Annotated in this window: 54 protein-coding genes and 2 pseudogenes (2 of these 56 only partly in view); 22 read left to right on the plus strand and 34 right to left on the minus strand. The window is 68.2% G+C overall.

Features of this window, described 5'->3' with window-relative positions:
* From hpnE to Q9R39_RS08335, 3 genes are all read right to left on the minus strand, one after another.
* Nucleotides 1-1108, minus strand: the 5' portion of a protein-coding gene (gene hpnE, locus Q9R39_RS08325; protein ID WP_137809456.1) for a hydroxysqualene dehydroxylase HpnE. 242 nt of this gene lie to the left of the window's left edge; 1108 of the gene's 1350 nt are visible here — the first part of the coding sequence; it begins with the start codon at nt 1106-1108; its stop codon lies off the left edge, out of view.
* A gap of 74 nt (nt 1109-1182) precedes the next feature.
* Nucleotides 1183-2370: an MFS transporter gene (locus tag Q9R39_RS08330; protein WP_311277328.1), complete on the minus strand. Its 1188-nt coding sequence runs from the start codon at nt 2368-2370 to the stop codon at nt 1183-1185.
* Nucleotides 2367-3041 (minus strand): FCD domain-containing protein, encoded by a 675-nt coding sequence (locus Q9R39_RS08335; protein WP_311277329.1) that lies wholly within the window; start codon nt 3039-3041, stop codon nt 2367-2369. Before Q9R39_RS08335 ends, Q9R39_RS08330 begins: the two co-directional genes overlap by 4 nt.
* A 90-nt stretch (nt 3042-3131) precedes the next feature.
* Between Q9R39_RS08335 and Q9R39_RS08340 the strand changes: the two genes are divergently transcribed.
* Nucleotides 3132-4418 (plus strand): lipase family protein, encoded by a 1287-nt coding sequence (locus tag Q9R39_RS08340; RefSeq protein WP_137809459.1) that lies wholly within the window; start codon nt 3132-3134, stop codon nt 4416-4418.
* A 9-nt stretch (nt 4419-4427) separates the two neighbouring features.
* Here the strand turns inward: Q9R39_RS08340 and Q9R39_RS08345 are convergent, their stop codons facing one another.
* Together Q9R39_RS08345 and Q9R39_RS08350 are read right to left on the minus strand one after the other, a co-directional pair.
* A complete protein-coding gene (locus tag Q9R39_RS08345; RefSeq protein ID WP_137809460.1) occupies nt 4428-5288 on the minus strand; it encodes an SDR family oxidoreductase in 861 nt (286 codons plus the stop codon).
* 64 nt (nt 5289-5352) lie between these two features.
* Entirely contained in the window at nt 5353-5601 is a 249-nt protein-coding gene (locus Q9R39_RS08350; RefSeq protein WP_137809461.1) for a hypothetical protein, read from the minus strand.
* A 229-nt stretch (nt 5602-5830) separates the two neighbouring features.
* Between Q9R39_RS08350 and Q9R39_RS08355 the strand changes: the two genes are divergently transcribed.
* From Q9R39_RS08355 to Q9R39_RS08375, 5 genes are all read left to right on the plus strand, one after another.
* The gene (locus Q9R39_RS08355) at nt 5831-6499 is read left to right on the plus strand and encodes a PAS and ANTAR domain-containing protein (protein WP_159371512.1); all 669 of its coding nucleotides are present in this window, start codon (nt 5831-5833) and stop codon (nt 6497-6499) included.
* 254 nt (nt 6500-6753) lie between these two features.
* A complete protein-coding gene (locus Q9R39_RS08360) occupies nt 6754-7872 on the plus strand; it encodes a glycosyltransferase (RefSeq protein ID WP_226514295.1) in 1119 nt (372 codons plus the stop codon).
* Nucleotides 7865-8971 carry a glycosyltransferase family 4 protein gene (locus Q9R39_RS08365; protein WP_068970832.1) on the plus strand — a complete coding sequence of 369 codons (1107 nt, stop codon included), beginning with the start codon at nt 7865-7867 and terminating at the stop codon, nt 8969-8971. The genes Q9R39_RS08360 and Q9R39_RS08365 overlap by 8 nt, the downstream gene beginning before the upstream one ends.
* Nucleotides 8968-9948, plus strand: coding sequence for a hypothetical protein (locus tag Q9R39_RS08370; protein WP_068970831.1), 981 nt, complete (start codon nt 8968-8970; stop codon nt 9946-9948). The genes Q9R39_RS08365 and Q9R39_RS08370 overlap by 4 nt, the downstream gene beginning before the upstream one ends.
* Nucleotides 9945-10805, plus strand: a complete 861-nt coding sequence (locus Q9R39_RS08375; protein ID WP_068970848.1) for a glycosyltransferase family 2 protein — start codon at nt 9945-9947, stop codon at nt 10803-10805. Before Q9R39_RS08370 ends, Q9R39_RS08375 begins: the two co-directional genes overlap by 4 nt.
* Here the strand turns inward: Q9R39_RS08375 and Q9R39_RS08380 are convergent.
* Nucleotides 10777-11202, minus strand: coding sequence for a hypothetical protein (locus Q9R39_RS08380; protein ID WP_058249946.1), 426 nt, complete (start codon nt 11200-11202; stop codon nt 10777-10779). The genes Q9R39_RS08375 and Q9R39_RS08380 overlap by 29 nt on opposite strands.
* 323 nt (nt 11203-11525) lie before the next feature.
* On the opposite strand from Q9R39_RS08380, the gene Q9R39_RS08385 reads away from it, so the two are divergent.
* Both Q9R39_RS08385 and Q9R39_RS08390 read left to right on the plus strand, forming a co-directional pair.
* Complete coding sequence (locus Q9R39_RS08385; protein ID WP_277244049.1) at nt 11526-11975, plus strand: hypothetical protein; 450 nt, start codon at nt 11526-11528, stop codon at nt 11973-11975.
* A gap of 3 nt (nt 11976-11978) precedes the next feature.
* On the plus strand, nt 11979-13157 hold the full coding sequence (locus tag Q9R39_RS08390; protein WP_226514119.1) for a zinc-dependent alcohol dehydrogenase: 1179 nt from the start codon (nt 11979-11981) through the stop codon (nt 13155-13157).
* On the opposite strand, the gene Q9R39_RS08395 is transcribed toward Q9R39_RS08390, so the two are convergent.
* Nucleotides 13147-14010 (minus strand): RNA polymerase sigma factor SigF, encoded by an 864-nt coding sequence (locus tag Q9R39_RS08395; protein WP_068970828.1) that lies wholly within the window; start codon nt 14008-14010, stop codon nt 13147-13149. The genes Q9R39_RS08390 and Q9R39_RS08395 overlap by 11 nt on opposite strands.
* Before the next feature lie 439 nt (nt 14011-14449).
* On the opposite strand from Q9R39_RS08395, the gene Q9R39_RS08400 reads away from it, so the two are divergent.
* Nucleotides 14450-14896, plus strand: coding sequence for an STAS domain-containing protein (locus tag Q9R39_RS08400; RefSeq protein ID WP_137809467.1), 447 nt, complete (start codon nt 14450-14452; stop codon nt 14894-14896).
* Between the two features lie 91 nt (nt 14897-14987).
* Here Q9R39_RS08400 and Q9R39_RS08405 read toward each other — a convergent pair whose 3' ends face one another.
* Together Q9R39_RS08405 and Q9R39_RS08410 are read right to left on the minus strand one after the other, a co-directional pair.
* Complete coding sequence (locus Q9R39_RS08405) at nt 14988-15671, minus strand: GAF and ANTAR domain-containing protein (protein WP_078113773.1); 684 nt, start codon at nt 15669-15671, stop codon at nt 14988-14990.
* Nucleotides 15672-15802: 131 nt separating this feature from the next.
* Nucleotides 15803-16990 carry an acyl-CoA dehydrogenase family protein gene (locus Q9R39_RS08410; protein WP_259935344.1) on the minus strand — a complete coding sequence of 396 codons (1188 nt, stop codon included), beginning with the start codon at nt 16988-16990 and terminating at the stop codon, nt 15803-15805.
* A 131-nt stretch (nt 16991-17121) separates the two neighbouring features.
* Here Q9R39_RS08410 and Q9R39_RS08415 point away from each other — a divergent pair, with 131 nt between their 5' ends.
* Entirely contained in the window at nt 17122-18129 is a 1008-nt protein-coding gene (locus Q9R39_RS08415; protein ID WP_269553950.1) for a LacI family DNA-binding transcriptional regulator, read from the plus strand.
* Nucleotides 18130-18132: 3 nt separating this feature from the next.
* On the opposite strand, the gene Q9R39_RS08420 is transcribed toward Q9R39_RS08415, so the two are convergent.
* Both Q9R39_RS08420 and Q9R39_RS08425 read right to left on the minus strand, forming a co-directional pair.
* A complete protein-coding gene (locus tag Q9R39_RS08420) occupies nt 18133-18450 on the minus strand; it encodes a DUF2470 domain-containing protein (RefSeq protein WP_269553949.1) in 318 nt (105 codons plus the stop codon).
* On the minus strand, nt 18443-19174 hold the full coding sequence (locus tag Q9R39_RS08425; RefSeq protein ID WP_311277330.1) for a tyrosine-protein phosphatase: 732 nt from the start codon (nt 19172-19174) through the stop codon (nt 18443-18445). Before Q9R39_RS08425 ends, Q9R39_RS08420 begins: the two co-directional genes overlap by 8 nt.
* Before the next feature lie 93 nt (nt 19175-19267).
* Here Q9R39_RS08425 and Q9R39_RS08430 point away from each other — a divergent pair, with 93 nt between their 5' ends.
* A complete protein-coding gene (locus Q9R39_RS08430; protein WP_311277331.1) occupies nt 19268-19900 on the plus strand; it encodes a flavin reductase family protein in 633 nt (210 codons plus the stop codon).
* A gap of 24 nt (nt 19901-19924) precedes the next feature.
* On the opposite strand, the gene Q9R39_RS08435 is transcribed toward Q9R39_RS08430, so the two are convergent.
* The 7 genes and pseudogenes from Q9R39_RS08435 to Q9R39_RS08465 all read right to left on the minus strand — a co-directional run bounded on the left by Q9R39_RS08435 (nt 19925) and on the right by Q9R39_RS08465 (nt 25533).
* The gene (locus Q9R39_RS08435; protein ID WP_311277332.1) at nt 19925-20872 is read right to left on the minus strand and encodes a PfkB family carbohydrate kinase; all 948 of its coding nucleotides are present in this window, start codon (nt 20870-20872) and stop codon (nt 19925-19927) included.
* Nucleotides 20869-21444, minus strand: coding sequence for a zeta toxin family protein (locus Q9R39_RS08440; RefSeq protein ID WP_078113767.1), 576 nt, complete (start codon nt 21442-21444; stop codon nt 20869-20871). Before Q9R39_RS08440 ends, Q9R39_RS08435 begins: the two co-directional genes overlap by 4 nt.
* Entirely contained in the window at nt 21441-21824 is a 384-nt protein-coding gene (locus tag Q9R39_RS08445; RefSeq protein WP_078113766.1) for a TA system antitoxin ParD family protein, read from the minus strand. The genes Q9R39_RS08440 and Q9R39_RS08445 overlap by 4 nt, the downstream gene beginning before the upstream one ends.
* A 123-nt stretch (nt 21825-21947) precedes the next feature.
* Nucleotides 21948-22496: a peptide-methionine (S)-S-oxide reductase MsrA gene (gene msrA, locus Q9R39_RS08450; RefSeq protein ID WP_078113765.1), complete on the minus strand. Its 549-nt coding sequence runs from the start codon at nt 22494-22496 to the stop codon at nt 21948-21950.
* Nucleotides 22493-22987 carry a peptide-methionine (R)-S-oxide reductase MsrB gene (gene msrB, locus Q9R39_RS08455; protein ID WP_311277333.1) on the minus strand — a complete coding sequence of 165 codons (495 nt, stop codon included), beginning with the start codon at nt 22985-22987 and terminating at the stop codon, nt 22493-22495. Before msrB ends, msrA begins: the two co-directional genes overlap by 4 nt.
* A 156-nt stretch (nt 22988-23143) precedes the next feature.
* Nucleotides 23144-24366, minus strand: a pseudogene (locus Q9R39_RS08460) (acyl-CoA dehydrogenase family protein).
* A 78-nt stretch (nt 24367-24444) separates the two neighbouring features.
* A complete protein-coding gene (locus tag Q9R39_RS08465; protein ID WP_165629533.1) occupies nt 24445-25533 on the minus strand; it encodes a VOC family protein in 1089 nt (362 codons plus the stop codon).
* Between the two features lie 246 nt (nt 25534-25779).
* On the opposite strand from Q9R39_RS08465, the gene Q9R39_RS08470 reads away from it, so the two are divergent.
* From Q9R39_RS08470 to Q9R39_RS08490, 5 genes are read left to right on the plus strand one after another with little or no spacing between them, the layout of a single operon-like run.
* Entirely contained in the window at nt 25780-26673 is an 894-nt protein-coding gene (locus Q9R39_RS08470; protein ID WP_165629532.1) for an acetaldehyde dehydrogenase (acetylating), read from the plus strand.
* Complete coding sequence (dmpG, locus tag Q9R39_RS08475) at nt 26670-27725, plus strand: 4-hydroxy-2-oxovalerate aldolase (protein WP_058249712.1); 1056 nt, start codon at nt 26670-26672, stop codon at nt 27723-27725. Before Q9R39_RS08470 ends, dmpG begins: the two co-directional genes overlap by 4 nt.
* Before the next feature lie 4 nt (nt 27726-27729).
* Entirely contained in the window at nt 27730-29223 is a 1494-nt protein-coding gene (locus tag Q9R39_RS08480) for an aldehyde dehydrogenase (protein ID WP_068970815.1), read from the plus strand.
* A 4-nt stretch (nt 29224-29227) separates the two neighbouring features.
* Nucleotides 29228-29980, plus strand: a complete 753-nt coding sequence (locus Q9R39_RS08485) for an SDR family NAD(P)-dependent oxidoreductase (protein WP_058249710.1) — start codon at nt 29228-29230, stop codon at nt 29978-29980.
* Nucleotides 29981-30023: 43 nt separating this feature from the next.
* Nucleotides 30024-30437, plus strand: coding sequence for a tautomerase family protein (locus Q9R39_RS08490; RefSeq protein WP_058249709.1), 414 nt, complete (start codon nt 30024-30026; stop codon nt 30435-30437).
* Nucleotides 30438-30530: 93 nt separating this feature from the next.
* On the opposite strand, the pseudogene Q9R39_RS08495 reads toward Q9R39_RS08490, so the two are convergent.
* From Q9R39_RS08495 to Q9R39_RS08530, 8 genes and pseudogenes are all read right to left on the minus strand, one after another.
* Nucleotides 30531-31261 (minus strand): annotated as a pseudogene (locus Q9R39_RS08495) (DUF222 domain-containing protein); the annotation flags it as partial.
* A gap of 226 nt (nt 31262-31487) precedes the next feature.
* On the minus strand, nt 31488-31694 hold the full coding sequence (locus Q9R39_RS08500; protein ID WP_058249708.1) for a tautomerase family protein: 207 nt from the start codon (nt 31692-31694) through the stop codon (nt 31488-31490).
* A gap of 1 nt (nt 31695) precedes the next feature.
* The gene (locus tag Q9R39_RS08505) at nt 31696-32493 is read right to left on the minus strand and encodes a 2-keto-4-pentenoate hydratase (RefSeq protein ID WP_091344194.1); all 798 of its coding nucleotides are present in this window, start codon (nt 32491-32493) and stop codon (nt 31696-31698) included.
* 32 nt (nt 32494-32525) lie between these two features.
* A complete protein-coding gene (locus tag Q9R39_RS08510) occupies nt 32526-33329 on the minus strand; it encodes a 2-keto-4-pentenoate hydratase (protein WP_396275649.1) in 804 nt (267 codons plus the stop codon).
* Between the two features lie 34 nt (nt 33330-33363).
* Nucleotides 33364-34185, minus strand: coding sequence for an IclR family transcriptional regulator (locus Q9R39_RS08515; RefSeq protein WP_058249706.1), 822 nt, complete (start codon nt 34183-34185; stop codon nt 33364-33366).
* Between the two features lies 1 nt (nt 34186).
* Complete coding sequence (locus tag Q9R39_RS08520; RefSeq protein WP_058249705.1) at nt 34187-34498, minus strand: EthD family reductase; 312 nt, start codon at nt 34496-34498, stop codon at nt 34187-34189.
* A 28-nt stretch (nt 34499-34526) separates the two neighbouring features.
* A complete protein-coding gene (locus tag Q9R39_RS08525) occupies nt 34527-35564 on the minus strand; it encodes an NADH:ubiquinone reductase (Na(+)-transporting) subunit F (protein WP_068970808.1) in 1038 nt (345 codons plus the stop codon).
* A 3-nt stretch (nt 35565-35567) separates the two neighbouring features.
* Nucleotides 35568-36803, minus strand: coding sequence for a cytochrome P450 (locus Q9R39_RS08530; RefSeq protein WP_058249703.1), 1236 nt, complete (start codon nt 36801-36803; stop codon nt 35568-35570).
* 121 nt (nt 36804-36924) lie between these two features.
* Between Q9R39_RS08530 and Q9R39_RS08535 the strand changes: the two genes are divergently transcribed.
* Together Q9R39_RS08535 and Q9R39_RS08540 are read left to right on the plus strand one after the other, a co-directional pair.
* On the plus strand, nt 36925-37914 hold the full coding sequence (locus Q9R39_RS08535) for an AraC family transcriptional regulator (protein WP_058249702.1): 990 nt from the start codon (nt 36925-36927) through the stop codon (nt 37912-37914).
* A 47-nt stretch (nt 37915-37961) separates the two neighbouring features.
* Complete coding sequence (locus Q9R39_RS08540; RefSeq protein ID WP_058249701.1) at nt 37962-38453, plus strand: SRPBCC family protein; 492 nt, start codon at nt 37962-37964, stop codon at nt 38451-38453.
* A gap of 52 nt (nt 38454-38505) precedes the next feature.
* Here Q9R39_RS08540 and Q9R39_RS08545 read toward each other — a convergent pair whose 3' ends face one another.
* From Q9R39_RS08545 to Q9R39_RS08570, 6 genes are all read right to left on the minus strand, one after another.
* Entirely contained in the window at nt 38506-44004 is a 5499-nt protein-coding gene (locus Q9R39_RS08545) for a carboxyl transferase domain-containing protein (RefSeq protein WP_058249700.1), read from the minus strand.
* A 285-nt stretch (nt 44005-44289) separates the two neighbouring features.
* A complete protein-coding gene (locus Q9R39_RS08550; RefSeq protein ID WP_058249699.1) occupies nt 44290-45387 on the minus strand; it encodes a phosphotransferase in 1098 nt (365 codons plus the stop codon).
* Nucleotides 45384-45740, minus strand: coding sequence for a hypothetical protein (locus tag Q9R39_RS08555; RefSeq protein WP_058249698.1), 357 nt, complete (start codon nt 45738-45740; stop codon nt 45384-45386). Before Q9R39_RS08555 ends, Q9R39_RS08550 begins: the two co-directional genes overlap by 4 nt.
* A gap of 29 nt (nt 45741-45769) precedes the next feature.
* Nucleotides 45770-46855, minus strand: coding sequence for a TIGR03857 family LLM class F420-dependent oxidoreductase (locus tag Q9R39_RS08560; protein ID WP_311277334.1), 1086 nt, complete (start codon nt 46853-46855; stop codon nt 45770-45772).
* Nucleotides 46848-47942 carry a phosphotransferase gene (locus tag Q9R39_RS08565; protein ID WP_058249696.1) on the minus strand — a complete coding sequence of 365 codons (1095 nt, stop codon included), beginning with the start codon at nt 47940-47942 and terminating at the stop codon, nt 46848-46850. The genes Q9R39_RS08560 and Q9R39_RS08565 overlap by 8 nt, the downstream gene beginning before the upstream one ends.
* A 195-nt stretch (nt 47943-48137) precedes the next feature.
* Nucleotides 48138-49871, minus strand: a complete 1734-nt coding sequence (locus Q9R39_RS08570; protein ID WP_311277335.1) for a PEP-utilizing enzyme — start codon at nt 49869-49871, stop codon at nt 48138-48140.
* 270 nt (nt 49872-50141) lie between these two features.
* Here Q9R39_RS08570 and surE point away from each other — a divergent pair, with 270 nt between their 5' ends.
* Complete coding sequence (surE, locus tag Q9R39_RS08575) at nt 50142-50942, plus strand: 5'/3'-nucleotidase SurE (protein ID WP_058249694.1); 801 nt, start codon at nt 50142-50144, stop codon at nt 50940-50942.
* A 108-nt stretch (nt 50943-51050) separates the two neighbouring features.
* On the opposite strand, the gene Q9R39_RS08580 is transcribed toward surE, so the two are convergent.
* Nucleotides 51051-51680 carry a hypothetical protein gene (locus Q9R39_RS08580; protein WP_058249693.1) on the minus strand — a complete coding sequence of 210 codons (630 nt, stop codon included), beginning with the start codon at nt 51678-51680 and terminating at the stop codon, nt 51051-51053.
* The gene (locus Q9R39_RS08585) at nt 51677-53263 is read right to left on the minus strand and encodes an AMP-binding protein (RefSeq protein ID WP_058249692.1); all 1587 of its coding nucleotides are present in this window, start codon (nt 53261-53263) and stop codon (nt 51677-51679) included. The genes Q9R39_RS08580 and Q9R39_RS08585 overlap by 4 nt, the downstream gene beginning before the upstream one ends.
* A gap of 165 nt (nt 53264-53428) precedes the next feature.
* Here Q9R39_RS08585 and Q9R39_RS08590 point away from each other — a divergent pair, with 165 nt between their 5' ends.
* The 3 genes in view from Q9R39_RS08590 to Q9R39_RS08600 are tightly spaced (each overlapping or abutting the next) and all read left to right on the plus strand, a layout consistent with a single transcriptional unit that may run on beyond the window.
* Complete coding sequence (locus Q9R39_RS08590) at nt 53429-54628, plus strand: cytochrome P450 (protein ID WP_058249691.1); 1200 nt, start codon at nt 53429-53431, stop codon at nt 54626-54628.
* Nucleotides 54625-56079 (plus strand): aldehyde dehydrogenase family protein, encoded by a 1455-nt coding sequence (locus Q9R39_RS08595; protein ID WP_058249690.1) that lies wholly within the window; start codon nt 54625-54627, stop codon nt 56077-56079. Before Q9R39_RS08590 ends, Q9R39_RS08595 begins: the two co-directional genes overlap by 4 nt.
* Nucleotides 56076-56490 carry the 5' portion of an SDR family oxidoreductase gene (locus Q9R39_RS08600; RefSeq protein WP_058249689.1) on the plus strand. Its footprint extends 413 nt past the window's final position, so the window shows 415 of its 828 coding nt (coding positions 1-415); it begins with the start codon at nt 56076-56078; its stop codon lies beyond the right edge, outside the window. Before Q9R39_RS08595 ends, Q9R39_RS08600 begins: the two co-directional genes overlap by 4 nt.

The following is a 56490-nucleotide window of genomic DNA, read 5'->3' on the forward strand; positions in this document are numbered from 1 at the left end:
GGCGCAGCATGTCCATCTGCATCTCGGTGATCTCGGCGTTCGTCTTCGAGATCAGATCGTAGGACGCCGACACCGTCGTCGAGTAGAAGTAGTTGTCGCGTGGTTCGCGCCCGTGCATGCGCTGGCGGTCCCAGACCTGTTCGAGCACTCCCTCACCGCCGTAGAGGATCTCGCCCCAGTCGGTCATCCCGATCGAGCGGTCGAGATAGAGGTTCACACTGACGATGGGCACGGGGGTCAGGTTCTCGACGGCGCGATAGATCCGCTCGTGCCCGGGCACCTGGTCGAGCAGACCCTTCACGCTCCACACCGGTACCGCGCAGATGACGGCGTCGGCCGTGATCTTCTCGCCGTCGGCCAGCGTCACCCCGCTCACCGTCCCGTCGGTGACGTCGATCGACGAGACCACCGCCCGGTGTCGGACCTCCACACCGGCGTCGGCGAAGCGCTTCTCGGCGCCGTCGATGAACAACGTGTCGAGATCGACGGTGGGATACCCGATCGAGATCGGCGTGCGCGTCTCCCGCGCCCGGCGGGCTCCCGTGACGAGCAGATCGGCCGGGACCTTGGCCGAGGAGATGTCGGGCTTGTCGCCGGTGAGGCCGATGACGATGCCGTCCCACAACGCATCCCGTGCCGACTGCGGCAGTCCGATGCGACGGAACCATTCGTCGGCGGTCACGTCGTCGAGCCAGTCGGGTTGCCGAAATGCCTGCCGTATCAACCTGATCTGCGCACGCGCCGTGCGCAACCGGTCGAGGCCGGTCACCCCGGGAAGGTCGCCGAGTGCGGCCCGCAGTCCGGGCAGGCCGGTGAACGCCGATCGGCGCGTCGACCCACCGGGCATCCGGACCGTCATGTGACCCGGGAAGGCCACGTGCTCCCGCGTACCGACGCTGTCCAGATAGCGCATGAGGTGCTCGTACCCGCTGGCGAAGACGTGCTGCCCGTTGTCGGGCACGTCGTCGACGGCGTGCAGCGGCATCGAGATGGTGCGCCCACCGAGCGAACCCCGACGTTCGAGCAGGGTGACGCGTTGCCCCGCCTCCGACAGCCAGACCGCCGACGCCAGTCCGGCCAGTCCCCCACCCACGACCACACAATGCATGGCGACAGATTAGCGGTCAGGGCTGACCGATACCGACTGTGCGACGAATCGTCCGGGTCCCGGCGCAGACCTCGTCAACCGGTCATCTTGACGTCCTTGGCGGCGCCGAGGACGGAGAGGGCCTGGGGCACCAGCACGAGACCGAGCACCGCCATGGCCAGGGTCCACGAGCCGGTGACGTCATGGATGGCGCCGATGATGATCGGGCCGGCCGCCGCCGCCAGGTAGCCGACGCACTGCGCCATCCCGGACACCTGGCCCGTCTGTTCGGATCCCAAGCTGCGCAGCACCATGAAGAGAAGGGCCAGACTGATCGACGAACCGGGCCCGACCATCACACAGGCCGCCCAGAATCCCGGCCAGACATCAGTACTCAGCAGACCCACGAAGCCGACGGCGCAGACCGCGATCACCGACAGGGTCACCACCCGCTGACCGGCGAAGCGGCCGGCGACGATCGGCGCGACCAGCGACATGATCAGGGCGACCACCTGCGCCGACGCCAGGACCGCACCCGCCCGCAACGGCGACATGCCGTCGTCGACGAGGTACTGCGGCAGCCAGGCCACGAACGTGTAGAAGATCAGCGACTGCGTTCCCATGAAGACCGTGATCGCCCACGCGATCGGGTTCGTCAGCAACGACGATGTCGGCGCCGCCGAGGTCACCCGGTGAACCAGGGGCAGCTGCGGAATCCAGACGACCACGGCGACCACCGCGAGCAGCGACCACGCGGCCAACGCCAGCCGCCAGTCCCCGCCGAGTGCGTCGTTGATGGGCACGCTCACCCCGGACGCGACCGCCGCCCCGCCGGAGAGAGTCATCGAATAGAGGCCGGTCATGAGCCCGGAGCGGTGCGCGAAGTCGCGTTTGATCAGCGCCGGGAGTACGACGTTGCAGGTGCCGATGGCGGCGCCGATGACCGCCGAACCCCCGAACAGGGCGGCCGGCGACGGGATGGGCCGGACGAGGATGCCGACGACCAACACGAGCAGGGCCCCGAAGATGACCCGTTCGATGCCGAACCGGTTGGCCAGACGGGGAGCCACCGGCGCCGAGATCCCGAAGAACAGCACCGGCAGCGCGGTCAGCAGACCGGCGACGGCGCTGCTGAAGCCGGCGTCGTCGGAGATCACGCCGATGAGCGGTCCGACGGACACCACGGCCGGTCGCAGGTTCGCGGCGACCAGCATCACTCCGACCGCGGTGACGATGACCCCGACGCCGGACTTCTCGCGCGTGGACAGCGCCTGCGCACTCATTCCGACACCTCGGTGAAGTCGACGTAGGCATACACCGCCGCGCGCGCCGCGTCGGCGTCGCCGCGCTCGATCGCGTCGACGACGTCCCGATGACCGCGCGGGTGCGACTGCTCGGCCAGCGGACGTCGCAAGACCGACGGATGAGTCCGGGCGATCGCCTCGGCGATTCCGTCGTACATCGCGATGAGCAGCGCGTTGCGGGACGCGACGACGAGCTCGGCGTGGAATGCGATGTCCGCCTCGGTGTATCGATCCAGATCACCGTCGGCCATAGCGTCCTCGGTGCACGCCAGCAACAGGCGGAGACGTTCGACGTCGGCGGCGTCGCCCCGGGCGGCCGCACCGGCCGAGGCCTCGCTCTCCAGTGCACGTCGCACTTCGAGCAGATCGCGGAGCTCCGACGGCGCGGAGGTCCGCGCGATCGCACCGGCGAGTGGGCTCCGGCCGCGCACATACGTGCCGTCGCCCCGCCGGGGCTCGAGCATGCCCGCGTGTTCCAGTGCGCGCGCGGCCTCCCGGATCGTGTTGCGCCCGACGCCGAACTGCGCCACGAGCTCGGGCTCAGCAGGAATCCGCTCGCCCAGGGGCCAGGTACCGGCTGCGATCAACTCCTGCATGCGCTGCACCACGAGTTCGCTCGTTCGCTGGGGCGGGTTGATGGGTCCGGACACGCCAAACAACCTAACATCCCATGTTTGAGCGACCCGACCGGCAGCATGCCTTTCCCGGACGGGACGGCCCGTTCGATGCTTAGATGAGCCATGTCGTTCGGGGTGCGCACGAGTTGGCTGCGCGTGGGTGTCATCGGTGTGGTCGTCGGCGTGCTGCTCGGCGTGTTCGCGGGCACGCCCCCCGCCCAGGCCGCACCCGGGCCGGGCTCGCCACTGCCGTCGGCCGACCCGTTCTACCGTTACAACGCCTCACTGTCGGGCGTGGCTCCCGGAGCGGTGCTCCGCAGCCGTCCCATGCGGTTCCAGACACCCACGATGTCCACCCCGATCACCGGCTCGCAGGTGCTCTATCGCACCACCGACCAGTTCGGCGAGAGCGTGGTGACGGTCGCGACCGTGCTGCGACCGCTGATCCCGGGCCCGACGCGCCTGGTCTCGTACCACATGGCCTACGACGCGCTCGGGTCTCAGTGCGATCCGTCGTACACGCTCAGCGGGGGTTACACCAACGGCACCGCAACCGCCGAACAGGGCGTCATCGCAGGCTATCTCGCCGCCGGGTACACCGTCGTGGTGCCGGACTACGAGGGCGAGAAGCTGCAGTGGACCATCGGCCGGCAGTCGGGCTATGCCGCACTCGACGGCGTCCGCGCCGCACAGTCGTTCCTGCGGCTGCCGCGGTCGACCCCGGTCGGCCTCGTCGGATATTCCGGCGGGTCCATCCCCACGCAGTTCGGCGCCGAGGTCGCGCCGCGCTACGCGCCCGAACTGAACATCGTCGGCGCCGCCGCGGGCGGATTGCCGGTGGACCTCGCGCACAACCTGCCCTACATCAACGGCAGTGCGAAGTGGGCGGGTGTCATCCCGGCGCTCGTGGTCGCCTACCAGCGGACCTACCGGCTCGACACCTCGACGTTCCTCTCGACCCGCGGCCGACAGGTCGCCCAGGACGTCAGCGACGAGTGCATCTCGGAGTTCGCGTCGAAGTATCCGGGACTCACCAGCGCGGACATGGTCAAGCCGCCGTACACCGGTCTGCTCGACGTGCCGCAGGTGGTGCGGGCGATCAACGACAACATCATGGGACGGTCGGGCACCCCGTCGACGAGGATGCTTCTCGCGGTGGGTCACTACAACGCGATCGGGGACACCCTGATGATCACCGGTGACGTGATCGGCCTCGCGAACGAGTACTGCTCACGCGGCGTGGACATCACCTACCGGCAGCTCAACGGCCTGACCCATCAGGAGGCGTTCCTCCCGTTCGAACCGCTGGCACTGCAGTACCTCACCGAGCGGTTCGCGGGTGCCCCGACACAGAGCAACTGCGGTTCGCTGCCGCGCGGGAACAGCCTGGCGCCGCTGCCGGTGCCCTGACCAGGCGGCCTACCCCGGCAGCGTCTCGCCGCCGATCGGGGCCAGCACCTCGCCGGTGTAGTAGGACGAGAGCTGCTCGGCCGCGAAGAACACGTACGACGGTGCGATCTCGTCGGGCTGGGCCGCCCGTCCCATCGGCGCCTGGGTGCCGAAGTCCTTGACCGCCTCGGCCGGCATCGTCGCCGGGATCAGCGGCGTCCAGACCGGGCCCGGCGCGACGCAGTTCACGCGGATCTTCCGTTCCATCAGCGCCTGCGCCAGCGAGTAGGTCAGGGCCAGCACCGCGCCCTTGGTGGCCGAATAGTCGATGAGGCTGTCGTTGCCACGCAGACCGTTGATCGACGACGTGTTGATGATGACGCCGCCGCCGGTCAGGTGCGGCACCGCCGCTCGCGTGGTGTGGAAGAAGCTGTCGATGTTGACGTCGAAGGTGCGCCGCCACTGCTCCGGCGTCAGCTCCAGGAAGTCGTCCACGATCTCCTGGTAGGCGACGTTGTTCACCAGAATGTCCAATGCGCCGAGTTCGTCGACGGTCCGCTTCACGATGTCGGCGCAGTGCGCCGGGTCGGCGAGGTCGCCGCGGTACGCGCGGGCCTGCCGTCCTTCGGCCTCGATGAGCTCGACCGTGTGGCGGGCGTCGTTGTCTTCCTCCAGGTAGGCGATGGCGACATCGGCGCCCTCCTTGGCGAAGGCGACCGCGACCGCACGGCCGATACCCGAGTCGCCGCCCGTGATGAGGGCGGTCTTGCCGGCCAGCAGATCGCGGCCGCGATAGTCACGCATCTCGTCCCGGGGACGTTCGCCCATCTCGTCGGTCTCACCGGGGTAGGAGATCGTCTTCGGTTCGTGCTCGGGGTTCTGGTCGCTCATGATCGAGATGGTGCCCGCTGAGAAGCGTGCGGAAACATCGGCGCGGACCGGGGCGCGGACGTCGTCAGGGGTTCTGGTCGGGGATCTCCTGGTCGAGTTTCTCGTCGAGGGACTCCCCTTCCCGCTGTTCCCGGGCGGTCGTGCCGGTCCGATCACTGGCCGACCAGTCCTCGGGCGGGTCCATCCCCTCCTCGAGCGGGTCCTGACCGAGCCGGTCCTCGTCGAGATCCTCCAAACCGGCTGTCGACGTCAGATCGGGGTTGATGCCCTCAGATGCCGCTGTCGCACTGTCGCCCACGTTGTCGGTACTCATCCTCGTCCTCCTGGCCGTAGCCGAGATCGGTGTCGGTCGGGGTCGGGGTCTCACCGCCGGCCCGGGGTACCGCACATACCCGGCCGACACGCCACCGAAACGATCTCCGCGAGTCCGACTCCGGGGACACGCACCGGGTCGATTCCCGTCGGATGCGCCAGCCAGGTAAGCTCATCTTTCGCCCGAGACCGCTGGCATTCCTGTTGATTTGTGGTTTGTAGGGGTGAGGGTGACAGACGCCAACGATCACACCGCCGGCGAGTCCCGTATCAGTCACGTCGGCAGCTTCCGGTTCCTCTTCGACACCCAGGAATGGGAGTGGTCCGACGAGGTCGCCGAGATGCATGGTTACCGGCCCGGTGAGGTCACTCCGACGACCGAGCTGATCGCGGGGCACAAGCACCCGGACGACCGGCAGTCGTTCGAAGAGCTGCTCGCGACGATGCTCGACCGCCGGATCCCGTTCTCGAGCCGCCATCGCATCGTCGACACCAGAGGTGAGGTCCGCCACGTCGCGGTGGTGTCGCAGCAACTCACCGACGAATCCGGCGCCGTGATCGGCGCCGAGGGGTTCTATCTCGATCTGACGGCAATCGAGGAGAAGGCCGTCAAGGACCGCGTCGACGAGCACGTCGCGCGATTCCGCGAGCACCAGGGCGTCATCGAGCAGGCCAAGGGCATGATCTCGCTGGCCTACGGCGTGAGCGCCGATCGCGCGTTCGAGGTCATGCGCTGGCGTTCGCAGACGGCCAACGTCAAGGTGAACGAGCTCGCGCGGTCGATCGTCACCGGCGTCCACCGGTACGTGGTGCTACCGGACCCGGTCCGGCAGTCGTTCGACCATCTGCTGCTCAACGCACACCGCTCCGACAACGAGAACGCCTCGTCCTCGAAGTAGCACCGACGCACCACCGTTCATCGCCTCCACGGGCGGTTTCACCGCCGACGTTCCGGGGTATCCGCACCGGCACGAGATAGGTGCCGGAAACCGGCAGTCATCTGCGGCTCGCCGAAGCCGCGATCGTGCAGGCCCGGTTGAGAACACAGCCGTTGCGACCCTAGTGAACGGATGTGGCAGTGAGCAGTGCGCAGCCAGGCGGAACAGCAACCCTCGAGACAACGGGGTCGAACACGACACGAGGTCTGTCGACGATGTCGGCGGGCCTCGGTTCGCGGAGGGGCGGTGCGACCCGCGTGCGCGTCGCGTCGGTGCCGCACTCCCACGTGTACGTCCGCCACCTGTCGCCGCTGAACGGTACGGTCAGCGGGCTCGACACCGGCCCGGTCTCGGTCGTACGCCTGCCCGACCCGGTGCCGGCCGACGGCGCCAAGGTGCCGGGCGGCTGGTGGCCCCCGCTGATGCTCGACCCCGCGTGGATCGCCCGCAACCACAACGAGTTCGACGTCTTCCATCTCCACTTCGGGTTCGACGCCGTCGAGCCGGCCGTGATGTCGAAGGTGATCGATGAGCTGCGCACCCACGGCAAACCACTCGTGTACACGCTGCACGATCTGCGCAATCCGCATCACCCCGAACCGGGACGCCACGAGGAGGTCTTGGACATCCTCGTACCGGCGGCGGATGAGGTCATCACCCTGACCCCCGGCGTCTCCCGGGAGATCGCGCGCCGCTGGCAGCGCAAGGCGACCGTGCTGCCTCACCCGCATGTCGTGCCGCCCGGCCGATTCGGTCCGCGCGCGCCGCACGCCGACGACTTCGTGGTGGGGGTGCACGCCAAGAGCATTCGCGCCAACATGGATCCGCTGCCGGTGATCATGACCCTGCTCGAGGCGGCCGCGGACTACCCGGACATGACGGTTCAGATCAACCTCCACGACGAGGTGTTCGTCCCCGGGGAGCACGCGTACAACCCGGACTTCGGCACCACGGCGCTGGCACTCTCCCGGCATCCGTATGCGCGCGTACTCGTGCACGAGTACTTCTCCGACGATCAGCTGTGGGATTACTTGCGGAGCGTGGACGTGTCGGTACTGCCGTACCGATTCGGTACCCACTCCGGGTGGCTCGAGGCCTGCCACGATCTCGGAACCACCGTGATCGCGCCGAGCTGCGGCTTCTACCGCGAGCAGCAGGACTGCCTGTCCTTCGAGTTCACCGAGGACACCTTCGATCCGGACTCACTCGTTTCTGCTCTGGCACAGGCATATTCGGCTCGTCCCGCGGCGGCCTCGTGGCCCGACCGGCGCGCGCAGCGCGAGTCGCTCGCCGAGCAGCACGCCGCCCTCTACACCAGGGCTCTGGATGCGTGACACGTTGAGGATCGCCATCGTCGCGTCGAGCCGCTACCCGATCGCGCAGCCGTTCGCGGGCGGACTCGAGGCCCACGTCTGGCATCTCACTCGCGCCCTCACCCTCGCCGGTCACGAGGTCACGCTGTTCGCGGGCGCGGGCAGCGATCTGCCGGTCGACTCGGATCGCCTGCGCGGCGAATTGTTCGAGCCCTCCGCGGCCGCACGCTCGGATGTGTCGATGCCCCAACTCGAAGCACTGCAGGATCATCACGCGTACCTGTCGCTCATGCTGTCGTTCACCAACAACCCCGGCGACTACGACGTGATCCACAATCACAGCCTGCACTACCTCCCGGTCGCCATGGGTCCGGCCGTCGAGACCCCGATGGTCACCACGCTGCACACCCCGCCGACGCCGTGGCTCGAGTCCGCGCTGACCCTTGCGCCCGGTACGCGTTGTGTCGCCGTCAGTCGGCACACGGCACAGTCCTGGTCGCATGTGCTCGGCGAGATCCCGGTGGTGCACAACGGGGTTCAGTTGGACCGCTGGCCCGCCGGCCCCGGCGGAGACGACCTGGTGTGGTTCGGCCGGTTCGTACCGGAGAAGGGCGCCCACCTCGCGATCGAGGCCGCCCAGCGCGCGGGCCGTCGACTCCGGTTGGCCGGACCCATCAGCGACACAACGTATTTCGAGCAACAGATCGCCCCGTCGCTGGGCGGGCTCGTCCACTATGAGGGACACCTCCACCAGCACGACCTGGCGCGATTGGTCGGCTCCTGCGGCGCGACCCTGGTGACCCCGGTGTGGGACGAGCCCTACGGTCTCGTGGTGGCCGAATCCCTCGCCTGCGGCACCCCGGTGGCGTGCTTCGCCCGTGGCGGTATCCCCGAGATCGTCGGCGAGCACGCCGGCGTCCTCGTGCCGCCGGGCGACATCGACGCGCTGGCCCTCGCGGTGGACGATGCGCTCACCCTCGACCGGGGCCTCGTGCGTCGGCGCGCGGAGGACCACTGCACGGACATCGCGATGATCGATCGGTACCTCGACATCTACGCCGATCTGGTCGCCGGGCGCCCGTTGGCCGACTCCTCGCTCCCCCGGGAGGTCGGGGTGTGATCGGTTACTACGTTCACCATCAGGGCCGCGGACACTGTTCCCGGGCCACTGCCGTCGCCGGCCACCTCGGCACCGACGTCGTCGCGCTGACCAGCGCGTCGCTTACCGCCCCGGTGTTCAGCGAGGTGATCACGCTCGAGCGCGACGACGCCGACCCGCAGCCGCGGGACGTCGACGCCGGCGGCCTGCTGCACTGGGCCCCACGGCACGACGGCGGACTACGCACACGCATGGCGCAGCTGGCCGAGTTCGTCGAGACGCGCCGACCGGCCGCCGTCGTCGTCGACGTATCGGTGGAAGTCACCCTCTTTCTCCGGCTGATGGGCGTGCCGGTGATCGTGACGGCGCAGCCCGGCGTTCGCGACGATCTGCCGCATCAGCTCGCCTACCGGGCGGCCGATGCGATCATCGCGCCCTGGCCCGCCGAGCTGTATCAACCGGACTGGCTCCGGGAGCATCTGCCGAAAACGGTCTTCACCGGCGGTATCTCGCGGTTCGACGGACGACTCCCCGTGTCCCACCCCACCTTCGCCGCCGACATCCTCGTCGTCACCGGCGCGGGCGGGGTACCGGGTGCCCCGCATCCGGCGACCACACTCGGCGAGGAGCTCCCGGAGCACACCGTCGTCGGACTCGGACCCGCCTTCGGCACCTGGGTCGACGACCCGTGGCCCTTCCTGTGCAGTGCGCGGGTGACCGTCATCGGCGCGGGTCAGGGAAGCGTGGCCGACGCCGCCGCGGCCGGGCGCCCGGCGGTGGTCATCCCCGAGGACCGACCCTTCGCCGAACAACGGGCAACCGGCAACACCCTCGCACGCTCCGAACTCGCCCTCGTCACGTCGTCATGGCCGTCCGCCGAACGCTGGCGCTCGATTCTCGACACCGCCGGGAGTTCGTCGCCGGAGTGGTCGCGGTGGCACACCGCCGGCGCCGCCGAACGTGCGGCGCGGGCGATCGAGGCGGTCGCGCACCGATGACCGGCGTCCCCGAGGTGGCCGCCGTCATCACGATCGTGTCGGGGCGGCACCGCCACCTTCGACGACAACTCGAGGCGTTCGCCCATTCGACCCGGCGGCCCGACCTGCACTACGTGGTGGCCATGGACGACCCCGACATCACATCTGTCACCGACGGTCATCCGGTGGAGGTCATCCGGTTCGCCAACGACGACCCGGACACCCTGCAACTCGCCGATGCCCGGAACGCCGGCGCCACGGCCGCCATGACCGCGGGGGCCTCGCTCTTGGTGTTCCTCGACGTCGACTGCATCCCCGGCCCGGACATGCTCGAGCGCTACCTCCGCTCGTGCACGGCGACACCGGACCTGAAAGTCCTCTACTGCGGCCCGGTCACCTACCTCCCCTGCGACCAGCCGACCTTCGATGCGCGCGAGCTCGCCCGGTTCACCGATCCGCACCCGGCGCGTCCGTCACCGGGAACCGGGCAGACACAACTCTCATCGGAGCTGATGCTCTTCTGGTCGCTGTCGTTCGCGGTCCGGGCGACCGATTGGCTCGCCCTGGGCGGCTTCCACCCCGGCTACCGCGGTTACGGCGGCGAGGACACGGACTTCGCGATGTCCGCGCGCGACAACGGGTTTCGGATCGCCTGGGTTGGTGGCGCACACGCCTACCACCAGCACCATCCGGTCTCGAACCCGCCGGTCGAACACCTTGCGGACATCCTCCGCAACGCACGGGTGTTCCACCGGCGATGGGGCACCTGGCCCATGGAGGGGTGGCTGCGCGCGTTCGCCGACCGCGGCCTGGTCGCCTACGACACCGCAGGCGACGAGTGGCTCCGGGTCAGCGACGGAACTTCGAGAACCCGATGACGACGCCGCGGGAGGCGGCACCCGGGAGCGGTTCGTCGTAGGAGATCGTGTGGGTGTCGGTGACGGTCTGCACGATCCGCCATCCGAAAGTCGACTGCTTCAGGGTCACGTCCGGGACGAGCTCCCCCCGGATCTCGCCGATCACGCCCTGCGACGACATGTGCAGGGTCAGTTCGATGGACGACTCCTCAGCGGCGGCGGAGATGATCTGCGAGCAGATCTCGTCCACGGCCACCTTGGCGTCGATGACGTCGTCAAGCGCCCAGTCGTCGATGTACAGCGCGGTCTCGACCAGAGCGCGCACCAGCGCGAGACGATCGGTGGCGGCCGGAACCCGCAGGACCGTCGGCGTACCGCCGTCGATCGATAGCTGGGACGTCGCGTCGGAATCGGTCATCAAATGAGTCTTCTTCGCCCGTTGATTGGTGGTGCCGATCTCGGCTGGTCTGGTCATGAGTGCCCCGTGATTCCGTGTTCCAAACCGCGGCCGGAGGACCTTGCCGCGCTGAACGTGCCCCCCCGAACACGTGTCGACACGTTAGCAGAGCGTTTACCCAGATCATGACTCGATGAGATTCACGTCTCCATCCGTCCCATGACCGACGCGGGCGCGGTGGGGCGACGTTTCATCGCCGGCCGCTCGCGGTAAACCCTCCGCACCGAGGCCGGTGTCGAGCACGCCGGCCACCGAGCCCGACCAGACAGCGCAGGGAGTGCACCATGCCAGATCTGACACCTGAACGAGAAGTCGCGTCGCGTGAGGCCATCGCGCGGCGCCCGGCACGAAAGTCGCGAGGACTGAAGGCCGTCGGCCTACTCGGCTTCGTCTGCCTCGGACTGATGCTGGTGCTCGCCGGCATCGCCATCGCCGCCGGTGCGAGCGACCGCGATGCGACGGTGTGGCTGGCGGTCGGCGCCGTCGTCATGGGTCTGCTCGCGATCGGACTGCTGATCGGCAGCCGCGTCCTGCTGCGACGTCGCGCAGCCCGGGACGGCGATCGGGCCCATCAGGACCCGATCCAGCCCGAGACCACCGCCGAGGAAGCCGAACGCTATGAGGAGCGGTTCCACGACTTCCCGGTGGAACACGCCGGAAAGAGTGAACGAGGACGAGACGACCGCCTCGAGGAGATTCGCGACGAGCGTCGAGCCGACAACGGAAAGGCCTAGAGAATGCGTGCAGTGACCTGGCAGGGCAAGCGAAACGTCTCGGTCGAGACGGTGCCCGACCCGAAGATCATCGAACCGACCGACGCCATCATCAAGGTCACCTCGACCAACATCTGCGGGTCGGACCTCCACCTCTACGAGGTTCTCGGTCCGTTCATGCAGGCGGGCGACATCCTCGGGCACGAGCCGATGGGGATTGTCGAGGAGGTGGGCAGCGACACCGGCGACCTGCGGGTCGGCGACCGTGTGGTCATCCCCTTCCAGATCTCCTGCGGCTCTTGCCTTTTCTGCAACGAGGGCCTCATGACGCAGTGTGAGACGACCCGCGTCACCGAGCAAGGGATGGGCGCCGCGCTGTTCGGCTATTCCCAGCTCTACGGCTCCGTGCCCGGTGGGCAGGCCGAGTACCTTCGGGTGCCGCAGGCCCAGTTCACCCACATCAAGGTGCCGCTGGAGAAGCCCGACTCGCGGTTCGTCTATCTCTCGGACGTGTTGCCGACGGCCTGGCAGGCCGTCACCTACGCCGAGATCCCCCAGGGCGGAACCGTCACGGTGCTGGGCCTCGGCCCCATCGGCGACATGGCTGCCCGCATCGCCGCGCACCAGGGAGCGCGGGTCATCGGTGTCGACCGCGTGCCCGAGCGACTCGCCCGGGCGGAGGCCCGCGGCATCGAGACCGTGAACTTCGACGCGGTCGACAACGTCGGCGACGCCATCCGCGACCTGACCGGAGGACTGGGTACCGATTCGGTCATCGACGCTGTCGGGATGGAGGCCCACGGGTCGCCGGTCAACAAGGCGCTGCAGAGCGTCGTCGGCCTGCTGCCGGACGCCGTCGCCCGCAAGGCGATGTCGGAGGTGGGTACCGATCGGCTGGGCGCGCTCTACTCGGCGATCGACATCGTCAAACGCGGCGGCACGATCTCGCTCTCCGGGGTCTACGGCGGCGCGGCCGACCCGCTGCCGATGCTGACCATGTTCGACAAGCAGATCCGGCTGCACATGGGTCAGGCGAACGTGAAGCGCTGGGTCGACGACATCATGCCGCTGCTGACCGACGACGACCCCTTGGGCGTCGACACCTTCGCCACCCACGAACTACCGCTCAGCGAGGCACCGAAGGCCTACGAGACATTCCAGAAGAAGGACGACGGAATGGTCAAGGTGATTCTCAAGCCGTGAACCCGCGTGGCGTGCCGCGGCCCTTCGTCGCGGCACGCTCGCTGTCGGCCTGCGATCCCGGCCTGGAGTTCTCGTCATCGTCATCGACGACTTCCGATCGCAAGGTCTCGAGAATCCGCGTCAGCAAGCGCGACACATGCATCTGGGAGATCCCCACCTGACGCGCGATCTCGCTCTGCGACATGGACTTGAAGAACCGCAACGTGAGGATGGTGCGCTCGCGTTCGGTCAGCCGCTCGAGGGCCGGCTGCAGCGTGACGAATTCTTCGACGAGTTCCAGTCGCGCGTCCTCGTCGCCGAGGGTGTCGGCCAGCGTCCAGCCGTCGGTCGACGAACCGGCTTCGGCATCGATCGAGCTCGCCGTGTAGGCCGACCGGGCGACCATGCCCTCGATCACCTCGCTGACGGGCAGCCCGAGGTGCTGGGCGATCTCACTCGGGCGCGGCGACCGTCCGAGGGACTGCAGCAACTCCTCGCTGGCCTTGGCGATGTTGAGCGACGCCTCCTGGGCCCGGCGTGGCACGCGGATGGACCAGGTGCTGTCGCGGAAGTAGCGCTTGACCTCGCCCATGACGGTCGGGACCGCGAAGGCCAGGAAATTATTGCCTCGTTCGACGTCGAAACGGTCGACGGCATGCATGAGACCGATCCGCGCCACTTGACGCAGGTCGTCAATGGGTTCCCCGCGCTCCGAGAAGCGCCTGGCGACATGGTCTGCCAGGGGCAGGCACCTCGCGATGACGTCCTCCCGCAGCCGGGCACGACGAGCGTCGTCCTTCTCCTCGTGCATGGTCCGCAGAGCCGGAAGGACATCACTGTAATCGTCGTGATCGCCCCGGTCACCCGACGCCATTCTCACCACCAGACTTCGAAGACAGCTCGAGATCGATGCGCAGACCTCGTGCCGCATCCAGAACAGGACTGATGTGCGCACCGGGTTCGACGCATATCCGAGTCCACCCAACCACGGTCGCCCGGCGGCGTCCAGCCACGGCGGCCCTCGGCTGGTCAGGGCGTCGCGTGGCAGGAACACACCGCATAGAAACTGCCGAAGTGGGCACAACCTTGTAGGTCGCTCTTGTGCAACGTAGGGTAAGAGATGCGGTTCAGGTAGAAGCTGCGTTCTAGAGCGTTGGGCGCCCAGGGCCTTCTCGCTTTCCACCATCACGCTCAATCCCTCTGACCGGGTGATCGTGAACTTGGGGTACTGACGTCGATTCGGTGCAGCACCAAGGCTTCCGATCCAGAAGTGACGGTCGTGGCCAGACGCACTTGACTGAATTGAGAACATCATGGCTCTCACCTCTTCGACCATCTTTCGTTCGGCGTTCGATCCCACTGCGGAGTCCGCGCCGAAGGCCCATTCCCACCAGTTGGTCTCCCCGAAATCGTATTGCGTGCAAGGCTTCTCCGGCAGCGTCGACCGCGACTCGGCGGCCGACTTCGCCGCCGCTCTCGACCGCGTGATCAGCGGCCCCGTCGACGGCATCGTCCTCGACTTCTCGGGCCTGAACTTCTTCGGAACCGTCGGGTTGGTGCTACTGCGTTCGTTCATCGACGACGCCGGTCGCCGATTCGTCCCAGTGGTGGTCGTGGGTGGCCGCGCGGTGACCCGCCCCCTCGAACTCTGCGGAATGGCGCCGTATGTCAAGACTTTCGAGTCCATCGAGGACGCGGGACGCGCTCTGACCCAGGATCAGGTCGGGCCGAGCACGGTGGAGTTCACCGTCACCGAGTGACCAACCTTGCCCCGTGAGATGCAGGGAGCGGGTCTCCTGCCCCCTGAGGTGCGAGGAGCGCAAGCGACGAGCCTCGAAGGGTCGCGTCAGGTCACCGTGTGACGGTGATCTGACGCGCGATGTCGACCAGCTTGGTGTTCGAGTCCTGCGACAGGCGCTTCAGCAGGTCGAAGGCGGCCACCGCGTCGATGTCGAACCGTTCCATCAGCATGCCCTTGGCCTGACCGATGACGTCCCGGTTGGCCAGGGCGCTGTGGAACTGCTTGTCCTTCTTCACCTTGTTCCACGCGAGGGCGGCATGCGTCGCGAAGACCACCCCGATGTCCTCGGCGTGAAGGTCGAAGGCGAACGGCTCGTCGGCGTAGAGGTTCAACGCCCCGATCGACGTGGTGTCGGCGAAGAGCTGGAACGACAGGACGGAACGAATCGGCGTCTCGACGAGCGCGCGGCGGCGGTATTCGGGCCAGCGCTGCTCGTTCTCGAGGTCGTCGACTCGGACGATGCGATCGGCGAGCGCTGCCGAGATGCACGGTCCCTCACCGAGTTCCGCTTGAATACGGTCGTGTACGTCGGCAACGTCGTGCGTGGACCCGAACGACGCGATCGATTTTCGGTCGATTGCGACGGTGAGGCCGGCGTACGCGACTCCGGGGATGTCGACCAGCGCGTTCTCGACGATCGTCTTCGCAACCTGCTCGTCGGAGTCGTCGCCGTGGAGTTCACGCGCCAGATCCGCGATCTTGCGGTGAACGTCATCGTCAGCCGGATCGGTCATGGTCGAACCCCTTTCGACGCCCGACGTGAGCGAACGACCACGGACGCGCATTGTTCGGCGTGCTCGTCCAACGTAACCCACTGCGCCACGTTCCGTGGGCGCCGGTGGTTACCGCCAGGCGCCCGACTGCCTCAGCGAAACGCCGCCGACCCGGTGAGTGCGCGCCCGATCGTGAGCTGGTGGACCTCCGAGGTCCCCTCGTAGGTGAGCACCGACTCCAGGTTGTTGGCGTGCCGGATCACCGGATACTCCAGAGTGATGCCGTTCGCGCCCAGGATGGTTCGGCATTCGCGGGCGATCGCGATCGCCTCGCGGGTGCTGTTCAGCTTGCCGGTGCTGACCTGCTCGGGCGTGAGTTCGCCGCGGTCCTTCAGACGGCCGAGGTGGTAGGCCAGCAGGTGACCCTTGCCCACCTCGAGCGCCATGTCGGCGATCTTGGTCTGGGTGATCTGGTAGCCGGCCAGCGGCTTGTCGAACACCTGGCGGGACTGCGCGTACTCGATGGCCGCCTCGAGGCAGTCGCGGGCGGCACCCATCGCTCCGAAGATGATCCCGAAGCGGGCCTCGCCGAGAGCGGTCAGCGGTCCGCGCAGCCCCTCCGCCTTCGGCAGCATCGCCGAGGCGGGAAGGCGCACGTCGTCGAACACGAGCTCGGAGGTGACCGAGGCGCGCAGCGACATCTTCTTGGTGATCTCCGGCGCCGAGAACCCCGGTGTGTCGGTCGGGACGACGAACCCGCGGATGCCGCCGGGACTGTCGGCGAGGTCGGTCTGCGCCCACACCACCGCGACGTCGGCGATCGAACCGTTGGTGATCCACATCTTCGTCCCGTTGAGCACCCAGTCGTCGCCGTCCCGCTTGGCGTGGGTGCGCATCCCCGACGGGTTGGACCCGAAGTCGGGCTCGGTCAGGCCGAAACAGCCGATCGCCTCGCCCGCCGCCATCCGCGGCAGCCACTCGTTCTTCTGCTCCTCCGAACCCCAGTGGTGGATGGAGAACATCGCCAGCGAGCCCTGCACCGAGACCAGACTTCGGATGCCGGAGTCGACGGCCTCGAGTTCCAGGCACGTCAATCCGTAGGACATCGCGCTCATCCCGGGGCAGCCGTAACCCTCGAGGTGCATGCCGAGCGCTCCGAGCCCGCCCAGCTCGCGGGCGATGTCGCGGGCCGGCAGCCGGGCCTCCTCGAACCAGTCGGCGATGTGCGGACGCAACTTCGACGCCGCGAAGTCCCGCACGCTGTCACGGATCGCGATCTCGTCGGCGTCGAGCAACGAGTCCAGGGCGAAGAGCTGGGGCAACGTGCTGGTGCGGGACATGGCGGACCTCCGTCGAGAATGGGACTCGCGCGGACCGAGGGCCGTCGACGAGAACGTTTGCACGAACGTTTGCATCGCCTAAGGTAGGTGTTCGATGCCCATCGGGTCAATGAGGAAGAGAGAGGATCAGCGTGGTCAGTGGTCAGCGCGCCCCCACGCTGAAGGAGATCGCCCGGCGTGCCGGCGTACACGTGTCCACCGCCTCCCGGGTGCTGCGACAGTCCGAGCCCGCCGACGGGTGGTCGGCGTCGGCTCTGCGGGTGCGGGAGGTGGCCGACCAACTCGGTTACCAGCGCAATGTGTGGGCGGCCAGCCTGCGGACCCGCCGAACCACCACGATCGGGGTCGTGATGACCCGCCTCACCGACGGCGTCGTGGCCACGACCTACCAGGGCATCGAACAGGCGGCCACCCGGGCCGGGTACTCGGTCCTGCTGTCGTCCCCGCCCGACGAGGAGGCCGCTCAGCGACGGGCCATCGAACTCCTCGTCGGCCGGCAGGTCGACGGTCTGCTGCTCAGCGGATTACACCTGCCGGGCCGGGACTTCGTGGAGTCCCTGCGGGTCGGCGACCTCCCGATGCTCACCCTCACCCGGCACGCCGAGGCCGGACTCCCCTTCGTCGGCGGCGACGACGTGCGCGGCGGACGCATCGCCGCCCGGCATCTCCTGGAGCGCGGTCACACCGACCTCGCCGTCATCGGCGGGCCCGGCCACGCCACGACGGCCACCGACCGGCTCCGCGGGTTCCGCGCCGAGCTGGCTCATGCCGGGATCACGCTGTCCCACGACCGCATCGTCGCTTCCGACTTCGAGGTTCACGGCGGGACGGCGGCCGGGCGTGCATTGCTCGATCGTCCGGACCGTCCCCGGGCGATCTTCGCGGTGTCGGACACCATCGCCATCGGAGTCCTCGGTGTCGCCCGCGACCTCGGACTCCGCATCCCCGACGACCTCGCCCTGATCGGCTACAACGACATCCCGGTGGCCGCCCAGCTCCCCGTGCCGCTCACGACGGTCCGCTCCCCCGCTCGGGAGATCGGCGAGACCGCGGTGCGCGGCCTCCTCGACCTCGCCGCCGGGCGGGACGTCGAATCCCGCCGCCTCCCGGTCGAACTGATGGTTCGCGGGAGCACGTGACCCTCAGGGCGCAGAGGTACCCGAACGTTCTTGCGCCGCACGGAACATCGCGACGACCGCGGTGCGGACGTCGCCACGATCGCGGACCGGGCGATCCCAGGCGAGCCGCACCCCGACGACCCCCTCGAGAACCGTGGCGTCGAACGTCGCTGCCTCGTGGTCGAATCCGGTCATCCGCGCCGCGACCGCATCGGGCCGCCCGCCCAGCACACGGCAGATCAGCAGCGAGTCGTCGGCATGATCGTCGTTCATGTGCGCGAGCACGGCTGCCACGACACCCGGGCTGAATTGGGCTGATTCCGAAGTGTTCTCGTCAGTCACGCCCGGCCTCCTCGCCCTCGGGACGCACGAACCTCGAGACCCAGCCCCGGAAGTGGTCGACGTCGCCGCCGTGCTCCTCGAACCATCCCCACGCACCGCCGCGCGCACCGGTCACGTCCCCGACGACGAGTTCGATGGCCTCGCGCGGGGTGCGCAGGATCGGGGCGTCCAGCGTGGTGCCCGCCGGGATCCGCTTGCGGGACCGCAGACGCGCGAACACCCCGGCGATGCCGTCCTCGGTCCGGTGATAGTCGGTGACGACCGCTTCCTCGTCGACGCCCGCCAACAGCAGAGCGATCGCGATGATCACCCCGGTCCGGTCCTTGCCGGCAGCGCAGTGCACGAGCGTCGCGCCCTCGGAGTCGAACTCGTTCAGCGCGGCGGTGAGTCGATGCCCGCCCGTGCGCATCATCGCGGTGTAGATCTCGACGAGCGCGGTGTCGGCGAGGCGGTCGACGCGGGCACCCGAGGACACCGGACGGTGCACGACGCGAACGTTCGGCGGCCAGGTGACGGCCATCCGGCCCAGCTCGGTGGGGTCGCGCAGATCGACGACGGTCGCCGGCGGCCAGGGCAGGCCGACGGGGTCCTCGTCGTCGGGATACGGGGCATCGCTGCGGATCAGCACGTTGGCGGCGGTGACGCCGCCGCCGGCGACCCGCATACCGCCCAGGTCCCGGATGTTGGCGAAGGTCCGCAGGTCAGAGGCGGAGGAGAGGGTCACGGCGGTCCCGATCGTCGATGTGCGCGGTGGTCGGTCGCACCTCACCTTACGCAGGCGATGGAACGGTTGGCGGGCTGACGTACCGTGGCGATGGTGACGACCTACCACTCCTACGAGCCGTCGCAGGGCCACCGACTCTCCCACGACCCGGTGAATGCCATCGTCGCGCCGCGGCCGATCGGCTGGATCTCGACGGTGTCCGACGACGGTGTCGGCAACCTGGCTCCCTACAGCTTCTTCAACCTCTTCAACTACACGCCGCCAATCGTCGGTTTCGCCAGCGTCGGTTACAAGGACACCGTCGCCAACTCGATCGGGTCCGGCGAGTTCGTCTGGAACCTCGCCACCGACCATCTCGGCGAGCAGATGAACGCCACCTCGGCTGCGGTGCCCGCCGGCGAGGACGAGTTCGACGTCGCCGGCCTGACGCGCCTCGCCTCTGATCTCGTGGCCCCGCCACGGGTCGGCGAGAGTCCGGTGAGTTTCGAGTGCCGAACCACCCAGTCGTTCCAATTACGCACGGCCGCAGGCGACCTCGTCGACACCTGGATGGTGCTGGGCGAGGTGGTCAAGATCCACATCGCCACCCATCTGTTGCGCGACGACCAGACGTACGACACGGCCGGCGCTCGACCGCTGCTGCGCGCGGGCGGGCAGGGCGACTACTTCCTGCCCAGCGACGACCACCACCGGTTCATGAAACGGCCGAAACCGGCCACCCGCTAGCGGCTCCCTCTCGGCCGGTTCCGCTCACATCGCGCGGCGGATCTCGTCGTCGCTCGGCATCCCGGCCCGGGCACCGACCGCCGCGACGGACAGCGACGCCGCCGCGACACCACGTCTCGCCGCCTCGACGACCGTCGAGCCGGCGGCGAGCGCGGCCACGAACACGCCGTTGAAGGTGTCACCCGCACCGGTCGTGTCGACGACCCGCGCGACCCGTCCGGCGGGGAGCGAGATCACCTCGGACGCGGGGTCGGCGATCAGGACGCCATCGGCACCGAGGGTCACGAGAACCGGTGCGCCCGTTCGGGATGCGACCGCCGTCGCCTGTTCGGCCGCCGATATCTCCGGCGCGGCCACACCCTCGGAGACGAGTCCGTACAGGTCCCGCAGTTCAGAGGAGTTGGGCGTCAGTACCGGCGCCGACGCCATCAGGTCGACGGTCGACGGCAACACCGGGGCGGGGTTGACGACGCAGCGGATACCCCGGGCGGCGGCCGTCGTGACCGCCGCGGCGACGGCGTCGGCCGGGATCTCGGTGCTGACGAGGACACAGCCGGCCCAGCCCGCCGCACGGTCGACCACGGCACGGACCTCGTCGGTGCCGAGGACGGCATTCGCGCCTGCCCCGACGGCGATCTGGTTCTCCCCGTGCGGATCGACGACGATCAGCGCCATCCCGGTGGCGACGCCGTCGAGCACGTCCACGTCCGTCACGTCGACACCGGAGTCCCGCAGTTCGGCGAGTGCGCTCGCGCCCATGTCGTCGGAACCCACAGCGCCGCAATATCGCACCCCGGCACCCGCACGCGCCGCGGCGACGGCGGCGTTCGCACCCTTGCCGCCGCCGTGACGTGTCACGGACGGACCGACGACCGTCTCACCGGGCCCCGGCAGACGGTCGGTCGCCACCACGAGATCGACGTTGACAGCGCCGACGACGAGAAGCCGGCCGGCTCGATCGAGGGAAGTCATCGTGCCTTCGTATCCGTCAGCGCACCCGGCGTCCAGTCCGGCCAGTCGGGTACGCCGGCGACCAGACCGTCGACGTACCGCGCGACGATGCGCGTGGTCGGTTGCTCGTTGGCGTACACGGTTGCCAGGTCACTCCGCGCGATGGCCGTCCGGACGAGCGGCCACAGGCGTCGGAACCGCTCGCGGATCTTGACCTCGGGGACCGCGTGCCCGCCACTGTCCACGCGCAATCGGACGCGATGGACCGCGAGAGCCTCGGGGATCATCACGACGTGCAGCGCGACTCGGTATCCGGCGGTATGCGCACGTTCGATGAGCTCCAGTTTCGAGGGGTGCGAGAAGACCGTCTCGGCGATGAACGAGGTGCCGCGCTCGATGAGAGTGTCGCGGGTCGCCGCCGCCAACCGGGCGGCGTCGTAGGAATGGGCTTCCGCGGAGTCGGGCCACCGCTGCCGGGCGATCAGGTCGGCGTTGACGAAGGGCACATGCAGCAGGGGCTGCAGATGACGCTCGACCAGCGTCGACTTACCCGCGCCGTTGCATCCGACGACCAGATCGAGCCGCGGAGTCACTGCTCGAGGATGACGCTCGTCCCGTCGGGGCGGTGTTCGACGAGCCGTCCGGCGTCATCGACGACCACCGAGGACAACCCTGCCGAGGCACGACGAACCACGTGGTCGTCGGTCGCGAGCCGCGCTTCGAGATGGGCGTCGACCTCGGCGTCGTAGACGACGGCTTCCTCTGCGGTCAGCACCTCTCCCGACAGATCGCCCGCCAGCGCGGCCTCGACCCGCTGACGCGACGCGGTGGTGCGCTGCGAGACGCTGCGCCCGAGACGCGCCCAGTGTTCGAGTTGCTGCCGCGCCGACCGCTGCTCTCGCGCGCCCTCCCGGGCCGCATCGGTCACCAATGCGGCAGACAGCCGGGTCACCTTGTCCGTACCGGTGCTCATCGCACACCTCCCGCGCGTGTGTAGCAGAGTGCTACATCGCCCCAGCATACGCCGACGAACCCGTCGACGGTCGTTGTCGCATGACCGTCGACGGGCGTCGGCACTGTCAGCCGGCCTCGCGCGTCACCGCGTGGACGCCGCGTCCCGCTTCGGCAGCACCCATCCCGGGCGCGGGAAGTGGCAGGTGTACCCGTTCGGGAAATTGAGCAGATAGTCCTGATGTTCGGGCTCGGCCTGCCAGAACGGACCCAGCTCCTCGATCGTCGTGACCGCCTTGCCGGGCCACAGCCCCGACGCATCGACGTCGGCGATGGTGTCGCGGGCGACCTTCTCCTGTTCCGGTGTCACCGGGAAGATCGCCGAGCGGTAGCTCGTGCCGACGTCGTTCCCCTGCCGGTTGCGCGTGGTCGGGTCGTGGATCTGGAAGAAGAACGCCAGGATGTCGCGATACGACGTCTGGGTCGGGTCGAACACGATCTCGACGGCCTCCGCGTGACCGGGGTGGTTGCGATAGGTGGCGTGGTCGTTCTGTCCGCCGGTGTAGCCGACCCGGGTGTCCAGGACGCCGGGCTGCTTGCGGATCAGGTCTTCCATCCCCCAGAAGCATCCGCCCGCGAGGACCGCGGTCTCGGTGCCGGGACGGACGGTGATCTGGCCGGGGTCGGTCGTCATGCGTTCTCCTCCTGGGTATCGGTGGTGTGGGAATTCGTGGTGTGCGTGCCGCCGAACAGGCCGGCGTACTCGCCGTACCCCTCCGCCTCGAGCTCGCCAACCGGGATGAACCGCAACGAGGCGGAGTTCATGCAGTAGCGCTGTCCGCCGGCCTCGCGCGGCCCGTCGTCGAAGACGTGCCCGAGGTGACTGTCGGCGCCGGACGAGCGCACCTCGGTGCGTCGCATCCACAGGGTGCGGTCGGTCTTGGTGGCGACCGCGTCGGGCTCGACGGGCCGGGTGAAGCTCGGCCAGCCGGTGCCGCTGTCGTATTTGTCGGTCGACGAGAACAGCGGCTGTCCGGACACGACGTCGACGTAGAGGCCGGGTTCGTGGTTGTCCCAGTACTCGTTGTCGAAGGCACGCTCGGTGCCGTCACGCTGGGTGACGCGGTATTGGATGTCGGTGAGGCGGTTCAACGCCTCGGGGGTCTTGCGGTAGGTGTTGCTCACGTTTCCTCCTGCTGACGCTCCCCCGGCTCCGTCGAGCGACGGCGCTCGGAGGGCGTCACCGTGCACAACACCACCATGCCCCGATTTGGTCCCGCGACGCCAAGGGCCGCCGCCCACCGGGGTGGACGACGGCCCGGAAGGTCGTCAGCGCGTCGATCAGCCCACGACGTCGCGACCGAAGATCTGCCGCGCGAGCACCCACCGCTGTACCTCGCTGGCGCCCTCGTAGATCTCCCCGATCTTGCTGTCCCGGTACAGGGCCTCGACCGGACCCGACGAGTCGTCGTCGCCGAGCTCTTGCGTGAATCCGAAGCCGCCGAACGCCTGGACCGCGTCGCGGGCCATCTGGACCGCGACCTCGGTGCCGCGCAGCTTGGCCATCGCCGCCTCCGGTTCGGGAAAGCGCGTTCCGGCGTCGAGCCGCATCGCGGCCTTGATGTACAGGTCGCGCGAGATCGCGATCTCGGTCGCGCGGTCGGCCATCAGGAACTGCCAGTGCTGCCGGGCTGCGAGCGGTTCGCCGAAGGCCACCCGGGTGCGCAGGTGGGCAGCGGTGCGGTCGAAGGCGGCTTGCGCCATGCCCACACCCGCCGCCGCGATCCCGATACGTCCGTAGGTCAGCGTCTGCAGGGCGACCTTCAGCCCGCCGCCCTCGGTCCCGAGCAGGGACTCACGCCCCAGCTCCACCTCGTCGAGGTGCACGTCGGCGGTAATCTGGCCCTTGTTCCCGAGCTTGCGATCCGGCGTACCCACCCGGACCCCCGGGGTGTCGGTCGGGACGATGAACGTCGAGAGCCGGTCACCGGTGCGAGCGAGGACCACGACGAACGCGGCGACGACGGAATTGGTGATCCACCGCTTGCGCCCGTTCAGCACCCATCCGTCGCCGCGGCGGTGCGCCACGGTCTGGACCGCCTCGGGTGAGAGATCGCTCGACGCGGCCGGCTCGCTGGTGGCGAAGGAGCCGACGATCTCGCCGGCGACGACCGGGGCCAGCCACCTGCGGCGCTGCTCGGCGTGCCCTGGTTGACGGCATTGCCCGCGAGGATGCAGTGGACGTCGAAGATCGCGGCGACGCTGTTGGAGAAGTACGCCACTTCTTCGACGGCGGTGGCCGTCGCGGTGGCCGGGTGAGCCAGTCCGTCGCCGCCGACATCGGCCGCGAAGGGGATGCGGTAGATCCCCGCCGTGGCCAGCCGATCGAACACGTCACGTGGGAAGCCGTCGAGTCGCTCGTCGCCCCGCGCGATCCGGTCGGCCACCGGCGCGACGTCGCGAAGCGCGACCTGCCGAACCCTGCGACGGACCTCGACTACCTCCTCGGGCGACACGAGGTCGTGGTACAGGGTGTCGGCGATCCGCGGCGGATGGTCGGGCATGTCGTCGGACGACGACACCCTGGTGATGTCGATGACAGTCAAGGAGTCTCCTGTTCTGATCGAACCGATCGACCCGGCTCAGACCGGCGCATCGGCCACGGCACGGGAGTGCTCGATCTCGTCGGGCATCAGTTCGACGACCGCCTCGGCCTCCGGCGCGGGCCCGCCCGGTCCGAAGTCGGCGAAGGCGGTGATGTGCTCGTCGAGCGGGAGCGGATTGGGCGTGCCGTAGGTGAAGTAGGTCTCCCACGGCAGCTTCGCACCGCCGACGGCCAGACCGGTGTCGATGTCGGACATCTGCCAGGTCTTCGTCTCGGCGGACGGATCGAGATGCAGGTATCCGGACTCGCCGAACAACTCGATGCGGTTGCCACCGGGTTCGAACACGTAGAGGAACTGACCCTGGGTGATCCCGTGTCGGTCCGGGCCGGCCTCGATGCGGATGTCGTACTCGCGGAACATCTCCACGGCGTCGATGTTGTGCTGACCCGTGCCGTAGTAGAAGGCGAGGTGATGCAGTTTGCCGCGCCCGCCGGTCATGTCGCGCATGCAGGCGACCTCGTGGCCGAGGATGTTCGAACTCATCCAGGCGCCGATCTCGACATCACCGTCGACGACGCGCTCGGTGGTGCGGAACCCGAGGTGGCGTTCGAACTCGGTCTTGACCGCGGTGACGTCCGAGGCCATCAGGTTGAGGTGGTCGATGCGCTTGACCGGAATCCCCTGCAACGGCTTCTTCGACGGCCGGGTGAGGATCTTGCTCTGCAGTTCCGGTGGCGCGACGTAGGTCTCGGCTTCCCACACCAGCGCGAAGTCGTGACCGTCGGCGGTCTTGTATGCCAGCGTCTTGCCGTAGCCGAATTCGTCTTCGTGCCAGGAGGTGTCGATGTTCGCACCCTGCAGCGAGGCGGCACGGCGTTCGAGCGCCTCCGGAGAGCTGGTCCGCAGGCCGGCATGACCCATCCCGGGCTCGGCGGCCTCGGTGATCTTCAGACTCCAGGGGTAGGGGTCCTCGTAGGCCCGGAGGTAGACGGACTGGCCTTCGCGCCGGGTGACGTACATGCCCAGGAATCGGGTGAAGAAGTCGAGGGTCTCCTGCGGCTTCGGGGTCAACAGTTCGGCACGGGCGAGGTGCGCGACATCGAAGCGTGCGGCGTTCTCGGTCATCGTTTCTCCTGTGGATCGGGCGCCACCGGATCTCGGTGGCTGCTGGCTGATGAGCCTCAGCATGGCGACGAGATGTGACTGCCGTCACCGCCATTCGGGATATCCGAACAACGGTGCCGCCGATGCGCTCCGCGTTCGGACTGCCCGTGCCTTGGCCCCGGAGACGGCAACCGCTCCTTAGGTTCGGTGTCGAGCACGCCGACGGCAACCGAGACCGAACGTGCGCACGAGCAGAGGAGACATGCGATGAGCCGGTTGACCGCCGCCATTGTGGGATCGGGCAACATCGGGACGGACCTGATGTACAAACTGCTGCGGTCCGAGTACGTAGAACCGGTCCACATGGTCGGGATCGATTCCGCCAGTGAGGGTTTGCGCCGGGCGCGCGAGGAAGGACTCGAGGCGTCGGCCGAGGGCGTGGACTGGTTGCTACGGCAGTCCTCGCCCCCCGACCTCGTCTTCGAGGCCACCTCCGCCAAGGTCCACGCCGCCGTCGCGCCCCGCTACGCCGACGCGGGGATCACCGCGATCGATCTGACGCCCGCCTCGGTCGGCCCTTACGTCGTCCCCGCGGTCAACCTCCGCGAACACGTGAACGCGCCCAACGTGAACATGGTGAGCTGCGCCGGGCAAGCCACCATCCCGATCCTCCACGCGATCAACCAGGCCGCCGACGCCGCCTACGGAGAGATCGTCGCGGCCATCGCGTCGGCGAGTGCGGGTCCGGGAACGCGGCAGAATCTGAGCGAGTTCAGCGAGAAGACGGGGCGCGCCCTGGCGCAGGTCGCGGGAGCGGACCGGGCCAAGGCGATCTCGGTGATCAACCCGGCCGAACCGCCGATGAACATGCGCGACACGGTGTATGCGAAAGTGCGCAACCCTGATCCCGTGGCCATCGAACGCGCCGTGGTCGACATGGTCGCCGAGGTCCAGCGCTACGTCCCCGGTTACACCCTCAAGCTCGTCGACACCGATGGCGATCTGGTGACCGTGATGCTCGAGGTCGTGGGCGCCGGCGACTTCTTACCCACGTACGCAGGCAATCTCGACATCATCACCGCGGCCGCCGTGCAGGTCGCCGAGGTGATGGCGCAGGAGAGGGCCGCAACAGTGACACTTCAGACAGGAGCACTGCGATGACCAGCCAGTCCCCGGCCCGCGGGCCACGATCGGTCACCCTAGTCGACACGACGCTGCGTGACGGGATGTCGAGTGTCTCGCACCGGTTCACCACACGCGACGTCGCCGCCATCGCGGCCGGCCTCGACCGGGCCGGCGTCCCGACAATCGAAGTGGCACACGGCATCGGTCTCGGTGCGTCGTCGGTCCAGTACGGCTTCGCCGCGGCCACCGACCCCGAGTACGTGCGCGCCGCCGTCGACGCGGTCGACAACGCTGACATCGCGGCCCTCTACGTACCGGGCATCGCGACGCTGAACGAACTGCAGGCGGCGGTGGACGCCGGCATCTCGACCGTCCGCGTCGCCGTCCACTGCACCGAAGCCGATTGCGGGCAGCAGCCTGTCGAATGGGCGAAGGAGAACGGTCTCACCGTGATGACCTTTCTCATGATGAGCCACAAACTCGAACCCGACGCACTCGCCGAGCAGGCGGCCAAGCTCGACTCCTACGGCGCCGACGTCGTTTACGTCGTCGACTCCGCAGGTGCGCTCGTCCCGCGGCAGGCCGGCGAGCGGGTCGCGGCACTGCGCGAGGCGATCTCCGCGGACATCGGTTTCCATGCCCACAACAACCTCGGTGTCGGGATCGCCAACGCGCTCACCGCAGCCGAGAACGGTGCCACCTACATCGACGGCTCGCTACGGGGGCTCGGCGCCAGTGCCGGCAATGCCCAGACCGAAGTCCTCGCCGCCGCATTCGAACGCGCGGGCTGGGACACCGGCGTCGAGCTGTTCCCGCTCATCGACACCGCCGAGAACGTCGTGGCCCCACTGATGACCGAGCCGCAGATCGTCGACGAGACCGCGCTCGTGCTCGGCTACGCGGGTGTGTATTCCACGTTCTTCCACCCCACCAAGCGCGCTGCGAAGAAGTTCGGGGTCCCGGCCCGGGACATCCTGCTCGAACTCGGCCGGCGCGGGGTGATCGGCGGCCAGGAAGACATGATCATCGATGTGGCCTCGGAACTCGCGGGTCGCACGTACGAGACGCCCGTCGCGGCGGAGGTGTGAGGAAATGACTCTTTCCAGCCATCTGAAAAACACCGATCAGAGCGGTACTGCCGAGGTTCGCCACCTCATCGGGAACGAGTGGCGGACGGCCTCGGACGGCGCGACGTTCGAGTCGCGCGACCCGCACGACGGCGCGCTGCTCGCCCGGGTGGCGCGCGGCACCGTCGACGACGGCGTCGCGGCGATCGACTCTGCCCGCACCGCTTTCGACGACGGGCCGTGGCCGCAGATGTCACCCAAGGAACGCGCGGCGATCCTGCATGCGGTCGCCGACGCCGTCGACGAGCACCGAGAGGAGCTGGCACAGCTCGAAACCCGTGACGGCGGCAAGACGATCACGCAGTCGCTGCACGCCGAGATCCCGCGGGTGGCCCACAACCTGCGCTTCTTCGCCGATTACGTCTCGATGGCCGCGAACGAGGCCTACCCGGACGGCGATCTGCTCTCCTACGTCCTCTACCCGCCCGCCGGGGTCGTGTCCGCGATCAGTCCGTGGAACGCGCCGCTGATGCTGGCGACATGGAAGATCGCGCCCGCACTTGCCTTCGGCAACACCGTGGTCCTCAAACCGGCACCGCAGACACCGTTGACCGCCAACCGTTTCGCGCAGATCGCGCTCGAGGCGGGTCTGCCGCCCGGGGTGCTCAACGTCGTCCACGGCTTCGGTGGTGAGGCCGTCGCCGGACCGCTGACCTCCGATCCGCGCGTCGACCGCATCACCTTCACCGGATCGAGTGCCACGGGCGTGAAGATCCTGCAGGCGGCCGCCGCGAACCACACGCCTGTCTCGGCCGAGATGGGTGGCAAGTCGGCCAACATCGTGTTCGCCGACGCCGATCTCGATGTGGCCGTGCCGATGTCCCTTCGGGCCATCTTCGGCGGCAACGGGCAGGTCTGCCTGTCGGGTTCGCGACTGCTGGTGCAGAACTCGATCCGCGAGCAGTTCGTCGAGCGCTTCGTCGAGGAGGCGCGGAAGCTCGTGGTCGGGGACCCGAAGGACCCGACGACGTTCATGGGGCCGCTCATCGAGCAGCGTCACCTCGACAAGGTGCACAGCTATGTCGAACTCGCGCAGGATGAAGGCGGCAAGATCATCACCGGCGGCGAACGACTCACCGACCCCGATCGGGCGGGCGGCTTCTACTATCCGCCGACCGTCATCACCGGCCTGACCAATGACTCCCGCACGGCACGTGAGGAGATCTTCGGTCCCGTCGAGACGGTTCTGGGCTTCGACACCGAAGAGGAGGCGCTGCGCATCACCAATGACTCCCCCTACGGTCTCGCCGGAATCCTGTTCACGCAGAACCTCGATCGGGCTCATCGGATGGCGGCTCGCTGGAAGGCCGGCACGGTCTGGATCAACACCTTCTTCGAACGCGATCTCCGGCTGCCCTTCGGCGGTGAGGGCATCAGCGGCCTGGGTCGCGAGGGTGGCCAGTACTCCCGGGAGTTCTTCACCGAGCCGCGCGCGGTGACGCTCCGCATCCGGAAGTAGGCCCGTGTCCACAACCGAGACATGTGTGGTCGTCGGCGCGACCGGCGCGATGGGGACCGTGTGCACACGACGCCTGGTGGCACGCGGGATGCGGGTTCTCGCGGTGGGGCGCCGTGCCGAGGAACTCGAACAGCTCGCGGCAACAGACGAGCTGATCATCCCGTGCGCGGCCGACATCGCCGAGGACTGGTCCGTGGACGCGATCCGATCCTGCCTCGACGGGCCCGTACGACTCGCGGTGTTCGCGGCCGGTCTCCCGGTGCGCGGCTCCGCGGACGCGATCGAGCCATCGCTGCTGGCCACCGCGGCCAACATCAAGGTGGCCGGCACCGTCCGGTTGCTGCGAGCAGTCCGCGACCATCTCGCCGACGGCTCGCGGTTCGTCGCGGTCGCGGGTTCACTCGGACTCGAACCGGGGCCCCTCGACGCGGGACCGGGTACCGCCAATGCCGCGTTGTTCAATCTGATGCGACAAATCTCGGCACTCTATGGACCCCGGGGTGTCACCGTGCACACCATCGCGCCCGGGCCCATCGACACCCCTCGGCTCCGCGCCTTCGTCGACACCGAATCGCGTGAGACCGGTGCCGCGCCGCAGGAGATCTGGGACAGGTACACGGCCAAGACCTCGCTGGGTCGCCTGCCCACACTGGACGAGATCGCCTGGCTCGTCGAGATGCTGCTCGAGCCCCAGGCCGCCGTGCTGCACGGCAGCGTCCTCAACGCCGACGGCGGAACTCGCCACGGCATCCAGTAGCCCGGTCCGAAACGGACGCAGGCACTTCCCGAACGGAGCCAACATGCCGGTTGCACACTTCCACATCCCCGTCGGCAGCGCGTCCACCGAGCAGCGCGCCGCTCTGCTGACCGCCGCGAGTGCGGCCTACTCCCGCATCCTCGACTCACCGATCGAGCGGGTACGCGCCTTCGTCGTGCAGTACGACCCGACCGACCTCGCCGTCGGCGGACAGCTCGTCGCCGACGGCGGGTCGGCAGCCCCCTATTTCACCGCCATCGTGCTCGCAGGCCGTCCGCCGCAGCAACGTTCGGAACTTCTGGCCGCGTTCACCGACCTCGTCGTCGAGCACCTGGACGTTGAACGCTCGGGCGTCCGTGGACAGATTGTCGAGGTGGCGCCGGAGAACTGGGGCATCGCCGGCGTGCCGGCGAGTGATGTCCGGGCGTCGGAGATCGCACTCCGCGCGGCTCGCTGAGCCCGACACATCCACCCTGTGGAGTTGTCAAAGGTCGTGTGGCGCCGGAGTCGACGCCGGAGAGTCTGGGCGCGGTGGTTCTAGGGTTGGCGACTACACGAGGGCGTCGTCGAGTCGCATGGTGCGGCGGTTGTAGGCAGGCCGGGGTAACCGTCGGGGGTCGATGTCGGCCGGCGGGATCAGCCACGGATGCCGATCAGGACCCATCACCACCTCCCAGCCATGGTGATGGACCTGGGTATGGCAGCGCTGACACAGCAAGCACCCGTTGTCCAGTTCAGTCGGACCACCATCAGCCCAATGGACGAGACGGTGGACCTGCGTATGCGCCGCGGGGGCAACGCATTTCACACAGCAGATATCGCGAACGATGATCGCTCGACGTAAGTGGTGTGGGAACAGCCGATTCGTGGTGCCCATCCGCAACGGCACGCCCTCGGTGTCGAGCACGATCTCGGCCACCCCACCGTCGCAGGACAGTCGTCGTGCCGTCGACGCCGTGACCGCACCGACCCACGGCAGCCGCGCCGGATCGGTGTTGTCGGCCGGGATGGTCACCAGCACCTGGGTGCGGGGCGCGCCAGCGGTGGTCATCGCCGCACCGACCGCCGCCTGATTCAGCAATAGTTCCAAACCGTCGGCGCGGCGTTATCCGACACTGCGACGATCCTCGGCGCCGTCGGGTTCCGGCCGCGGGCAGGATCGTTCGTCGATCATCGACAGGACTTCTCCCCGATCACCGCGGTCACGTCCGCGGCGATCGCGACTCTGCCCTGCTCGGTCACCCGCATGTGCACCGTGTTTAACGACGCATCATCAGCGGGCGCAACACTCTCGGGATCGACGTCGGCGACCCGGACGGCCAGGGAGCAGAGCTGACGCGCCGCGTGACCAACAGACTTCAACTCGACTCCTAGACTTCGATCGAAGTCCATCGGTCGAGTTGAAGTCTGCCGGTCATCGGCCGGACTGCAGGTATAGCGGCGGTTTCGAATCAGGGACCATTTGTTGCAGTTCCCGTGGACAGTAGCGAGCAGCTCCTCCCGCGCCTCACGATTCCGTGATCGCCGCCTGACGTTCGGCAACGGTGACGTCGCCCGCCGACCAGTGGGTGGTCGGGACCTCGCGGACGCATACTCGGATGTTCGCGATCGGCGCGCCGATCGCACGGTGGGCGGCCGCCGTCAGTTCGCGCATCAGCGCGCGCACCTCGTCGGGTGAACGCCCCTGGGCGATGGTCACATCGATGAACGGCATCTCACCCTCCCGCGATCGTGATCGAGCCGAGCGTGGTGAAGTGTGCCGCGACCCGGCTACCCGGCTCGACCGGCACAGCGTCCGTCATGCCGCCGGTGAGGACGACCCACCCTGCCTCCAGGGTGACGCCCCGCGCGCCGAAGGTGTTGGCCGCGAACGCCAGTGCCTCGGCAGGATGTCCGAGCACCGCCGAGCCCGTCGCGGTGGCGACGATGTCGCCATCGATCTCCAGAAGGCACGCCTCGAGTCCGAAGTCCACGTTCGCGACATCTCGGATGACCGGACCCGTCACGTAGACGCCGGAGGAGTTGTTGTCGGCCACCGCATCCGCGAGGGTGAACTTGAACCCCGAGTAGCGACTGTCGATGATCTCGATCGCGGCCATCGCATGGTCGACCGCGGCGAGTGCTGTGGCCGCGGTGACACCGGGACCGGTGAGGGGCCGCCCGAGCACGAAGGCGATCTCCGGCTCGGCGCGCGGATGGATGAGTCGCTCACGCGGAACCGGCAGACCGGCGGGCAGCACCATCGCGTCGGTGAGCCAGGCGACCGACGGTTCGTCGACGCCCATCTGTTTCTGCTTGGCCCGCGAGGTCAGGCCCAGCTTGATTCCGGTCACGGTCTCTCCGCGCGAGCGCCGATCGGCGAGCGCGATGTCCTGAGCGGCATAGGCTACGTCGAGTGTCAGGCCCGGCCACTCGTGGTGGATCGAGGTCCGCGGCGTCCGCGAGTGTTCGGCGGCGAGCAGCGTGCCGGCGACGCGAACCGCACTCCAATCGTCGATTCCTTTGTCTGTCACATCTTCTCCTGATGGTTCGAGGACACGAGCACTCACGCGCCGGCCAGCACCGCGGTGACGCTGCCGAGTCCGGCGATGGTGGCGACCACGGTGTCCCCCGGCGCGACCGGCACGGCCGCGGTCATCGAACCGGGCAGGACCACGTGGCCTGGTTCGAGGGTGACACCCAGCGGCCCGACTGTGTTCGCCAGCCAGACCAGCGCGTTGATCGGGGATCCCAGCACCGCACCACCGGCGCCGGTGTCGACGAGGTCGCCGTTCACATGCAGGTTGCAGCCGGCCATCCGCAGGTCGACGTCGACGAGCGGCACCGGCCGTCCGCCCAGGATCACCCCGCCCGACGACGCATTGTCGGCGATGGTGTCGAAGATGCCGATCCGCCAGTCGCGGATGCGCGAGTCCACGATCTCCAGTGCGGGGAGCACGAAGTCGACGGCCGCGGTGGCCTCTGCGACCGTGACCCCCGGCCCGCGAAGCGGTTTGGCGAGGACGAAGGCGACCTCTGGCTCGATGCGCGGCTGGATGAAGGTGCCCGCCGGGATCGGGGCGTTCTCGAGATGGAACATGCTCGCCGTGAGGTGCCCGAAGTCCGGCTGGTCGACACCCATCTGCCGTTGGATGGCACGGGAGGCCAGCCCCACCTTGTGGCCCTTCACCACATCGCCGTTCTTCTCCCAGTCCTGAACCTGCGCGAGCGCGATCTCGTACGCGGTCGACAGTGGGTGGCCCGCGAACCGCGCGGCCAGGGGTTCGATCGGGGCGTGGTCTCGATAGGCGTCGAGCAGCGCATCGGCGGCGTCGCGCACGAGGTCGGCATGGTCGGTCATGGAAGGCATGATCTTTCTGGTCTGAGGAACAGTGACCGCAGGGTCATCCCGCCACCGCGTGCAGGACGGAGACCTCGCGCTCGGGCAGACGGATGGGCGTGGACACGTCGCCCGACGAGGTGCTCAGCGCGCGGGACGCGTCGGCGGCGGCCGCGATGACCGCACGCCGGAATTCGTGTTGTGCCGGGACGAATCTGGTCGCGGGCGCGGTGATCGACATCGCCGCCACGACAACCCCCATCTCGTCGCGGATCGGGGCCGCGACGCAGTGCACGTCGGGCACAGCTTCGGCCAGGTCGACGGCGCAACCCCGACGCAGCACACCCTTCAGTTCCGCGGCCAGTTCGTCCGGGTCGGTCAGGGTCGACGACGTGTACCGCCGGAGCTGCTTGTCGGTCAGATTGCGGGCCAGCTGGGCCGGATCGCAGTGCGCGAGGAGCACTTTGCCGACCGCGCTGCAATGCGCATCGAGCTGGGCACCGATCCGGGCGCCGGACACGTTGATGACGTGGTTGCCGAGCACCTTGTCGACGTAGATCACCCGATAGCGCTCCATAACCGCGAGATGGGTTGTCTCGCCGAGTTTCTCGGACAGCGCCTGCAGGATCGGCGCGGCACACGACTTGACGTCGACCGTGCCCTGGAGTGCCTGGTTGAGTTCGACGACGCGCCAGCCGATGCGGTAGCGACCGCGAGCGCGGCACTGCAGCAGGCCGATGTCGACCAGCGAGGCCAACAGTGCGTGCGCGCTCGATCGGGGGACGCCGAGCTCGCCCGCGACCTCCGACACTCCCCACTCCGGCCGTTCGACGGTGAACAGGTCCAGCACCGGGCCGATCTTCTGAACCGTTTGCAGAGCAGCCATCTCAGGGCCCCACCAACGACTCGTCGCTGAACAGCATGGTGGCTCCACCGGTGGCGAAGTTCGCGACATCACCGGCCGCGGCCTGGCCTTCCGGAGAGCCGAGGGCCTGGCCGAGCGCCTCTTTGGAGTCGAAGTACAGCTCGGCCACGCTGTAGGAGGCCGGTTCGGTGCCGTCCAGGGACTCGCACTTGCCCGCGGCGAACCGTCGCAGTCCGGGGATACGGCGGACCAGCTCGGCATGCTCGTTCTCATAGTGCCGGTCGAAGGCCGCCGGGTCGAGCGGGTGTCCGTAGATCACGGTGAGTCGGTACATGGCTTGCCTTTCGGATTCGAGCGAGATGTCACGATGCCGCGGTGGTCGCCACGGGGGCCGCCACGGTGAATTCCTCACGGAAGATGAGACGGGGCGCCATCCGGCGACGTTTCAGCGCCCGGACGCCGGCCTCGATCATGGCCGGCGGGCCACAGAGATAGGCGCTCAGCCCTTTACAGCTCCGGAAGTCCTCGACGACGACGTCGGTGACCATCCCGGTGGCGCCGTCCCACTGCTCCTCGCTGAGGACCGGCCGGTAGTGGAAGTTGCTGTACCCGGCCTCGAGTTCGCGGAAGAACTCGACGTCGTAGAGGTCGTCGCGTCGTCGGCCACCGTGGTACAGGTACAGCTCGGGTACCAGGCCGTGGTCCAGCACGTGGCGGGCGATGGACTTCAGGGGGGCGAGTCCGGTACCGCCGCCGATGAGGATCGCCGGCTCGGCCTGCTCGCGGACGAGGTGGAACTGGCCGAGCGGTCCGCGGAGTTCTACCCGCTCCCCCACCGTCAGCGAACCGAAGATCCAACCCTCCGTTGCTCTTCCACCGACGGTGCGCTTGACGTGGAACTCCAGGAGCTTCGACTCCGACGGCGGGTTGGCCATCGAGTACTGGCGCCCCACACCGGTACCGGGAATCACCAGCTCCGCATACTGGCCGGCGTTGAACGACATCGGCTCGTCCAGTTCGACGACGAGTCGGCGCGTATCGGTGGCGATGTCGTCCAGGACGACGACGGTGCCGTCGTGATCGCGCAGGGGATGTCGGGGCGTTCCATCGTCGACCGCGGCGCCCAGCGGTTCGACGACCAGGTCCGAGCACGGGGTGGCCATGCAACCCAGCGCCAGCCCGGCACACCGTTCGGCAGGCGTCAGCGTGTAGTCGGGTGAGTCATTGTGCGCCACTTCGCCGTCGAGTACTCGGAGCTTGCAGGTACCGCAGGTCCCCTGCGTGCAGGAGTGCGGCAGCCATTCCCCCGCGCGCAGAACCGCATCGAGAACCGATTGATCGGCGGCGACCTCGAGCGGCGTGTCCGAACCCTGGACACGAACACGATGTGTGGTGGTCACGCCTCAGACCTCCCACTGGATGTGGAGCTCCTTGGGGCCACGGAAGCCCCAGCCCCAGAAGTTGACCTCGTGGTCGGTGTCGCGCTCGATGTTGGGGATCGTCTCCAGGAGTTCCTCGAGCGCGATCCTGATCACGTTGTTGGCGAAGTAGGTTCCCGCACAGGCATGGACACCGCCGCCGAAGGTCATGTTCGGGATCACCGCGCGGTCGAGGTCGTAGGCGGTCGGGGCGTCGTAGGCGTTCTCGTCCTGATTCGCCGAACCGTAGGAGAGCATCACCAAGGAGTTCTGCGGGATCGTCACCCCGCCGACCACGACCTCGTCGGTGGCGATCTTTACGGCCGCCGACCAGATCGGTGCGACCCACCGCATGCCCTCGCCCACCGCCCGCGGGATGAGGCCCGGGTCGTCGACCACCCGCTCCAGCTGGTCCGGCCGGCTGAACAGGCCGGCGAGCGTGGTGGCCATCGCATGACCCGGCTCCTGCATCGCTCCGAGCAAGAACACGTAGAGGTTGGGGTAGATGACATCACGGCTGCGCGTCTGCCCCTCGGGCATCCCGTCGTGCAGCCAGTGCGAGATCGCGCTGTGATCGGGGTTGACGATCCACTCGTCGATCTTGGGGTCGACATGCGCGATGATCTCGGCCTTCGCCTCGTCACCGGGGACGAAGCCGTCCGGGTTGGCGAACTCGCCGTCGGAGGTCATCGCGGAATTCGTGAACGAGACGCTGAGCTTGTGGAACCACTCCCGCAGCTTGTCGGTGCTCACGTCACCCAGGCCGAGCAGATCGCCGAGTGCCCGGACACTGACCGGTTCGCAGTATTCGGCGACGATGTCGGCCGAGCCGTTGTCCTCGATCCGTTCGAGCAGTTCGCGAGCGTACGGCCGGACCAGGTCGTCGATGTAGTTGTCGACGGCCGACGGCTGCAGATGCGGCTCGACCATGTCGCGGAGATCGCGATGCTCGGGACCGTTCGTGTTGAGCAGCGCTCCGTGACCGAAGGTGCGCCCGCCCGCCGGGGAGATCACCGCAGGCCAGTTGTCCGAATCCTTCGCGATCTGCATGCACAGCTCGCGGGTCGAGAGGATGTACATCCCGAGGGAGGGCACGAACGCCACCGGCGCCTCCTTCCGGAGCCGCTCGTAGAACGGGTACGGATCCGCCTCGAGTTCGGCCATCGTGATCTCTTCGACGAACTTGGGGGTGACCTCGTAGGAGGGCTGTACTGCGGTCATGTGACTCTCCGTTGTCGTTCCGGATATCTGTTGTCTGGGGCCGGCTCGTTCGGTCATGCCGCCGGCCACGTCGGCGATATCTTGTGATCTGGAACACTATGGGTGGAGGTGGTGGGAGAGAATGACTGCGAATGCACCGATGGATGACTCCGCGCGCACCGCCGGATCCGTGGAACTGAGCACCCGCGAGCTTGCGAGTGCCGAGGGCCGGGTGCGGTGGGCCGAGGCCCTCGACGCCACCTTCTGCGAGATGGACATCGACTGGCCCCAGGACCGACGCCCGTTCACCGCACAGATCGTCGCCCGACCCGTCGGCGCCCTGTCGGTCAGCGTGGTCCGCGCCGATCCGCACACCGTCGTGCGCACGCCGGCGATGATCGAATCCGATCCGGCCGACGACTATCTGCTGTGCCTCATCACCCAGGGGGCCGCGACGATCTCACAGGGTGAGCGCACCGGATTGCTGGAACACGGCGCCTTCGGGATCATCGACGCCACTGCACCTTTCGTCGTCAGTGGCGCAACCGAGTTCGAGCAGATCGTCGTGCGCGCCCCGCGGGAACAGCTCATCGCGCGGGCAACCCACGACGTCGTCGACGACGCGACGGGCCGCGCGATCGCGGTCGACTCGGGCATCGGACGGCTGGTGTCGAACTTCCTGGTCGATGTCGCGGCCCAGGTCCAGGGCGTCTCCGTGCCGTCGTCGAGCACGGTGGCGAGCGCGGTCCTCGACATGGTCGCCGGCGCGATGACCGAGCAGGTCTCACCTCGCACCGCGACCGACCGGATACACGCCGCCGACCTCCGCGCGGTCCAGAACGCGATGGCCGATCACCTCCACGATCCTGACCACACCATCGCACTGGTGGCCGCAGAGCTCGGGATGTCGGTGCGCTACGTCCACAAGCTGTTCAGCACGACCGGCACCACACCTCGGGCGTGGCTCTACGCCCGGCGGCTCGACCGGGCCCGTAACCTGCTCGTCCAGAGCGATCTGGGCGTCGCCGACATCTGCGCACAGGTCGGGTTCCGCGACCCGTCGCACTTCAGTCGTGCGTTCAGCCGGACCTTCGGGGTCAGCCCGTCCCGGTACCGGACCATCGCGCCCTGAGCGGCGCCCTCCCTAGGATGGTCGGTACGCGACCGCAGGAAGGGCCCATGACGACCAGCGACATCGACCGCAGTGCTCGATTCACCCGTTCCGAGTCCATCCACATCGACGCCACGCCGCAGCAGGTCTGGGATCTGGTGACCGACATCGCTCGCACCGGCGAGTGGAGCCCGATCTGCAAGGCGTGCTGGTGGAAGGAGCCCGCGACCGGACCGGAGGTGGGCGCGTGGTTCTTCGGCCGCAACGAGACACCCGAGCGGGTGTGGGAGACCCAGTCGCGGGTGGTCGCCGCACAGGAGCCCGTCGAGTTCGCCTGGATGGTCAACGGCGACGCCGTGCGGTGGTCGTACACGATCGAACCCGACGACGACGGGACGACGCTGACCGAGTCCTGGGCCGTTCAACCGGCCGGTTTCGAGCTGTTCGCGCAACGGTTCGGCGACGACGCCGACGCCCAACTCGAGCAGCGTCGCGACGCAGCACTGTCGGGCATCCCGGCCACTCTCGCCGCGATCAAGGAGATCGCCGAGCGCGGGTGATCCCGCTTCCTGAGGTGCGCGGCATTCGCGCACCTCAGGAAGCAAAGGACTTCTAGGAGCTGGCCACCTGCGAGTCCTGCCGACCCCACGCCGGCGACTTCTCGATCGCGCCGATGATCTGGGGCCGGAGCTCCTCGGCCTGGATGACCGCGTCGACCGAGCCGACCTCGACGGCGCGGCGGATGCTGTGCACCGCGTCGAACTCCGCAGCGATCTCGCTGATCTTCTCCGCGCGCACCGACTGACGCAGATCGGCCAGCTCGGCGTTGAGCCGTGAGCGGTCCGGGCCGGTGGCCTGGGCGGTCTCGGCTTCGAGCTCACGCACCCGCGCGTCGGCACTCACCCGCTTGGCCACGTCGCCGGCGAACACCACTGCCGCCGCGGGGGCACCGCCGAGGACCGACGCGAACGAACCGTCGATCGCGAGCACGGTCATGTTGGGGTTCAACGCCTTCGAGAACACCACGAACGCTCCACCGTGGTAGCGCGAGATCACGCAGAACACGATGGGACCCTCGAAGTTCACGATTGCGCGGCCGATCTCCGCGCCGTACTCGAGTTGCAGCTTGCGCAACGATTCGGGCGATCCGTCGAAACCGGACAGGTTCGCCAACACCACGAGCGGTCGGTTTCCGCTGGCCACGTTGATCGCGCGCGCCGCCTTCTTCGACGACTGCGGGAACAGCGTGCCGGCCGTGTAGGTGTCGGGACCGTCCGTGGGGGTGTATCCCCGGCGCGGCACCTCCCTCGACTCGATACCCAACAGGCACACCGGGATTCCGCCCATGTGCAGATCGCACACGACCGCGGTCTCCGCGTCGGCCATCCCCGCCCAGCGCTCCAGCACCGGGTGGTCCTGGTCGGCGACGGCGCGGATCACCGTGCGGATGTCGAACGGCTTCTTGCGGTCCGGATTGGTGGCCGCCGAGAAGATCTGTCCGACCGTGGTGAAGTCGCTGCCCGCCAGGACGTGCGGGTAGTCGGAGATGTCGCGGTCCACCGGGTCGCTCGTGATCGCGCGACGCGGGGTCTGCTCGCCCGACGCCACGTAGGTGTGCTCGTAGTGAGCCATCAGAAGATCCCGTGCGGCACCGAGATTCGGCGCCCAGTACTGCGCCTGGCCGTTGGGGCCCATGACGCGGTCGTAACCGCCGATGCCGAAGTTGTCCTCCGCCGACACACCGCCGGAGAAGTCCAGCGACTGCTTGCCGGTGAGCACCATGGCCGACTCCGGTGTCATCACGAGGATGCCCTTGGTGTGCATGAGCATCGTCGCCTCGGCGTTCCAGTACGGCTGCCCGCCCACGTTGATGCCGGCCACGACGATGTTGATCTCACCGCCGGCCTGCGTGAACTCGACGATGCGCTTCAGCGCCCGGGCGATCCAGTCCATGTTCTCCGTGCCGGAATCCATGGAGATCCGCGCGCCCGACGACAGTGCGTACCACTCGAGCGGGACCTGCATCTGCTCGGCGAGGTCGAGCGCCGCGACCAGCCGGCTGCACTCCGGTTCCGCCAGCGCGCCCAGCGATTTCGTCGGGTCGCCGAGCAAGACCACGCGGGTGACGCCGCGCGGGTACTTCTCGGTCGGTGTGGTGACCACACCGGCGACGATCGCCGCCGAATTGCGGCCCTTGGCCCGGTCGACCGGCACCAGACGCTGCTCGGCGTCGAGGTCGTACTCGGTGAAATCGCCCAGGATGGCGGCCAATTCGTACGGGTAGACGGTGTTGCGCTTCGCTGCCCGCAGCACCTTCTGGCGGTACTCGTCGACCGGTTCGATCGGCTCGTCGGTCGGGTCGACGACCCGGACGTCGAACCCGCCGGTGGGGTTGACCGAGAAGTGGACCGAAACCTTGCTCAGCTCGCCGGTGTCGCGGTCGCGGCGCCGCGCGATGAGCTGGACCTCTTCGAGCCCGACTCCCTGTGTCGTGCCGCGGATGTGGTCGGCGATCGCGTCGAGGACGTCGGCGTCGACGTCGATCGGCGGCCACACGTACATGATGATCCGGTTGGCGCTGGACAGGTTGGTGGAGCCGCGCTGCGCGCGCCGGATGGAGTCGACGCACGACGCGAGTGCGGCTTCGGCGGTCGGCAGCGTCAGCAGGCGGCCGTCCTGGTCGCGCAGTGCGGTCAGGTCGCGGACCTGCGCGAAGGCGACGAGACGGCGATCCGACGCGTTCTCCCGTGCGACACAACGGAAGAGGTAGACCTCTTCGTCGTCCGACGACGGCAGTCGGGTGAGGTCGAACTTGCGGAGCCGTTCCATCTGCATGCGCTGTGCGATGTAGGGGTGCAGTCCGCGGATCAGGCGTTCCTCGGCCATACCCGTCGCCGACGGCCGGAAGGTCACGTGGTGATGCATCCGCGCATCGGCGCTGCCGGCGACCGTGATGGTGACGCGGTGCACCTGCGGCGGAAGCGAACTGGTGGCGACGATGTCGTGCAGTGTCCCGGCGAGCACGTCGAAGTCGTCGGGTTGCTGCTCCCACGCCAGGTAGATGTCGGCATCGACCGCGGCGGTGTCGCGGGCGAGTTCGGCGAGTCCGCCGATCGTCGCCGGCAGGGCGTCGAAACCGACTGCGGCCGAAGCGATGTCACCGGCATCTCGCTGGGCGACCACGAACGTCGCCCCGCCGGCCTCCCGGATCCGGATGTCGGCGAGGCCGCGGTTGCCGTAGTAACGCCGGGTCAGAACCTCGAGCATCACCGTGTTGTCGGCGTGCCGCTCGATGCGCTGACCGAGAAGCCGGACGAGCGGTTCGGTGCTGCGCACCATGTCGTCGATGCGGCTCGTGCGGTCGGCGGCGTCGGGGTTCTCGTCGAGGTACTTGAGCTGCTTGCGCACATTGCTGTAGACGCGGGCGCGGTCGCGCAGCAGCAGCGGCTGGCCGTACCAGGCGTAGATGACGCCGCGGGCGAGGTCGGCGACGGCCGGGAAGCGGACCTGGGTGGCGGCGACGAGGCGGTCGAGGGCCGTGCCCACCGCGTCGCGCAGTTCGTCGCGCGGGGTCGGCTCGTCGAGCCATTCAAGGAGCAGCGAGCTGATCACCGCGGCCGAGTCGTTCGGGTTCTGCAGCGCGAGGAAGATCCGGAACACCGCGGCCTCGAGCTCCGGGGTGCGCTCGAGGTCGGTCACGCCGTAGTGGCTGAGCGCGCGGCTCAGCTGGTCGTGGAACGCCGCGGGCAGGCCGTCGCGTTCGACGTCGAGACTCTGCAGGTAGGTGTGGAAGTTCTCGCGTGCGCTGTGCACGTGCTCGACACCGACCTCATGACTCGACGGCCGGTTCTGGCTCAGCTCGGCCAGGTCGGCGAACACCGTCACCAGTTCGAGCTCGTCGGCCAGCGGACGACGGCCGCTGTCGAATGCGGCGCGCCGGACGGCGAGGTACTCGTCGAGCAGGCGCATCCGGTGGTTCGGGTCGACGTCGAAGCCGAGCAGCTGGCTGCGGAGGTCTTCCTGACTACGGGTGGTGCGTTCGGTGGGATCGACCTCGAGCTCGGCAGGCAGCTCCAGGTCGACGGCGTCGGCGGCCACCTCCTCGACGGCGTCGTCCTCGTCGTCGGCGAGCGGTTCGAGGCGCATCAGGGTCGCGCCCGTCTCCACCTGGGTGCCGACCGACACCGCGCACTCCTTGACGCGCGACCGCACCGGCGCGCGCAGGACGGTCTCCATCTTCATGCTCTCCAGTACGAGGATGGGGGCACCCGCGTCGACCTCGTCGCCGGCCTGCAGCGGCGTCGCGACGACGAGCGCCGGCGCGGGCGAGCGCACCACACCGCCCTCGTCTCGGCTGACGCGGTGGGTGACGCCGTCCACGTCGACGAGGTGGATCGGTCCGTGGGTGTCGGTGAGCAGGCGGTAGCGCACCCGGTTGACCACGAGCTGCGCGGCGTGCTCGTCGAAGCGTTCGAGGTCGACATCGGCGGTCCGGATCTCGCCCGGCGCCTCGATGGTCACGCGGAAACGATGCGCGCCGATGGCCCCGACCCGGACGCGATACGCGACGCCGCGCAGCTTCAGATCGAGTGGACGGCCGCTGTCGTGCTGCACCTGCGGACGACCGCCGGAGGCCGTCGACATCAGCCGCTGCCGCTCGACGAGTTCCTCTTCCTCGTACGCGTCGATGGCGGCGGCGATCAGCGCGATCGCCGAGTGCCGGTTGGCGACGAGGCCGCCCTCGGCACGCACGCGGTCGATCCAGCCGGTGTCCGCGCTGCCGTCGATGACCTGCGGCTGCGCGAGCAGCTCCAGCACGAAGCTCTTGTTGGTCGCGCCGCCGGCGATGATCACGCGGGTCTCGCGCATGGCCCGGCGGAGGCGGCCGAGGGCCTCGTCGCGGTTCCGTCCGTAGGCGATGATCTTGGCGATCATCGAGTCGAAATCGGCGGGGATGGTGTCGCCCTCGCTGACGCCGGTGTCGACGCGGATACCGGGGCCGGCGGGCAGCTCGAGCAGGTCGATACGGCCGGGCGCGGGGGCGAAGTCGCGGTCGGGATCCTCGGCGTTGAGGCGGGCTTCGATGGCATGCCCGCGCTCGACCGGGGGCTCACCCTCGAGGCGGCCGCCCGACGCCACGTGCAGCTGGGCACGGACCAGGTCGAAGCCGGTCGTCGCCTCGGTGATGGGGTGTTCCACCTGCAGGCGGGTGTTGACCTCGAGGAACGCGAGCAGGTTCTCGCCCGGGTGGTAGAGGAACTCGACGGTGGCCGCGCCGCGGTATCCCACGGCCACGGCGAGCCGCTCGGCCGACGCCTTGAGCTCGGCGACCCGATCGGCGGGCAGGACCGGCGACGCCGATTCCTCGATGATCTTCTGGTTGCGCCGCTGAACCGAGCAGTCGCGGACGCCCAAGGCCCACGCGGTGCCCTGGCCGTCGGCGATGACCTGGACCTCGACGTGGCGCGCACCGGTGACGAGTCGTTCCAGGAACACCACGCCACTGCCGAAGGCGCGCTCGGCCTCCTCGCGGGTGCGGGTGTAGGCGTCACGGAGATCGGCATCGCTGGTGACCTTGCGGATGCCGCGGCCACCACCGCCGGCGGTGGCCTTCAGCATCAGCGGGTAGCCGATCTGGGCTGCCGCGGCCACGGCTTCGTCGAGGGTGTCCACACCGCCTCGGCTCCACGCCGCCACCGGGACGCCAACTTCTTCGGCGATGAGCTTGGCGCCGATCTTGTCGCCCAGTTTGCGCATCGCCTCGGCCGACGGCCCGACGAAGGTGACGCCGATGCGGTCGCAGAGTTCGGCGAACAGCGGATCCTCGGCCACGAAGCCCCAACCGACCCATGCCGCGTCGGCACCGGTCTCCAGCAGGGCGTGCTCGAGCACCTTCATGTTCAGGTACGGACGCGACGCGGCAGGCCCGAGGTCGTATGCGACGTCCGCCTCACGTACGAACGTGGCATTGCGATCCACGTCGGTGTGCAGCGCGATGACCTCGATGGGTTGCCCGGTCTCTTCCGAGAGGCCCCGAACGGCGTGGATGAGCCGCATCGCGGCCTCACCTCGGTTCACGATGGCGATACGAGAAAACAACACCGGCTCCATTCACGTCGTCGTCGTGCGGTTGAAGGTCCGCAGGTACGGTACAGCGCAGCGGCCCAGCTCAGTGGCGATCCGGGACGCGCGGGGTGGTTCGACGCTGTGATTCTTACGAGTCAAATCGCTACGCGCGAGTACGGCGCGTCGGAACGTGGCCGAAACCGTGCGATTCGGACTCGGCGATGCCGTGTTCGCACCACGCTCGGGGCGATGTCGCGGTGGGTACCGCGGAGGCCGGGGCGGGCATGTCGTGTCGTGCGTCCGGGTCCTGCGGACCGCGGCGCAACGCGGCTAAGCGGTGTCCCCCGCGTGAGCACGAACCTGTGCCACCGAGTCCCAATCGACCACCGCGGCGCAGTTTCGGCGCAGCAACGCGAGAATGAGGGTGTTGACCGTCTCGTTGTCGGGTAGTACGTCGATCGCGGCGAGAGTGATGTAGAGGCCACTGAGCAGTTGCACACGGTAGTCCCGCAACGCGGTGGCCTCGTCGTAACCGGCGGACTTTTTCGCGAAGGTCTCCGCGTAGTGGGTGATCAGCCGACGTTCGTGCGCTCGCCGATCTGCGACGTCGACGCTGCCGGACATGAAGTAACCGACGTCGTACATGGGGTTGCGGAGTCCGGTGACCTGCCAGTCGATCAAGACCGCGCGTCGGACGTCTCCGACTGACTCGAACAGCACGTTGTCCACGCGGGGGTCACCGTGGGTGAAGGTGAGGTGCTCTTGCGGGAGCAGGTGCCACACCCGGACGAGCTCGATCGCCCGCCGGATCGCCTCGAGATGATCGTTGGGAAGGTCGTCGGCGAACCGGGTCAACGCCTCACCCGCCCCGCGTTCGGCGGCGTCGGACCAGTAGTCGCAGACATCGCTCAGCCGGATCATCCATGCCGGCGCGGTGGCGGTGTCCATCGGATGGAACTCCGAGTGCACATTGGCGAGTTCGGTCAGCACCGCCGTCGCGTCCTCGACGGTCGCGCCCTGAACCTGGTTTCCCGCAACGGCACTCGTGCTGAGGTCCTCCATCACCAGATTGATCGTGGTCTCGTCTCCCGCCACCCAGTACTTCAGCGGGATTCGGCAGGCGTTCCGCGCCGAGATGTCGACGTACGCGCCGATCTCCCGGTGGTATGCGCCACTGCGCAATCCGTGCGCGTGTACATCGGGGTCGCGGGGCCGCAGCTTGATCACGACCGCGGACGGCGCTCCGGGACATTGCCTGGCATAGGCGATGCTCACGCGTACCGTGTCGCTGACGTTGCCCGCGCCGATCGGCTCGATCGCGATGGACGCAATAGACGTGTCGTGCCCGGCGTGGCCGAGGACCTCCTCCAGCCAGGGTGCAGTGATGTCGTCGGTGGTGTCGATCAGCTTCGGTGTCGTCAGCGTCATGACCAGGACCCTTCGAGGTAGTCGGGATTCCACACATCGGTGATGACCCCGTCGTGAACTTTGAAAATTTCGATGCCACAGAGGCGCTCACCCGTCGTGAGTCGTTCGGCATTCCACGTGAGAGATGCGTAGGTCTCGTCGCCGACGAGCGTGACCACGGTGAACTTCGGTTGATGCTCGGCGAGGTCGGCGACGATGCGCTCTCGTTGCTCGCGTCGACTGAGTGACCGGATGCTGCCCGCCCCATGGCGCGTCATCGGGTCGCCGCAGATCTCGTCGACCAGGTCGATCTGCTCGTCGTTGTACAGTTCGTAGACGTAGCGTTCGACGAGTCGTACTGCGCCAGTGCTCATGTGATGACTTTCTGGTGGGTGCTCATCGGTCAACTGCCGAGAGCGACGAATTCGGTGACAGTGCTGTCGAGCTCGGTGGGGGTCGCACCGTGCATGATCACGCCGTCGACACCCAGGTCGAACTGGGCACGGACCTTCTCGGCGCAGTGCCGCGGCGTCCCCATGGCCGCGCAGTCGAGCCACTCGGCGGGGATCACGTCGCGAAGGCGCTCGAAGGTCGCGGTGTCCCCGACTGCATCGGCCCATCCCGGTAGCTCGCGCACCACCTCGGAATCCCGGAACCTGGTCAGCGCGGCCACATCCCACCTGTTGGTGGACACCAGCAGGTCCCCGTAGACCTGGAGGTAGGTGGCGATCCGGCCGACGGTCTTCTTCAGGATGACCTGTTCGTCGAGTTCATCGGTGACGGTGGCATAGCACGACCACACCTCGACCGAGTCGGGGTCACGTCCGGCCGCAGCCGCGGCCTCCTTGACGGTACGTACGACTCTGGCCGTGGTCTCGTCGGAGAAGAAGGTGTGCAGCACGACGAGGTCGTAGGCGCGGCCGGCCATGGCGAGGGTCTCGGGCCCGAACGCCGTGGTGGCCAGCCTGATGTCCTCGTCGAAGGTGGGGTCGAGTTTGATCGCCGGGAACCTGCCCAGCGCCCCGTCATAATCGGTCACGGTCTGACCACGCCACAGTCGACGCATCAGATGAGCGAACTCTTCGAGTTGCGCGGTGGTCGTGTGCGAGAGGCCGAGACCCGCGATCTGGGGACGCAGGCCCCGACCGACGCCGAGGGTGAAGCGACCACGGGTGAGGCGATGCATGGTGGTCGCGAAGGCCGCAGTGATCGCCGGGTGGCGGGTGTTGATGTTGGTTGCCGCCGTGGTGATCCCGATGCGGTCGGTCGCGGCGCCGGCAGCCCCGGACAGGGCACACGCCTCTTTCACGTTGAGCCGCTCGGAGATGAATGCCTGCCCGAGACCGAGACGCTCGGCGTGCTCGAGTTCTCCCAGCATGTCCCGTGGGTCGGCGACGTGCCCGCCGAGCGTATAGAACCCCAGTCGTTCGGTACCGATTGCGGGTGTGCCGGTCGGCGGTCGATGCTCGTGCGTGACCGTGTCAGACATGCACTGCTCCTTGCTCGCTCAGCGCGATGATCCGCGCGAGCGCATCGTGGTCGCGGGCATGCGCCAGCGAGTTGGTCACCATGGCCGTGAAGAGGTCGTCACCCCGATCGGATCGCGCGACGAGCATGGCGGCGGCGACGCCGATCACCAGGTTCTGGAAGGTGCCGACCGGATAGTCCCGCATCAGTTCGGTCAGTGAGTAATCCGTGACGCCGTGTTCGACGAGGCATCGGTGGTAGTGCGCGAGCAACTCGCTTTCGGATTCCCGGCGGGTCGCCGGATCCAGCGCGCCGCCGATGAAGTAGGCGACATCGACGACGCCGGGCGCGAAGATCACCGTCTGCCAATCGAGAACCGCGAGGGGCACGTCGCCACCTGCCGCATCGAAGAGGACATTGTCCGGCCGGTAGTCACCGTGCTGAATCGTGAACGGCATCGTACGCAGTGCGGAGTAGTAATCGGCGATACGCTCGGTAAAGGCCGTTCCGAGTTCGATGTCGGCCGCGGACAACCGGTTTCGGTACCGGGCGACGAATCCGGCCCACCACTCGGGCATCATCTCGGTGAAGCGGGCCCAGTAGGTGTCGGAGATGTCGAGCCACGACGTGCCGGCGAGTTGCGCCGATCCCCAGTACGGTCCGTGGATGCCCGCAGCCTGCTCGACCGCGAGCCGCACCTCGCCGACGGTGCACCCGGCGAGCTGGTTCCCGGGCCGAGCCGGGGTCAGGTCTTCGAGTACGAGCGCGAATTCGGTGTTGTTGGAGTCGATCTCACCGTGAAAGCAGCGCGGGACGCGGACCTGCAGGTTCGGCGCGATCTCCTGATAGAAGCGCACCTCGCGCAGGTAGTTCAGTTCACTCCGGCCGGCCGCACGGCTCTGCTCCTTGTCGGAGGTGACCTTGATGACGAACGACGACGGGGCGGACGTGGGTGCGGCGTAGCTGACCGTCGTCCGGATGCTGTCGGCGACCTGGCCGGTACCGATGGGGCTGGTGGCGACGTCGGTGATCGCCACCGTGCCGTCTTTGGTACCGGTCGTGGTGAGCACGGTGTCGAGCCAGGTGGGACAGATGTCAGAGGCGTGCATCGGACTCCTTCGTTGACGCGCAGACCGACGCCGGGTTCGGCGTCTTAACATGGAGATGGTCGGCGCGGGACCGACCGGCACGATGCCCACGGCGAAGCAAGTCGGGCGATCGCGGCGGGTGCGCCGAATGGAGCGGCCGGCCCCGAGGGGTTGGGCCCTCTCGGGGCCGGCCGAGTCGAATTCCGAGGAGGAACCTCAGAGGAGAGTGACGGTGCCTGCGGTGCCGTCGACCTCGACGGTCGCGCCGTCGGTGATGCGCCGTGTTGCCTCGGTGGCCGACACGACGCACGGGATGCCGAGTTCGCGGCTCACGATCGCGGCATGCGAGAAGGGAGCGCCCACGTCCACGACGACCGCCGCCGCGGTGACGAACAGCGGCGTCCACGACGGATCGGTGATCGGCGCGATGAGAATGTCGCCGGGCTCGAGGGCCGACGGGTCGGCGGCCTCGGTCAGCACCCGCGCCCTTCCGCGCGCGACACCTCCACACGCGGGGACACCGGTGATGGTGTCGCCGGCGGAGGCTGCGAAAACGTTGGACTCCGACCGCAGCGGCCACTCCGAGACCGGCGGCGGGGTGCCGTCGACGACGAACGGCGGGGTGCGGTCGAACAGGTCCAGGTACCCCTTTTCGCGTTCGACGAGGGTGTCGCGGTACGACGCCGGGTCGTCGAGGAAACTCGCCAGCTCGTCGGCGAAGAGCATGAAGATCTGACGTGGCGCGTCAATCGCACCCCGGTCCGCGAAGCGACGGCCGAGTTCCAGTGCGGGCAGGCGCAATTCGTGAATCAGCATCGCCGCTGTCGTGCGACCACGTTCGCGGCCGCGCATCCACAGTGCCGACGCGTTCAGCACTGCCTCGAAGTGGCCTACGGTCTCGGCGTCGCCGGCGAGAATCTCCCGGATCGCCGCCGCGGCGGCGTCACGCTGCGCGGACCGCTGTGCCGACTTGGCCTCTGGCGCTTCCTCATCCGGAACGTCGCGCATCGTCTCGATCGTCGCGAGGGCGAGGTCGGGGTCGACGCCCCATGTGATCGCGCGGATCTCCCACTCAGCAGGTCCACGGAAGTCCCAGTCGGCGAGGAACGCATCCAACTGCGCGGTGAAGGCGCCGACCGCCTGCGACTCCGAGGCCTTGAGCTTGGCGTAGAGCCCCTTGGTGCCGGCATCGAATAGGGCTGCGACATCGGGATGCTGAGCCTGACGGCTCAGTTCCCACATCCGCAGCGAGGGGCCTGCGGAGTCGACGTTGCCCAGGCCGGCCACCAGGGTGAGTGCCTGTTCCGGTTTGCCAACCGCCTCCGCCAGCTGCGCGATGGCACCGAGTCCGACACCGCACTTCAGGCTGGCCTCGATGTGGTGCTTGAAGAGCCGACGAAGCAGGGTCTCGAACGAGTTCATCCGCTCGACGAGTTCGCCGTCCGACAGCTGTGTCAGGTCCGGTCGCGTGCGGCGGATCTCGTCGACCTCGTCGCGATCGACGTCGTATGCGGCCAGGTCGGTCGCGCCGAGCACCTGCTCGTTGAGCCAGGCACCGGCTTTCGCCTCGTACTCGGCGTTCTCGTCGAAGTCGCGCTTCTCGCTCTCGTAACTCGGGATGCCGGGCATGTCCCCGAAGTACTGCAGATCGACGGCCTCGGCGCTCATACCGGGAACGCGCACGCCGAACAGCCGCATCAACGACATGTTGATGTAGAGGTAGCTGCCGAAGGCCGGGAGGATGTTGAAGGCCACTGCGTCGTCGTAGAGGTCGTCGTCCCAGACGCCGCACGCCACGAACGCGTCGCGCCATCCGGGTTCCAGCGTGTGCTGGAACCCGAGGGACGCGTTCAACGGGGTGATCGGGTCCGGGAAGATCTCGCCGACGTTGGCGCGGGAGTACAGGGGGAACAGTTTCGAGGTCTCATTCGAGATCGGCCAGGCGGTCATGTCCGGCGTCCTTCCAGTTGGTCATGAGCGAGCGGCCGAGTCCTCGGCCCGCTTCCGCATCTCGTAACCACAAGTTCGTGGTTAGCGAACGCTGCGTCACATTATTGTGTGACCCCACCCACGTTGTCAACCATTCGAGTCGCGAACACAAGGTTCTGTGCACGTCTTTTACCTCCAGTGCGCGACCGTGGCTGGACATATATGTGATGGGTGAGTCACTATTCATCCAGACGGCGCGGTACCGGACGGGCTGTCGGGAGGAGAGTTCAGATGCGTGTGCTGGTCACCAACGACGACGGCTACGACGCCGATGGGTTGATCGCGGTGGCCACGGCGCTGATCTCCGCCGGACACGACGTAGTCGTCGGCGCGCCGAGCTCCGAGCGGAGCGGTAGCGGGAGTTCCCTGGGCACGATCGAGGACGGCGCACTGATCGCCACGACCGAACACCGCCTCCCCGATCTCGGCGACACCCCGGTCTTCGCTCTCGACTGTCCGCCTGCGTTGACCGCGGTGGCTTTCTGCGCCGGCGCCTTCGGGCCGCCGCCCGAGCTCGTCGTCAGCGGGATCAACGAAGGCCACAACACCGGGCGGTCGATCCTGTTCTCGAGCACGGTGGGCGCCGTGCTGGCCGCGCGAGTGGCGGGTGTCAGCGGCGTCGCGGTCAGTTGCGGGTTCGCCCCACACCACCGCTATGACACCGCGGCAGCGGTGACCGAGCGCGTCGTCGGATGGATGGCCGAAACCCCTGCCGCCCCGATGACGTTGAACGTCAACGTTCCCGACGTCAACTTCACCGCACTGCGCGGCATCCGGGTGTCCGCACTGGCGAGCCGGAGCATGTTCACCTTGCGGCTGTCCCGCACCGAGAGCGGCCTGCTGATCAATCGCGAGGAGCGGCAGAGCGGGTTCCGCGACGGCACCGACAGCGCCGCAGTGGCGGACGGGTATGTCTCGGTGACCACTCTGCGCGGGGTCGTAGCGGACAACGACTCCCTGGGTGACGCGGAAACCGCACTGCGACAGGCGATCACGCGGGACGACGAGGTCGGGCTCGCGCAACTGCGCTGACCCACCGGCGACAGAAAGCCGACTCACCGCGAAAGACGTTCGAGCCGCCCGGCATCGGATGACGGGCGGCTCTGGCGTCGTGATGTTACGAAGAACCCTGCCAGGCCCTCACTCGTCACCCGCGCCACGCTGGTGACCCGAGGTCAGCAGCAGATCCTGGTGTAGTTCCATCCAGATGTCGTGGTAGCTGTCGTACATCGGGCGCGCGAATGCGGCGGTGTCCCCGCCGTGGACCTTCTCCAGCGCCGCCGACAGCCGACCCCGGTAGCGGCCGAGTCGCGGGATCTCGGCGCCGACCTCGTCGAGCGCCTGCGCGATCCGGTGATGAATCCGGTCCAGATCGGCGATGACGGATGCGTCGTAGTTGGCATCGGCGTGATCGTTGGGGGTCTCGTCCGGGCGGATCTGCCACGAGGCGCACACCTTCTTGAAATCGCCGTTGATCTGCCCGAAGCCCTCGTGAAAGGTGTCCACCGCAGCACGTTCGGATTCGTTCAACGGGAACTCCGCGGACAGGCGCCCGTGCTCGGCCTTCCCGGCCGGGGTGATCATGGTCCCCGAGATCCGGCCGCCCTCGCGACGCATCACGAATCCGGCGTCGGCGAGCTCCCCGACGATTGCGTCGCGCGTGTCCGCGTCGAGCCCGGTCAGCGCGGTCAGGGTGTCGTCGGTCGCGAGCCCCTTCACCTTGAGGGCATGCAGCACGTCGAAGTGGGCGGTGGAGGTCTCGGTCGTCATACTCTTTCTCCTTGCTGTGACGGATCTTCGGACATCGTCGAAGTTTCCGGTGCCGTGGGTGTTTCGGTTCGCGGATCGGCCGCGGCCCCGGGGGAGGCGAACCGATCAACGAGCCGCCTTTTGTCGAGCTTGCCAGTGGGTAGGCGCGGTAAGTCGGTGGTGAACTCGACGGACCGGGGCGCCTTGAAGTGCGCCAGGTGTTCGCGCGCATGGGCGATCAGGTCGTCTTCACTCACCGACGCGCCGGGGCGCACCTCGACGACCGCCTTGACCGACTCGCCGAACTCGGCGTCCGGCACCCCGACCACCGCCACGTCGGCGACCGCCGGGTGCGCCAGCAGTGCCGATTCGATCTCCTCGGGATAGATGTTGACCCCGCCGGAGATGATCATGAAACCTCGGCGGCCGACGAGGTAGAGGAATCCGTCATCGTCGAGATACCCGATGTCGCCCATCTGCTTCAACGCCGGTCGTGAGGCCTCGGCCGGCCTGTCGTGGCCGTCGGCGGCCTCGAAACACACCGTGCCCTCGACGCCGGGCCCGACGTCGGCGCCCGTTGAGTCGGTGATGTGCACCCGTGCGGTACCCAAAGGCCGACCGACCGACCCCGGATGCGACCGGGCGTCCGTCGGCGAGATGTAGGTGTGCCCGTATCCCTCGGATGCGCCGTAGTACTCGTGGAGAACCGGACCCCACCAGTCGAAGATCGCTTCTTTGACATGCGGCGGACAAGGGGCGCCCGAGGTGAAGGCCACCCGATGCCGCGGGGAGAGTGCGATCGACTCCCGGTCGGGCAGGTTCAACAGGCGGATCAGCATGGTCGGCACCCATTGTGAGTGCGTCACACAGTATTCGGTGATCGCTCGCATCGCCACCGCGGCGTCGAACTTCTCCATGCACACGACGGTGCCGCCGGCCGCCAGCGTGATCAGCTGGAAGGTGAACGGCGCCGCGTGATAGTTCGGGGCGGGCGACAGTAGGACCGAGTCGGCTCCGACGCCGAGCTCGTCGACGAGGCCCGAGTGCCGGCGCGGGGCATCCGCGGGATGCACGCCGAGCAGCGGCTGAGCGAACCGCTTCGGCCGTCCGGTGGTTCCGCCGCTGTAGAGCACCCGCGCGCCGAGCAACTCCCGCTCCAAGGGCTCGGACGACTGGTCGGCGAGCGCGTCGGCCAACGCGACACACCCGTCCGCCGGGCCGTCGGCGCACACGATCACGGTCCGATCCAGGTTCTTGTCGCCGACCGCGGCAACGACCTGCGCCGCGAGCGCCGTGCTGGTGACGATGGCAGCCGGGCGGTCCTCCCGGATGAGGGCGGCAAGCTCGGCCGGCTTGAGATGCCAGTTCACCGGCGTCACGTACAGACCGCTGCGCATCCCGGCAGCGACTGCCACGGGCCAGGCCAGACTGTTCTCCAGGACAAGGACGACCGAGTCGCCCGGACGAACGCCGCGCGACCACCAGAATCGAGCGAGTCGGTTCGATCGGCGATCGAGTTCGGCGTAGGTGATGCGCTCCCCCGACCCCGCCATGACATAGGCGACGGCATCGGGGTACGCACGCGCAGTGGACGGTGGGTACACATCACTCCTGTTTGCGAATTAATAGTCGCATTGCCTTCTCGGGCCGCAACCGCCAGTTGCTGCAGGTAGGCAATCTTCGACTTTTGTATTGTTGTGGTTCACAACACACCATAGACTATGGTTTAGTGAAAGTGCAGTCACAAACGAGAGTCCATTGGAGAAGACATGACCATCGCTGACGACATCGACCTGATGGATCTCCGCCCGTTCGCGGCCGGTGTCGATCATGACGTGTTCGCGCGGCTGCGTACCCAGGACCCGTTGCACTGGAACACCGAACCCGACGGGCCGGGGTTCTGGTCGGTGACCCGCTACGAGGACGTCAAGGCCGTGGCCTCCAACGCCGAGGACTTCACCGTCACACAGGGCACGCAGATCGCCAGCCGACGCGCTGAGGGCGAGGGCGCTCGCAGCATCCACCACGTCGATCCGCCCGAGCACGGCAAACTGCGCGGGATCGTCACCCCGCACGTGCGGCCGGTCAAGCTCAAGTCGCTCGAAGGCGACATCGTCGCAGTCATCGACGAGCTGCTCGACGCTCACACCGGCGCAGGCGGCATCGACTTCGTCGCGTCCATAGCCGCGCAGCTCCCGTTGGTGATGATCGGGCGGCTGCTCGGCGCACCGCTCGAGGACTGCCCCAATCTGCTGCGATGGACCAACCAGATGGCCAGTGAGGACCCCGACTACTCCGAGGGCCCGGAGACCGCGGTGGCAGCACGGGACGAGGTCTTCGACTATTTCCGCGGACTGGAGAAGCTGCGTCGCGAATGCCCCGCCGACGATCTCATCAGTGTGCTGACCGCGGCCGAGCTCGACGGCGTACCCCTGTCCCGCGGTTACCTCGACGCCTACTATTTGATCCTCATGGTCGCCGGTAACGAAACAACCCGGAACCTGCTGTCCGGCGGCGTCAACGTCCTCGCCGAGAATCCGCAGTGGTGGGAGTTCATGCGCGAGAACCCCGCCAAGATCAGGGTGGTCGTCGAGGAGATGGTCCGCTGGGTCTCGCCGGTGCTGTCGATGCGCCGTACCGCCACCCGCGACATCGAGATGCACGGCAAGACAATCCGCGAGGGAGACAAGGTCGTGATGTGGTTCTGCTCGGCCAACCGCGACGAGCGCACCTTCGACGACCCGGAGACATTCATCGGCAACCGGTTCCCCAACGAGCACCTCGGCTTCGGATGGGGCGCGCACGCCTGCCTCGGCTCCAACCTCGCGCGCCTGGAGGCACGTCTGTTCTTCACCCGCCTCGTAGAGCGCGGACTCGGCATCACCGTCCTCGATGCGCCGAACCGGTTGCAGAGCAACTTCTTCCGTGGCATCAAGACTCTTCCGGTCCGAATCGAGGCCACTCGATGAGCGCGATCGGCGAACTGGCCGGGATCACCGGCCTCGGGACCGGGCCGGCCGCCCTGATCGGAGACCGGGATCTCGCCGACGGCGCCCCGATCCCGGTGATCAACCCGTTCACCGACCAGGAGATCGGTGCGACCCGTGAAGCCGGGAAGGACATCGTCGACGAGGCGGTGGCCGCCGCGGCGGACGCCCTGCCGGCGTGGGCACAGATGCCGCCGGCGCAGCGAGCCGCCGTCCTGCGGGCGACCGCCGATCTCATCGATCGACGCGGCGACCGGATCGCGGCACTGGTGACCGCCGAAATGGGTATGCCCACCACGCTTTCCACCGCGACACAGCAGGCGCTGCCGGCGACGGTGCTGCGGGCGACCGCGGACGCGGCCGAGAGCTTCCCCTGGGAGCAGGTCGCCGACGGGGCGATCGTGCGCCGCGTGGCCGGCGGTGTCGTGGCGGCGATCACCCCGTGGAACATGCCGGTGCATCAGATCATCGCGAAGGTCGCGGCCGCACTCGCCGCGGGCTGCACCGTCGTTCTCAAACCCGCCGAGGCAACCCCTTTCGACGCCGCCCTCGTCCGCGGGTGCTTCATCGACGCGGGCCTCCCCGCGGGTGCCTTCGCCATCGTCAACGGCACCGGACCGGTCACCGGCCAGGCTCTCGCCGCGCACCCGGACATCGCCCACGTGTCGTTCACCGGCAGCGTCCGCGGTGGCAAGGCTGTCGCCGCAGCGGCCGCGGAGTCGCTGGCACGCACCACACTCGAACTCGGCGGCAAATCCCCCGCCGTTGTCCTACCCGACGCCGACCTCGACGCCGTGGTGCCGCGCATTTTGGCGTCCGGGTTGGTCAATTCCGGCCAGGCGTGCAACGCCACCAGTAGGCTCGTGGTGCCCGCCGCACACGCCGACCGCATCGAGCCCCTGATCGACGCCGCACTCGGACGATTCGTGTTCGGCGACCCGACCGCGCTGGACACCACTCACGGTCCGCTCGCCTCCGCGGCGCACGCGCGACGAGTTCTCGACCGCATCGATGAGGCACGCCGGGTCGGCGCCCGGGTGATCGCCGGTACCGGACAGCGTCTCGGCATCGGCGACTCCCGTTCGTTCGTCTCCCCCATCGTCTTCGGCGATCTCGACCCCACCGCCGCCGCGGTCCGCGAGGAGATCTTCGGCCCCGTACTGGTGGTGCAGTACTACCGCGACGTCACCGAGGCGATCACGCTGGCCAACGACAGCCAGTACGGCCTGTCGGCCGAGGTGTGGTCCGCCGACCGAGATCATGCCCTGGAAGTCGCAACCCAGTTGGAAGTCGGCCAGGTCAAGGTCAACGGTGTACGCACCCGCGAACGGCCGGCCGTGCCCTTCGGGGGACTCAGAAACTCGGGCTACGGACGTGAGCTGGGCAGTGCGGGCATCGCCGAGTTCACCGAGATCCAGGCGGTGATGGCATGACACGTCCGACACCCGCCGCACGCACCGTGGCCGTCACCGGAGCCGCCTCGGGCATCGGCCTCGCGCTGGTACAACGACTTCTCGATCGGGCACCCGGCACGCGAGTAGTCGCCATCGACATCGCCCGCTGCCCGGACGACCGCGCCCACTCGGTTCTCACAGACCTGTCCGACTTGGAAGCGGTTGCAGCACTTGAGCTGCCCGACCACATCGACGCGCTGGCCAATGTCGCCGGGGTCCCCGGCACCGCCCCGGCGGAGACGGTCCTGGCGGTCAACACCCTGGGTCTGCGGGCCCTGACGTTCCGTGCACTCGAGCGGATGTCCGCGGGCGGCGCCGTCGTCAACGTCGCCTCGATCGCGGCGCACCGGAACACGCTGACACACGACGACATCGTCGGCCTGCTCGCCG

It is taken from the genome of Gordonia sp. AC31 (assembly GCF_031844505.1).
Classification (GTDB): Bacteria; Actinomycetota; Actinomycetes; order Mycobacteriales; family Mycobacteriaceae; genus Gordonia; species Gordonia hongkongensis.

Excerpts from the sequence above, each read along its gene's own strand:
- Q9R39_RS08565 (WP_058249696.1), bottom strand. The coding sequence starts at position 47,942 with ATGCACGCCTCTGACATCTGTCCCACCTGGCTCGACACCGTGCTCACC.
- Q9R39_RS08480 (WP_068970815.1), top strand. The coding sequence starts at position 27,730 with ATGACTCTTTCCAGCCATCTGAAAAACACCGATCAGAGCGGTACTGCC.
- Q9R39_RS08520 (WP_058249705.1), bottom strand. The coding sequence starts at position 34,498 with ATGTACCGACTCACCGTGATCTACGGACACCCGCTCGACCCGGCGGCC.
- Q9R39_RS08570 (WP_311277335.1), bottom strand. The coding sequence starts at position 49,871 with ATGACCGCCTGGCCGATCTCGAATGAGACCTCGAAACTGTTCCCCCTG.
- Q9R39_RS08445 (WP_078113766.1), bottom strand. The coding sequence starts at position 21,824 with ATGAGCACCGGTACGGACAAGGTGACCCGGCTGTCTGCCGCATTGGTG.
- Q9R39_RS08515 (WP_058249706.1), bottom strand. The coding sequence starts at position 34,185 with ATGGCTGCTCTGCAAACGGTTCAGAAGATCGGCCCGGTGCTGGACCTG.
- Q9R39_RS08470 (WP_165629532.1), top strand. The coding sequence starts at position 25,780 with ATGAGCCGGTTGACCGCCGCCATTGTGGGATCGGGCAACATCGGGACG.
- Q9R39_RS08535 (WP_058249702.1), top strand. The coding sequence starts at position 36,925 with ATGACTGCGAATGCACCGATGGATGACTCCGCGCGCACCGCCGGATCC.
- Q9R39_RS08540 (WP_058249701.1), top strand. The coding sequence starts at position 37,962 with ATGACGACCAGCGACATCGACCGCAGTGCTCGATTCACCCGTTCCGAG.
- dmpG (WP_058249712.1), top strand. The coding sequence starts at position 26,670 with ATGACCAGCCAGTCCCCGGCCCGCGGGCCACGATCGGTCACCCTAGTC.
- Q9R39_RS08345 (WP_137809460.1), bottom strand. The coding sequence starts at position 5,288 with ATGAGCGACCAGAACCCCGAGCACGAACCGAAGACGATCTCCTACCCC.
- Q9R39_RS08490 (WP_058249709.1), top strand. The coding sequence starts at position 30,024 with ATGCCGGTTGCACACTTCCACATCCCCGTCGGCAGCGCGTCCACCGAG.
- Q9R39_RS08360 (WP_226514295.1), top strand. The coding sequence starts at position 6,754 with ATGTCGGCGGGCCTCGGTTCGCGGAGGGGCGGTGCGACCCGCGTGCGC.
- Q9R39_RS08595 (WP_058249690.1), top strand. The coding sequence starts at position 54,625 with ATGAGCGCGATCGGCGAACTGGCCGGGATCACCGGCCTCGGGACCGGG.
- Q9R39_RS08580 (WP_058249693.1), bottom strand. The coding sequence starts at position 51,680 with ATGACGACCGAGACCTCCACCGCCCACTTCGACGTGCTGCATGCCCTC.
- Q9R39_RS08350 (WP_137809461.1), bottom strand. The coding sequence starts at position 5,601 with ATGAGTACCGACAACGTGGGCGACAGTGCGACAGCGGCATCTGAGGGC.
- Q9R39_RS08340 (WP_137809459.1), top strand. The coding sequence starts at position 3,132 with ATGTCGTTCGGGGTGCGCACGAGTTGGCTGCGCGTGGGTGTCATCGGT.
- Q9R39_RS08365 (WP_068970832.1), top strand. The coding sequence starts at position 7,865 with ATGCGTGACACGTTGAGGATCGCCATCGTCGCGTCGAGCCGCTACCCG.
- Q9R39_RS08330 (WP_311277328.1), bottom strand. The coding sequence starts at position 2,370 with ATGAGTGCGCAGGCGCTGTCCACGCGCGAGAAGTCCGGCGTCGGGGTC.
- Q9R39_RS08390 (WP_226514119.1), top strand. The coding sequence starts at position 11,979 with ATGCGTGCAGTGACCTGGCAGGGCAAGCGAAACGTCTCGGTCGAGACG.
- surE (WP_058249694.1), top strand. The coding sequence starts at position 50,142 with ATGCGTGTGCTGGTCACCAACGACGACGGCTACGACGCCGATGGGTTG.
- Q9R39_RS08375 (WP_068970848.1), top strand. The coding sequence starts at position 9,945 with ATGACCGGCGTCCCCGAGGTGGCCGCCGTCATCACGATCGTGTCGGGG.
- Q9R39_RS08385 (WP_277244049.1), top strand. The coding sequence starts at position 11,526 with ATGCCAGATCTGACACCTGAACGAGAAGTCGCGTCGCGTGAGGCCATC.
- Q9R39_RS08510 (WP_396275649.1), bottom strand. The coding sequence starts at position 33,329 with ATGCCTTCCATGACCGACCATGCCGACCTCGTGCGCGACGCCGCCGAT.
- Q9R39_RS08550 (WP_058249699.1), bottom strand. The coding sequence starts at position 45,387 with ATGACGCTGACGACACCGAAGCTGATCGACACCACCGACGACATCACT.
- msrA (WP_078113765.1), bottom strand. The coding sequence starts at position 22,496 with ATGACGACCGACCCCGGCCAGATCACCGTCCGTCCCGGCACCGAGACC.
- Q9R39_RS08395 (WP_068970828.1), bottom strand. The coding sequence starts at position 14,010 with ATGGCGTCGGGTGACCGGGGCGATCACGACGATTACAGTGATGTCCTT.
- Q9R39_RS08435 (WP_311277332.1), bottom strand. The coding sequence starts at position 20,872 with ATGACTTCCCTCGATCGAGCCGGCCGGCTTCTCGTCGTCGGCGCTGTC.
- Q9R39_RS08465 (WP_165629533.1), bottom strand. The coding sequence starts at position 25,533 with ATGACCGAGAACGCCGCACGCTTCGATGTCGCGCACCTCGCCCGTGCC.
- Q9R39_RS08410 (WP_259935344.1), bottom strand. The coding sequence starts at position 16,990 with ATGTCCCGCACCAGCACGTTGCCCCAGCTCTTCGCCCTGGACTCGTTG.
- Q9R39_RS08590 (WP_058249691.1), top strand. The coding sequence starts at position 53,429 with ATGACCATCGCTGACGACATCGACCTGATGGATCTCCGCCCGTTCGCG.
- Q9R39_RS08555 (WP_058249698.1), bottom strand. The coding sequence starts at position 45,740 with ATGAGCACTGGCGCAGTACGACTCGTCGAACGCTACGTCTACGAACTG.
- Q9R39_RS08380 (WP_058249946.1), bottom strand. The coding sequence starts at position 11,202 with ATGACCGATTCCGACGCGACGTCCCAGCTATCGATCGACGGCGGTACG.
- Q9R39_RS08545 (WP_058249700.1), bottom strand. The coding sequence starts at position 44,004 with ATGGAGCCGGTGTTGTTTTCTCGTATCGCCATCGTGAACCGAGGTGAG.
- Q9R39_RS08400 (WP_137809467.1), top strand. The coding sequence starts at position 14,450 with ATGGCTCTCACCTCTTCGACCATCTTTCGTTCGGCGTTCGATCCCACT.
- Q9R39_RS08500 (WP_058249708.1), bottom strand. The coding sequence starts at position 31,694 with ATGCCGTTCATCGATGTGACCATCGCCCAGGGGCGTTCACCCGACGAG.
- Q9R39_RS08560 (WP_311277334.1), bottom strand. The coding sequence starts at position 46,855 with ATGTCTGACACGGTCACGCACGAGCATCGACCGCCGACCGGCACACCC.
- Q9R39_RS08405 (WP_078113773.1), bottom strand. The coding sequence starts at position 15,671 with ATGACCGATCCGGCTGACGATGACGTTCACCGCAAGATCGCGGATCTG.
- Q9R39_RS08530 (WP_058249703.1), bottom strand. The coding sequence starts at position 36,803 with ATGACCGCAGTACAGCCCTCCTACGAGGTCACCCCCAAGTTCGTCGAA.